Source organism: Pseudomonas inefficax, assembly GCF_900277125.1.
Lineage (GTDB): Bacteria > Pseudomonadota > Gammaproteobacteria > Pseudomonadales > Pseudomonadaceae > Aquipseudomonas > Aquipseudomonas inefficax.
The window spans coordinates 1-57,671 of sequence record NZ_OPYN01000200.1 but is presented as its reverse complement, the minus strand read 5'-3'; the positions used below and the strand labels follow the sequence as shown (position 1 = coordinate 57,671).

The following is a 57,671-nucleotide window of genomic DNA, read 5'->3' as shown; positions in this document are numbered from 1 at the left end:
GAACTGCACCAGCCAGCCGAGCACGGTCGGGTCGCTGGAGCCGGCCTTGGTCAGCCCAGGGAACCAGGCGGCGGCGTATTGGCGCGATGCGACCACTTCGATGGCGATCAGGCTGGAAAAGGCGATCAGGGTGATGAAACCCATCAGGTAGCCCAGCAGCGGGCCGTGAGAGTAAACCGGGTAGCGCACCACGCCCCCGGCACGCGGCAGGGCAGCGCCCAGTTCGCAATAGACGATGCCCAGCAACAGAACGGCGAAGCCGCCAAGGAACCAGGACAGGATGCCGGCCGGGCCGGCGATGGCCGAGACGTGGCTGGCGGCGAACAACCAGCCTGAGCCGAAGATGGCGCCTAGGCCGATGAAGGTGAGGTCCAGCAATGACAACTGTTTTTTGAATTTGCCTGACATGGGTTCGCCTTTTTGTTGGTTATTGGATAGGCAGGTCTGATGTCACGAGATGCGGCTTTTTGGGCCGCGCTCTTGTAGGACTTGGGGCGGCTTGCGTGGGGCATAGAGTGGACCGATCGGGGCGACGGTTCTTGATGGTTTTCTGCAGGGGGAATGACGAAATCGGCACAGTTGCAAAAAAACAGTGGTGGGAGGGAAGGGCGGTGGATAGGCTGTAAGCCATACCGCATAAGGGTTGTAGACATTTACTCGCTGTGCCGGCCTCTTCGCGGGTAAACCCGCTCCCACAGGTATCTCCGCAGCTTTCGAGGGCTGCGCAGTACCTGTGGGAGCGGGTTTACCCGCGAAGAGGCCGACACAGCAAACCGAGCTAGAGCAGATGACCGACACCCCCCTGGCAACCCTCTACCAGTCCCTCGACCAGCACCGCCCCACCAGCCTCGAGGCCTTGCTCGCCGGCGTATCCCTGCTGCTGCCGATCCTCGACGCCATCCCCAACGCCGCGATCTTCATCAAGGACCCGGCCGCCCGCTACGTGCTGGCCAACACCACCCTGGTCCAGCGCTGCGGCCTCAAGCGCCTGCAACCGCTGCTGGGCAAGACCAGTGCCGAAGTGTTCCCGGCACAACTGGGCCCCGGCTACACCGAGCAGGACCGTCGTGTTCTCAAGGAAGGCCTGGTGCTGGAAGACCAGCTGGAACTGCACCTGTACGGTAGCCGCGAGCCTGGCTGGTGCCTGACCCACAAGCGCCCGCTGTACAACCAGGCCGGCGAGATCATCGGCCTGGTGGGCATCTCGGTCGACCTGCAGTCAGCCGCCGACAGCCACCCCGCCTACCAGCGCCTGGCGGCGGTGGACGAGCATATCCGCCGGCATTTTCACCAGCCGATCAGCATGGGCGAGCTGACCCGTATCGCCGGCATTTCCGTGGCCCAGCTGGAGCGCTACTGCAAGCGGGTGTTCCACCTGACGCCACGGCAGATGATCCACAAGGCGCGCCTGGAGCACGCCCACCGTTTGCTGCACTCGGACCTGCCGATCACCGAAGTGGCGATGTGCTGCGGCTATACCGACCACAGCGCCTTCAGCCGCCAGTTCAAGCAACTGACCGGCTTCACTCCGAGGCAGTACCGCCAGGCTACGGCGTAGTAGACGCGATGAAGCGGTTATAAACGTTTTGCGCGCGCTGCATTCGTGACAGCTTCAGTACTACCAGCACCAGGCCAAGAAACAGTATCGCGGACACAACCGCCAGAAACCGACGCTGGCCCTTCAGGCCCTTTTCAACTTCAACTGCGTAGTCGGTGGCCATGAAGAAAGAGCAGATGGTGTCCAGATTTTCTTCCGGCATGTAGCGGGTAAAGGGCGCCAGTCTTTCCGAAGACCGGCACTGGTCCAGCGTCAGCTTGTCATCCGGAAACCACATTTCAAACTTGATGTCCTGTTGCGACAGATAAAATGCAGGTGAGTCCGGCTCGTTTTTCAGCCATACCATCATGTACGGCGATTGGCTTGCCATGGGCAGGGGAGCCAGCAGCACGCCCAGTATGGCCAGCAGTGCAATGAAACACCTGAAGCGTTTCGGAGAAAATTTGCCGGTAGCGAACCTGGGGGCGTTGAAGTCGCTCCAGTCGATGTAGGCGCGGTTGCGGCTCAGGTCGCCGGGTGCCAAGCCGTTGTCGACGATCCAGCGATGGGCAAGGTTGGCCTCGTGCAGGTTTTTCGCGGGGATGTTGAACTCATAGCGAAAGTACTCGATTTCCCTTAGCTCCTTGCGCAGGTTGTCGAACTGCGAGTGGTTGTCGAATTCGGTGGTGCCACCGAAGATGCGCCAGATGAGGTCTCGAAGAAAGTACAGCGAACCGGCTCGTCTGTAGATAAACCACAACAGGATCCCCAGTAGTATGGGCGCGCCGATGCCGGCCAAGGGCGCCAGGTTCTCTATGCTCCAGAAGGATGAGGCCAGGTTTGTGGAAGTGTTCATGTCAGCTCCTTTAACGAAGTAAGCTGGCCTTGTGCATGCGCTGCCGGCCGGCGGGTCCGATGAAGCGACGATGATAAAGGCGCTTAATCTGACCTGTCGTTAGCGAAGCTTCTGAGTTGCCTGTAGGAAAGTTCTGCTTGCCGGGCCAAGCTCAGGCATTGGCGAACAATAGCCGCGCCTCATCGAAGCACTGCTCGGCAATTGCCGAACGCGGTTCGCTGCGCCGCAGCAGCAGGCCGACCGGGCTGTGGATGGCAGCGTCGGCCACCGGCAGGATACGCAGGTGCTCGCTCAGGTCTTCCAGGCCACAGTCCAGCGGCATGACCGCGCAGCACATGCCGGCGTTGATGGCCTGGATCAGCTGGAAGCTCGAGTCGCTTTCCAGTACCGCGTTCGGCTCAAGGCCACGGCTGCGGAAACTCAGGTCCAGCGACTGGCGGTAGTGCATGCCTTTGCTCAGCAGGCCCAGCGGAATGTCGCCCAGCTCGTCCCAGCGCAGGGTGTCGCTGGCGAACTGGAAGTGCCGGGTATCGTGCAGCAGGCCCATGGTGGTGGTGCCCAGTTCGATCACTTCGAAGAAGCTGGTGTTGACCTGGTCCAGGTAGCAGATGCCCAGGTCGAGCTGGTTGCGGCTGAGCCCGTCGATGACCTGTTCCGAGCTGAGCGAGCTGATCTGGAAGTGCAGTTCGGGGTATTTTTCACGTAGCGGCAGCAGCAGGTGCATGGGGTTGAAACTGGCCAGCGGCACCGTGCCCAGGCGCAGGCTGCCGACTACCTGGCCCCGGCAGCTGGCGGCCTCGGCCTGCAGGCCGTCGTGGGCGGCGAGCAGGGTACGGGCCCAGGCCAGGATGCGCTCGCCGGCCTCGGTGAAGCCTTCGAAGCGCTGGCCGCGCTTGACCAGCACAAGGTCCAGCTCGTCCTCCAGGTTGCGCAGGCGCATGGACAGCGTCGGCTGGGTGATATGGCACAACGCCGCCGCCTGGCCGAAGTGGCGGGTCTGGTCGAGGGCGATGAGGAATTTGAGCTGCTTGATGTCCATGGAAGTGCCTGGTATCGGGTTATGCAGACCTTAACCCACGTCTGCGATAGATGTCATTGATCAGTCGGTACGCCATATCGATTGGACGCCCCCGGGCCATGCCTCTAGCGTGGCGGCAATGCCACTCGAGGAGCCCCACCGTGCGCGTCCAACCCGACGCGGTCTTCGTACCGCTCAACATCGCCGTGCTGACTGTCAGCGATACCCGTACCTATGACAACGACACCTCCGGTGAACTGCTGGCCAGCCGTTCGGTGGAGGTTGGCCACCGCCTGGTGGCGCGGGCGTTGCTCAAGGACGATCTATACAAGATCCGCGCCCAGGTCGCCGCCTGGATTGCCGACGAGCAGGTGCAGGTGGTACTGATCACCGGCGGTACCGGTTTTACCGGTCGTGACAGCACGCCGGAAGCGGTCGAGTGCCTGCTGGAAAAGCGCATCGATGGCTTTGGCGAACTGTTCCGTGCGTTGTCGATTCTCGATGTCGGCACCTCGACCGTGCAAAGCCGAGCGCTTGCCGGGTTGTCCAACCGGACGTTGGTGTGCTGCCTGCCGGGGTCCACCGGGGCCTGTCGTACAGCGTGGGAAGGCATCTTGGCGGAGCAACTGGATGCGCGGCACCGGCCGTGCAACTTCGTCAAGCACCTGAAACCGATCGAGGCGTGTGCCAGCCGGGGCTGAGTGCTCTCCTGTTCTGGCCCTTTCGCGGGTAAACCCGCTCCCACAGGGACCCCACAGGTTTCGAACCCTGTGGGAGCGGGTTTACCCGCGAAGGGGCCGGCACAGCAAACCCCAACCATTCAGCTCAGTACATGGTCCACCGGCAGCAACGCCGGCGGTAGCTGTTGTTCCCCCAACCCCGCCAGCACATCGCGCTCCACGGTCCGCACCATGGCATCGGTGGGCAGGTCGTTCTCGTCGCGCCCGAACGGGTCTTCCAGTTCGTTGCCAATCGCATCCAGCCCGAAGAACGTGTACCCCACGATGGTGGTGAACAGCGGCGCCAGCCAGCCCAGCGGCTCGGCCAGGGCAAACGGCAACAGCAGGCAGAAGATGTAGATGGTGCGGTGCAGCAACAGCGTGTAGGGGAACGGCAACGGCGTGCCCTTGATCCGCTCGCAGGTGGCTTGCACTTCGGTCAGGCCCACCAGCCGCTGTTCCAGCAGGCTGTAGCGCCAGTCGCTGATCTGCTGCTGTTCGGCCAGCCGCGAGCAGTGCCCGCCGATTTCGCGCAGGATGGCGTCGCACACGTTGTGCGGGCTGATCGCTTCGGGCCGGGCCAGCCAGGGCCGGGCGGCGGCCAGTTCGTCCTCGCTGCGCAGCCGTGCATTCAGCGCATGGGCAAAGCCGCACAGGCTGCGCAACAGTTCGGCCCGCAGAGGTTCATCGGTAATCACCAGGCTTTCGCGTACGAACGAGCGGGTTTCGATGATCAGCTTGCCCCAGGCCTTGCGCCCCTCCCACCAGCGGTCGTAGCAGGCGTTGTTGCGAAAGCTCATGAAAATCGACAGCGACAGGCCAAGCAATGTGAACGGCGTGGCGCTGACCGGGTAGAAGAACGCCGGGAAATGCCGCTCGACCAACACGATCAGCGCGGCCAGCAGGGTGATTGTCAGGCAGCGCAGGGCAATGCGCTTGACGATCGAACCCTTGAGGGTGAACAGCACACGCAGCACATCGGGGGTAGGGTGGACGATCATGGAAGTCCAGAGACGGCTGCCTAGCCGCCAGTCATGTTCATGAAGCGCAGGATCTGCACGTCGCCACCGACTTCGAAATGATGGCGATAGGGCTTTAGGTGCAACGAGTCACGAATGGCCTTTTCCAGGCGTTCGGGGTTGCCGGGGTGGGCGCGCAGCACCTGCTTCAGATCCACCGAGTGTTCATTGCCCAGGCACAGCAGCAGGCGGCCTTCGACGGTGAGGCGCACGCGGTTGCAGGTTGCGCAGAAGTTGTGGCTGTGTGGCGAAATGAAGCCGACCCGGGTGTTGGCGGCTTCGGCCAGGCGCCAGTAGCGGGCCGGGCCCTGGGACGACTCGGTCGATTCGACCAGGGTGAATTGCTCGGTCAGCAGCGCACGTACTTCATCGCTGGAACAGAACGACTCGCCGCGTTCATGTTCGCTGATCACGCCCAAGGGCATTTCTTCGATAAAGGTGATGTCCAGTTCGCGGTCGATGGCAAAGCGCACCAGATCGACCAGTTCATGATCGTTGCGGCCCTTGAGGACCACGCAGTTGAGCTTGGTGCGCTTGAAGCCGGCCTGGCGGGCGGCGTCGATGCCGGCGATCACCTGATGCAGGTCGCCGGTGCGGGTCAGTTGCTTGAAACGGTCGGCGTCCAGGCTGTCGAGGCTGATGTTCAGGCGCGTCACGCCAGCGTCGAACAACGGCTGGGCCAGGCGCCCGAGTTGCGAGCCGTTGCTGGTCAGGCACAATTCGCGCAGGCCGGGCAGGGCGGCGATGCGCCCGCACAGGTCGACGATGCCCTGGCGCACCAGCGGCTCGCCACCGGTCAGGCGGATCTTGCGGGTGCCGAGGGCGACGAAGCGCTCGGCCACCTGGAACAGTTCCTCGAGGCTGAGGATTTGCTGGCGCGGCAGGAACTGCATTTCTTCGGCCATGCAGTACACGCAGCGGAAGTCGCAGCGGTCGGTGACCGACATCCGCAGGTAGTCGATTTTCCGGTTGAAGCCGTCGATCAGGGCCCGGCTGTTCTGTTCCACGTTCGCGCTCGAAAGGGTAGGGACTCGATTCAAGCTATAACCTGGGCGCCGGGGCGTCAAATTGCTTTGTCCGACTGATTGATCGATGGCCTCTATCATGGCTGCAGGCCAGGTATTTCAAAGTGTTGACCGCGTCGCCCAATTCGCGGGTAAACCCGCTCCCACAGGTAAAGCGCAGGACCTCGAAACTTGTGGGATCCCTGTGGGAGCGGGTTCACCCGCGAAGGCCACGCCGCGGTTTCAGCCCATGATCGAAACCGCTTATCACGCCGTAAGATCTTTCGATTGGACGGCTCTACCCCACGCTCCATAGGCTGGAAAAAAGCATCGAAGCGTGAGGATTCATCGCATGAGCCAGGACCAACACATCAGGGACTACAAGGGCGCCGCCGCCGGCTGGGGGGCGCTCAAGAGCGTGACCAAGAGCTGGCTGGGCAGCGACAATGCCTTCAAGAACCTGCGGGCCATGCTCAAGACCAACCAGAACGGCGGCTTCGACTGCCCCGGCTGCGCCTGGGGCGAGTCGCCGGAAAACGACATGGTCAAGTTCTGCGAAAACGGCGCCAAGGCGGTCAACTGGGAGGCCACCGGCCGTTCGGTGGACCCGGCGTTCTTCGCCAGGTACAGCGTCAGTGCGCTGGCCGAGCAGACCGACTACTGGCTGGAATACCAGGGCCGCCTGACCCACCCGATGCGCTACGACGCGGCCACCGACCACTATGTAGAAACCAGCTGGGAAGAAGCCTTTGTGCTGATTGCCCAACACCTGCGCGCACTCGAATCGCCCGACCAGGCCGAGTTCTACACCTCGGGCCGGGCCAGCAACGAGGCGGCGTTCCTCTACCAGCTGTTCGTTCGCGCCTACGGCACCAACAACTTCCCCGACTGCTCGAACATGTGCCATGAAGCCAGCGGCGTGGGCATGTCGGAAACCCTCGGCGTGGGCAAGGGCACCGTGGTGTTCCACGACCTGGAGCTGGCCGACGCCATCTTCGTCATCGGCCAGAACCCCGGCACCAACCATCCGCGCATGCTCGAACCGTTGCGTGAGGCGGTGAAGCGGGGCGCTCAGGTGGTCTGCTTCAACCCGCTCAAAGAGCGCGGTCTGGAGCGCTTCCAGCACCCGCAGCACCCGTTTGAGATGCTCAGCAATGGCTCTGAACCAACCAACACGGCCTACTTCCGCCCGGCCCTGGGCGGCGACATGGCAGTGATGCGCGGCATTGCCAAGTACCTGCTGCAGTGGGAGCGCGAAGCCCAGGCCAACGGCGAACCGCCGGTGTTCGACCATGCCTTCATCGCCGAGCATACCAGTGGCATCGACGCGTACCTGGAAGCCGTGGATGCCACACCCTGGCCGCACATCGTCGAGCAATCGGGCCTGACCCAGGCCGAGATCGAACTGGCCGCGCGCATGTACCGCAAGGCTGAACGGGTAATCATGTGCTGGGCCATGGGCGTCACCCAGCACCGCCACTCGGTGCCGACCGTTCAGGAAATCGTCAACCTGCAGCTTTTGCGCGGTAACGTCGGTAAGCCCGGCGCCGGCCTGTCACCGGTGCGTGGCCACAGCAACGTGCAGGGCGACCGCACCATGGGCATCGACGAGAAGCCCGGGCCGGCACTGCTCGATGCGATCGAAAAACGCTTCCGGTTTCGCGTGCCGCGTGCCCATGGGCACAACGCGGTGCTGGCGATCAAGGCCATGGAAGAGGGGCGGGCCAAGGTGTTCATCGGCCTGGGTGGCAACTTTGCCCAGGCCACGCCGGATACGCCGCGCACCCATGCGGCCATGCGCAATTGCGCGCTGACCGTGCAGATTTCCACCAAGCTCAACCGCTCGCACCTGGTCACCGGCCGCGATGCATTGATCCTGCCGTGCCTGGGCCGTACCGAAATCGACATGCAGGCCAGCGGGCCGCAAGGCGTGACCGTGGAGGACACCTTCAGCATGGTGCATATTTCCCACGGCCAGCTGCGCCCGCGCTCGCCGCACCTGCGCTCGGAGCCGTGGATCATCGCCGGCATGGCCCAGGCGACCTTGGGCAAGCAGCCGATCGACTGGGAATACGCTGTTGCCGACTATGGCCGCATCCGCAGCATGATCGCCGATGTGATCCCCGGCTTTACCGATTTCAACGAGCGCCTGCAGCACCCGGGCGGCTTCCACCTGGGCAACAACGCCGCCGACCGTACCTGGCGCACGGCCACAGGCAAGGCGCGCTTCAGCCCGCATCAGTTGCCGGAGCAACTGGTGAATGCCAAGGTGCTGGCGCGCGGTGACAAGCCCGACCTGATCTTGCAGACCCTGCGCTCGCACGACCAGTACAACACCACCCTGTATGGCCTGGATGACCGTTATCGCGGGGTGTTCGGCCTGCGTGAAGTGGTGTTCGTCAACGAGGTGGACATTCGCCGTATGGGCTTCGAGCCGGGCGAGCATGTGGACCTGGTGTCGCTGTGGGAGGATGGCATGGAGCGACGGGTGTCGGGCTTCCGCCTGGTGGCGTATGACGTACCCGAGGGGCAGGCGGCAGCCTATTACCCGGAGACCAACCCGCTGGTGCCGCTGGAAAGCTATGGCGAGGGGACCTATACGCCGACCTCGAAGTTTGTGGCGATCAAGGTGGAGAAAGCCAAGGCGGGGAACCGGATTGCGGCGGTGCTTGCTTCGGAATGATGGGCTGCCTGTACCGGCCTCTTCGCGGGTAAACCCGCTCCCACAGGGACCTCACAGGCCTGAGGCCAAGGTGATCCTTGTGGGAGCGGGCAAGCCCGCGAAGAATCCAGTACCGATCAGGAACGATGCACCGGGTAAGCCGTGGTGTATTTCATCTGCTCCATGGCAAAACTGGATGTGATGTTCGACAGCCCGTCGGTACTGGTGATCAGCTTTTTGTAAAACCGGTCATACGCCGCAATATCCCCCACCACCACCCGCAGCATGTAATCCCAGTCCCCCGACATGCGGTAGAACTCCATCACTTCCTCGAACCCTGTCACGGTCGCGGCAAACTGCTCCAGCCAGGCGCTGTCGTGGCGCTGGGTCTTGAGCTGGACGAATACCGTCAGCCCCAACCCCAGCCGTTCCGGGTCGAGTAGCGCAACACGGCCGACAATGTAGCCGTCTTCCTCCAGGCGCTTGACCCGTTTCCAGCACGGTGTAGTAGACAGGTTAACGGCCTCGGCCAGGTCCTTGAGCGAGATCGAGGCATCGCGCTGAAGCAGGGTGAGAATGTGCTGGTCGAAGCTGTCCATATAGCGCGTGGGCCGTGGCGAAAAATATTTCACAGATTACCCCAAGGCCAGAAGATTTGGGTTGTGCGATAGTGGCAACTTTCACTCTGCCAATGGGCCTGACCATGTCCGACAAGCCGCGCAATTTCGCCACCCGTACCATTCACGCTGGTGAGCAGTTCAGCGTTGCCGATAATGCTATTTTCCCGGCGATCGTTACCGCCAGCTCGTTCACCAAGCGCAGCCTGGACGACAAGCCGGAATACTCCTACAGCCGCGTCGGCAACCCCACCCGGCATGCCTACGAAACCTGTGTCGCCGCCCTGGAAGAGGGCGTTGGCGCCGTCGCCTGCGCCTCGGGTGTGAACGCTACCGCCACCGTGCTGGAGCTGCTGCCCAAGGACGCCCACGTGGTGGTGATGAATGGCGTGTACGGCGGCACCTTCCGCATCATGGAAGACTACCGCAGCCGCACATCGGGCCTGACCACCACCTACGTCGACCTCAACGACCTCGAGGCGGTAGCCGCCGCCATCAAGCCGGAAACCCAGCTGATCTGGATCGAATCGCCGACCAACCCGTTGCTGCACCTGGTCGACATCAAGGCGGTGTGCGACCTGGCCAAGGCGCGGGGCATCCTTACCTGCATCGACAACACCTTCTGCTCGCCGTGGAACCAGCGCCCGATCACCTTGGGCGTGGATCTGGTAATGCATTCGGCCAGCAAGTACATCGGTGGTCACTCCGACCTCACCGGAGGCGTGGTGGTAGCTGCCAATGATTCGCTGTTGGCGCGCCTGCGCCGCATCAGCATGGCGATTGGCGCGGTGCAGGGGCCGTTCGACTGCTACCTGGCCCTGCGCGGCCTGAAGACCCTGGATGTGCGCATGGAGCGCCAGTGTGCCAATGCCTTGCAGGTAGCGCGCTTCCTCGAAAGCCACGCGCAGGTCGAGCAGGTGTACTACCCGGGGCTGGAAAGCCACCCACAGCATGAACTGTGCAAACGGCAGATGCGCAGTGGCGGGGCGGTGGTGGCGATGAAGGTCAAGGGCGACCGGGCCGCGCTCAACCGCCTGGTGGAAGCGCTGCAGATCTTTGTGCTGGCCGACTCGCTGGGCGGGGTGGAAAGCATGATCAACCACTCCTGGAGCATGTCGCATTGCTCGCTGAGCCCGGAGCAGAAAGGTGTGATGGGGATCAGCGAGAACCTGCTGCGGTTGTCGGTGGGGATCGAGGATTATCGCGACCTGATCGAAGACCTGAATGGGGCGTTGAGGGCTGCGGCTGCCGTGTAAGGGCAACCGGCCTCTTCGCGGGCTTGCCCGCTCCCACAGGTACTGCGCCGGTCTTGAGGGCAGGGTTGATCCTGTGGGAGCGGGCAAGCCCGCGAAGAGGCCATCGAGTTCAATGAATTCCTGTCAGGATTTGGGCGGATGAATGATCCGTTCGATCTTGTCCTTGATCAGCAACCGCTCCTTGCGCAGGCGGTTGACGGCTTCGTCGTTGGTGCCGTTGCCTTCGGCGGCTACCACCTCTTTGTCCTTTGCGTTGTATTCCTTGTGCAGTGAGTGCAGCGTCTGGTCCTTGTCGATGAGCGCCTGGAATGCATCAGCGGTAACGTGCAGGTCAGCGAGCAGATCATGCGGAACTGGCATTTCTTCACCTCTGTCAGGGTTGGCGGATGGTTCTGACCATTGAGGATAGCCGTCTTTGCGCAGGTAGGGGACTGGGGTAGGCTGTCGCATCTCCCCTTACCCGGAACCTGCGCCATGCCTCACGTGAATCTGGAATACAGCGACAACCTGGGCGAGCTCAATGTCGACGTCCTGCTGCTGCGTCTGAACCACGCCCTGGTCGGCAGCGGCCAGTTCGCCGACGAGGCCGATATCAAAAGCCGCGCCGAAGCCTTCAAGCACTATCGGGTGGGCACCGCGCCCGGCGAGCGTGCCTTTGCCCACGTGCGCCTTGCCATCCTCAGCGGGCGCTCGCCCGAGGTGAAGACGCAACTGTCCGCCAGCCTGCTGGATGTGCTGCGAGAGGCCATCCCCGAGCAACCCGGGCTGGACATCCAGCTGTGCGTGGAAGTGCTGGACATCGACCGCGAGCCCTACGCCAAGGCTCGGCTGCGCGGCTGAACAAGCGCTGGATGAACTTCTTTTAATGTAGAAAAGGCGTCGGCTCACGAATTTGTTGGCGTCTTTTTCACGAAATATTGATGGCACGCTTTCTAGAGTTCAGCCAAGTTTCCCAGGTGCCGCGCAGGCCCTCGGGCTGATAATCACTCTTGATTGCGAACACCGATGCTCAACTTCAAATCCCTGCGGACTGAATGGGTCACGCTGCTGGCCAGCCTTTACCTGCTGATCGGCTTCAATGTCTTCCTCTGGCAGCATCTTGAACAGGTCGTGCCGCCCGGTTTGCCTGGGCTTTGGCTGAGCCTGGCGTTTGCCGTGCTGATGCTGTTCGCGTTCAACCTGATCCTTACACTGGTTGCCTTCCGTTATGTATTGAAACCGGTACTTATCGTGTTGTTCATGAGCGGCGCGGGCGTGGCTTACTTCATGAATCAATACGGTGTACTTATTGATGCGGGCATGTTCCGCAATATGGCAGAAACCAATGTGGCGGAAGTGCGCGACTTACTCTCGCTGAAGTTCGCCTTGTATATCCTGGGGTTGGGTGTAGTGCCTTCGGTACTGTTGTGGAAGGCGCCTGTCGCCTATCGCGCCTGGCACCGTGAACTGCTTGGCAAGTTGGTGGTTGGCGGTGCCTGCGTGGTGGCCCTGGGTTCGGTGGCACTGGTCAACTACCAGGGCCTGTCATCGCTGTTTCGCAACCACCACGAACTGCGCCTGATGCTCACCCCCAGCAATATCGTGGGTGCCTCCATCGGTTATGTCAGCGAGCGTGTCGGCACCGCATCGCACCCCTTCCAACATTATGGCGAAGATGCCAAGCGTGATGCCGCCTGGCAAAAGCATGAACGCAAGTCGCTGACCGTGCTGGTGGTGGGGGAAAGTGCGCGGGCAGACCACTTCGGCGTGCTTGGCTACAACCGCGATACCACACCGAACCTTGCCAGGGAACAGGGCCTGCTGGCGTTCTCCGATGTGCACTCCTGCGGCACGGAAACCGCTGTCTCGGTGCCGTGCATGTTCTCTGGCATGACGCGCAAGGACTACGATGCCCGCGTGGCGAAGAACCGCGAAGGGTTGCTGGACATCCTCCAGCGTGCCGGCCTGGCGGTGCAGTGGCGCGACAACCAGTCGGGCTGCAAGGGCACCTGCGACCGCGTGCAATTCATCGATGTCAGCAACCTCAAGGACCCGCAGTTGTGCGCTGATGGCGAGTGCCATGACCAGATCCTGCTGCAGGGCCTGGCTGAGCTGATCGACAACCTCGACAAGGACACCGTGCTGGTACTGCACCAGATGGGCAGCCACGGGCCGGAATACTTCAAGCGCTACCCCGGCGCCGATCAGCGCTTTGCCCCGGTGTGCCAGAGCAACGCGCTGGACCAGTGCAGCGAGCAGGAAATCATCAACGGCTACGACAACACCCTGGCCTATACCGACAAGGTACTGGCCTCGCTGATCGACACCCTGCGCAGCAAGCAGGACAAGGTCGACACGGCGATGATCTACCTGTCCGACCATGGCGAGTCGCTGGGTGAGTACAACCTGTTCCTGCATGGCACGCCTTACGCCATCGCCCCCGAGCAGCAGAAGCACGTGCCGTTGCTGACCTGGTTCTCCGACAGCTACAAGGAGGACTTCGGCGTCGATACCGACTGCCTGGCCAAGCTCAGCGATGCGCCGCTGTCGCAGGACAACCTGTTCCACTCGATGCTCGGCTTGTTGCAGGTGCGCACCGAGGTCTACCAGCAGTCGCTGGACATGTTCGCCAGCTGCCGGCCTTGGCTGGCGGCCAAGCGCTGAGGCGAAGCGCCTTCCATACTTGGGCATGCGCGGTCTTTGTGGGAGCGGGCATGCCCGCGAAGCAGGCGACGCGGTGCATGGCACGGGCTTTGCCCGTGTTCGCGGGCATGCCCGCTCCCACAGGGATTACGCGCACGAGAGTTGCTGCGGCCTGAACATACACAACAGCACCGCTTATCGATATCAAGGATGGCCCGGGTTTCACCAGCAGTGCCCGCGCCGTATATACTGCGCGCCAATGTTAGTGGGAGAGCCTCGTGGCCATCGAAATACACTGGATCCGTGACGACCAGAGCCTGGCCGAACACTGCCGCGACTGGCACCAGCTGCCCTTTGTCGCCGTCGACACCGAATTCATGCGGGTCGACACCTTCTACCCGAAAGCCGGGCTGATCCAGATCGGCGATGGCCTGCGTGCCTTCCTGATCGACCCGTTGCTGATCGGTAACTGGCAACCCTTGGCCGACCTGCTGGATGACAGCGGCGTGGTCAAGGTGCTGCACGCCTGCAGCGAAGACCTCGAGGTGCTGCTGCGCCTGACTGGCAAGCTGCCACAGCCGCTGTTCGACACCCAGCTGGCCGCTGGCTACCTGAACCTGGGCTTCTCCATGGGCTATTCGCGCCTGGTGCAGGAAGTGCTGGGTATCGACCTGCCCAAGGGCGAAACCCGCTCTGACTGGCTGCAGCGGCCGCTCTCGGAAACCCAGGTCAGCTATGCCGCCGAGGATGCCGTACACCTGGCCGAGCTGTTCACCGTGTTGCGCCCGCGCCTGAATGACGACAAGTACGCCTGGGTGCTGGAGGACGGCGCCGAGCTGGTGGCTGCATTGCGCCGCGAAGTCGAACCCGAAAACCTGTACCGCGACGTCAAGCTGGCCTGGAAGCTGGCACCCCAGCAACTGGCAGTGCTGCGCGAGCTGTGCGCCTGGCGCGAGCGTGAAGCGCGCAACCGCGACGTGCCGCGCAACCGCATCCTCAAGGAGCACTCGCTGTGGCCCATGGCCAAGAGCCAGCCGAGCAACCTGTCGGCGCTGGCCAAGATCGACGAGATGCATCCGCGCACCATTCGTCAGGACGGTGAGTTCCTCATCCAGCTGATCAAGCGTGCCGCCAGCCTGCCAGCCGAACAATGGCCACAGGCCTTGCCCGAGCCTTTGCCGATCGAGGCCGCAGGCATCCTCAAGCAGCTGCGTGCCATCGGCCAGGCCGAAGGTGAGCGCCTGGGCATTGCCCCTGAACTGATGCTGCGCAAGAAAGCCCTGGAAGCGCTGCTCAAGAGCGGCTACCCCAATGGCCCCTATCAATTGCCCGATTCGCTGCGCGGCTGGCGCCGTGAGCGCATGGGCCAGGCCCTGCTGGACAGCCTGGCAGGCGCCGGAGAGACCCGATGAAACGCATTTGCTCTATCTACAAGAGCCCCCGCAAGAACGAGATGTACCTGTACGTGCTCAAGGCCGACGGCCTGGACCGTGTGCCCGAAGGCCTGCTGCCGTTCTTCGGCACCCCCAAGCACGCCTTCGACCTGGTGCTGACCCCCGAGCGCAAGCTGGCCCGCGAGGACATCGCCAAGGTGCTGGAAAACCTCGACAACCAGGGTTACCACCTGCAGATGCCGCCGCCGGAAGACGACTACATCGAGCACCTGCCCGAAGAGTTGCTGCGCCGTAACGACCCTGCCTGATCATGCGAGTACTGATTGCTGAGCATGATCATGCTCGATACGCCGAGATCTTGCGCGCAGCCGCGCCTGAGCTGGAAGTCCTGACCAGCGGCGACTCCGCCGAACTGGCCCGCCAGGCGGCACGGTGCCCAGTGTGGCTGGGCCAGCCGGACCTGCTGGCAAGCCTGCTGCGCCAGGGCCACAAGCCGGGCTGGATGCAGTCCACCTGGGCTGGTATCACCCCGCTGCTGGCCGAGGGCCTGCCACGTGACTATCGCCTGACCCGTGCCGTGGGCATCTTTGGCCAGGTGATGGCCGAGTACATGCTCACCTACATGCTCGGCCATGAGCGCGAGGTGCTATCGCGCCTGGTCAGCCAGGTCGAGCGGCGCTGGGATGACCGCCCGGGGCGTACCTTGGAAGGGCGCAAGGTGCTGATCGTCGGCACTGGCGACATTGGCCAGCGGGTGGCCGAGTTCCTGCAGGCGTTTGGCGTGGTGCTGTATGGCGTTGCCAGCAGCGCCCGCGAGCAGGCGCCCTTCGTCGAGGTAGCGGCGCTGGCCGACCTGCCGCGCATGGTTGGCCAGGTCGACTATGTGCTCAACCTGCTGCCGGATACCCCGGCTACCCACGACCTGTATGACGCGGCACTGTTCAAGTGCTTCCAGCCCACGGCGCTGTTCATCAATGCCGGGCGTGGGGCGGCGGTGGTCGACGCTGACCTGGTCGAGGCGCTGAAGGAAGGGCACCTGGCAGGGGCGGTGATCGATGTCTGCCGACAGGAGCCGTTGCCCAGGCAACACCCGTTCTGGACGGCGTGGGGCTTGCTGCTGACCGGACACAGCTCGGCGCCCACCTCGCCGGCGGCGATGGTGCGGTTGTTTGTCGAAAATGTGCGGGCGTATGTGGCGGGGCAGGGGTTGCGTGGGGAAGTGGACTTCGCCCGGGGCTATTGATTTTGTAGTGCCTGTACCGGCCTCTTCGCGGGTAAACCCGCTCCCACAGGATCTCCGCTACCCACAGGTCCTGTGGGAGGCTGGTGTTGGCTGTGCTGGCACAGGATCAACACAGGCCCCACGGGGCAGTGGAGATCCCTGTGGGAGCGGGTTTACCCGCGAAGAGGCCGGTACAGCCAATGCAAGGCTTACAGGCTGAAATCACCCTCGGCAGCCAGCTCGCTCAGCGGCTTGCGCGGGCTCGGCACTTCACGCGCCTGCAGGGCTTCGTTCAGGCTGGCCTTGTCACCCAGCTTGCCGATTGCCACCATGGCATGCAGCACGTAGCCTTCAGGAACCTTCAACTCCTGCCGCGCCAGTTCCTGGTCGAAACCGGCCATGCCATGGGTATGCCAGCCGCTGATGCTGGCCTGCAGGGCCAGGTGACCCCAGGCGGAACCGGTGTCGAAGGTGTGCCACAGCGCCGGTTTTTCTTCCGTGGCGCCCGGGGCGGCGTAGGTGGTCTTGGAAATCACCAGCACCAGCGCCGAAGCCTGTTGCGCCCAGCTGCGGTTGGCCCGCACCAGCAGGTTCAGGTAACGCTCCCAGTTCGGCGTGTCACGGCGGGCATAGAGGAAGCGCCAAGGTTGCGAGTTGTTCGCCGACGGCGCCCAGCGAGCCGCTTCGAGGAAGCTCAGCAAGGTTTCTTCGCTGATCGGCTCGGCAGTGAAGGCACGTGGCGACCAGCGGTTGATGAACTGCTCGTTGATGGCGTAATCGGCAATGCGGGGGTTGGCGCTCATGGCGGCTCCTGCAAAAGGACGGGAAACGCGCACGCTACTGCGTCGCGTCGCGACTGACAAGCGGTCTGGCTTTGCCGAAGGCCAGGCTCTAGACTGGCGCCGCCGCGCGCCGTGGCCCCAAGATGAATGCAGGAAACCCGTGTGATGATCGCTGAAAACGCGCCGTTCTGGCGGCGCAAGACCCTCGAGCAACTCAGCCCGCAAGAGTGGGAGTCGCTGTGTGACGGCTGCGGCCTGTGCTGCCTGCAAAAGCTCGAGGACGAGGACGACAACAGCGTCTACTACACGCGCATCGCCTGCAAGCTGCTGGATCTGGATACCTGCCAGTGCAGCGATTACCCCAACCGCTTCGCCCAGGTACCAGACTGCATCCAGCTCACCCCGGGCAAGGCCGACCAGTTCAAGTGGCTGCCGAGTACCTGCGGCTACCGCCTGGTCAGCGAGGGCAAGGACCTGCCGGCCTGGCACCACCTGGTCTGCGGTGATCGCCAGCAGGTCCATGAACAGCGCATTTCCCAGTCGGGGCGCATGCTCAGTGAACACGATGTGCACGAAGACGACTGGGAAGACCACCTGATCTTCCGGGCCAGCTGACCGGCGCGGCCCGCTGCCATGGGGAAACAAGGAGTTTCTGTATGCGTTGCCAGCTGTTGTTGCTGTTGGGCCTGATGGCCAGTTCGCCGGCCTGGGCGAAAAAGGTCGACCTCGACTACCAGGTGCGGCTGTTGCCAACCAGTGGCCAGGCGGAAGTCCGCCTCACCTTGGCCGAGGGCAGTGCCGTGCGCAGCCTGGACTTCGACCTGGGCAAGGCCGGGGCCTACAGCGGCTTCCAGGCAGATGGCCAATGGCAATTGCAGGGCCAGCGTGGCGTGTGGCGACCGGCGGCCGGCAAGACCAGCCTCAGCTACCGCGTGCAACTGGACCAGAAACGCGCCAGCGGCGCCTATTCGTCGCGCATCACTCCGCATTGGGCGCTGTTCCTCGGCGACCAGCTGGTGCCGCCTGCACGCCTCGACCAGCAGGATGGCACCGAGCTGGTGGCGCGGCTGGCGTTTGACCTGCCTGAAGGCTGGAAGAGCATCGAAACCTCCTGGCCACGCATCGGCAAGGACAAGTTCCGCATCGACAACGTTTCGCGCCTGTTCGACCGCCCCACCGGCTGGATGCTTGCCGGCGACCTGGGCAGCCGCCGCGCCCGCCTGGGCGAAACCGAGGTCACCGTGGCAGCACCGGTGGGGCAGGGTATGCGGCGCATGGACAACCTGACCATGCTGACCTTTGTCTGGCCGCAATTGCAGGCGGTGTTCCCGCGCAACCCGCCGAAGCTGCTGTTGGTCGGTGCTCGCGATGGCATGTGGCGCGGGGCGATGGCCGCGCAGGGCTCGTTGTACCTGCACAGTGGGCGACCGATGGTCAGCGAGAATGGCAGCAGCCCGTTGCTGCGCGAAGTGGTGCAACTGTTTGCGCAGATCCATGGGCGTGATGGCAATGACTGGCTGGTGGAAAGCTTGACTGACTATTACGCCAGCGAGTTGCTGCGCCGCTCGGGCGGGGTAAGTGACGACCGTTACCAGGCCTGGCAGGCGCGCCTGAGCAAGCAGGGCGCCAAGGTCACCCGGCTCAAGGGCGAGCATGCCACCCCGGCGCAGGTGGCGCGGGGAGTGATGTTGTTGCAGGCGCTGGACAAGGAAATCCGCATCCACACCCAGGCCAAACGCTCACTGGACGATGTCGCACGCGGGCTGATGCGCCTGCCCAATGTCAGCACCGAAGACTTCGTGCAGATCAGCGAGAACGTGTTGGGGCGGCGCTCCGAGGTGTTGCAGAGCAAGGCGTTGCGCTGAGCATCTCTTTCGCCCGTACCGGCCTCTTCGCGGGTGAACCCGCTCCCACAGGTTTTTTGTTGCCCTGTAGGAGCAGCCTTGTGCTGCGAAGAGGCACTTACAGCTACAGACCCTCTTTGATCATACTGGCCCTTTCGCAGCACAAGGCTGCTCCTACAGGTAATGTACTGCCCTCAAGACGGTGAGGTCTCTGTGGGAGCGGGTTTACCCGCGAAAGGGCCAGCACAGGCAGCGAAAAATCAACTGCCAGCCAACGGATCCTTCCCGGTCACCGTCACTCCCTGCGTTGCCGCGTCGGCGCTGGCCTTCAACGCCTCCAGCTCCGCCGCACTGCGCTCGATGTCCGCACGCAACCGCTGGTATTCCTGACGATGGCGCTGCCACCAGGCCTTGGTCGAGCAATGCCCGCTGACCCCGCGCGCCACCGCCAAACCTCCCACCACCATCTGCAGCAAGCCGACCAGGCCGCCATGGCGCAGCCCCTTGCTGAACATCAGTGCTCCCCCGGCCAGCGAGCTGACCCGTTCCAGCCCATGAACATTGTGCTGCGACGGTGCAGTCGCGGAATGGATATCGAGCATGGCAAGGCCTCCGTCTGAAGTGTATGCAGGTGACCTGTCGGCCGCCGTCATCGTTCAGTCGGTTACTTGAACCTGGGGCCTGAACGGGTATTCAGCCCCTTGGCCATGCGGTCATACAGCACCACGTTCACCGTCGCTGCCAGGTTCATGCAGCCCTCGGTCGGAATATAGATGGTCTCTTCGCACCACGCCCGCACATCGGCACTGAGGCTGCCGTCTTCGGGCCCGAAGATGTAGATGGCACGGTCGGGGTGGGTGTATTCCGGCAATGGCCGCGCACCTTCCACCAATTCCACGGCTACCGGCGTGCAGCCCAGCGGGATGATGCGCTGCAGGTCATCGATACCGATCAGCGGAATGTCGTAGTGCACGCGCTTGGTGTCGGTGACGAAGTCACGGGCACGCTCGTAACGTTTGCCGGTGTAAAACACCGAATTGACGCCGTAGCAACCCGCGGCGCGCATCACCGAGCCGACGTTTTCTGCCGACTTGGGGTTGAACAGGCCGATGCAGCTGTATCGTTTGTTTGCCACGTACCGGGGCCCTTCGCGAAAAAAAGCGCGATTATACGGGCTGCCCGGCAGCAGCGGGGGGCGAATCGATGGTCAGTCTTTCTTCAGCATGCCCGCCAGCCCGGCGAACGGGTTGTGGGTGGCCTTGGCGATGCTCGGGGTGCTGGTGGAACCTTCGCTGAAGTACTGCTGGTCGGTATAGCGCGAGTGCTCGTTGTCGTGGCAGTACAGGCACAGCAATTCCCAGTTGGAGCCGTCCTGCGGGTTGTTGTCGTGGTTGTGGTCGCGGTGGTGCACGGTCAGCTCGCTCAGGCGCTTGCCGGAGAACTCGCGGGCGCAGCGGCCGCAGACGTGCGGGTACATTTTCAGGGCCTTGTCGCGGTAGCCCATTTCCTTGTCGCGCTTGGCATCGGCCAGGATGCGGTCCAGGCGCGCGGTGGCGGCGGCGGAAGAGGTGGAGCTCATGGTGTTTCCTTTGTTCTGATCAGGCAAATGACGGTTATGCCACTGAGTCTAGCGCGCTTGCGGGCCAGGCGGACAGGCGAAAGCTTTGTTTTAGGCGTAGCCTGTAGGAAGGTTCCCGACAGGAGGTTGCTGATGTTTCGCGCGATCCTCGCTCTGCTGATGTTGGCCGGCCTGCCCATGGCCGAAGCTGCCAGCACGCCACCCCGGCTGAACACGCCGGTGCCCGGTGCACCGGGTACGCCTACGCCTACGCCATATCCGCAGATTACCCCGAGTACGCCGCCCAAGGCCTATGGCAGCCAGCCGGGGGCGCCACTGTTACCGCCGATGCCGGTACCCGGGCCGCCGAAGGACCAGCCATTACCGGGGTTGCGCCAGGACCCGCCGAAGCAGCCGGTGCAGGATGATTGACTGAGCGGGGCCATGTTGGCTGTGGGAATTTGGGGCTGCTTTGCAGCCCATCGCGACACAAGGCCGCTCCTACAGGGATCGCGCAGGATTCAGGACATGCGCTATCCCTGTAGGAGCGGCCGTGTGTCGCGAAAAGGGCGCAAAGCGCCCCCAGCTTTCTCAAACGATACCTAGCTCACCAAACACGAACGCATATTCCAAGGCCACATCCTTGAGCCCCTGATACCGCCCGCTCATCCCGCCATGCCCAGCCCCCATCTCGGTCTTGAGCAGCAACAGGTTGTCGTCGGTCTTGCGCGTGCGCAGCCGCGCCACCCATTTGGCCGCTTCCCAGTACTGCACGCGGCTGTCGTTGTAGCCCGCCACCACCAGCATTGCCGGGTAGGCCTGTGCCTTCACGTTCTCGTACGGTGCGTAGGCCTTGATCCGCTCATACACCTGCGGCTCTTCAGGGTTGCCCCATTCGTCGTACTCGGTCACGGTCAGCGGCAGCTCGGGGTCGAGCATGGTGTTGAGCACATCGACGAACGGCACTTCGGCAATCGCACAGCGGAACAGCTCGGGTCGCAGGTTGAGCACTGCACCCATCAGCAGGCCGCCGGCGCTGCCGCCACTGATGGCCAGGCGGTCGGCAGCCGTCACACCTTCGGCGATCAGGTGCTCGGCACAGGCGATGAAGTCGCTGAAGGTGTTGTGCTTGTGCTCCTGCTTGCCAGCGCGGTACCAGGCTTCGCCCAGTTCGCCGCCGCCACGCACGTGGGCGATGGCAAAGGCCACGCCGCGCTCCAGCAGGCTCAGGCGCGCATGCGAGAACCACGGGTCGAGGCTTTCGCCATAGGCCCCGTAGCCATACAGGTACAACGGCACGGTCCGGCCCAGGTCCTGGCGGCGGCGCACCAGGCTGATCGGCACCCGGGTGCCGTCCGCTGCCGTGGCCCACAGGCGCTCGCTGACATAGTCGTCGGCATCGAACGGCCCCAGCACCGGGGTTTGCTTGAGCACCGCCTGGGCACCGCTGGCCAAGTCCAGCTGGCGCACCTGGGCCGGGCGGTTGAGTGCTTCGTAGCGCAGGCGCAGGCGCGGGCTGGTGAACTCCAGGCTGTCCTGCACGTACAGGCTGTAGGCCGCATCGGGTAGTTCGACGCGGTAGGCCGCCAGGCCCTGCGGGCGTACTTCGATGATCGGCAGGCCGCCTTCGCGCAGGCTCAGGGTCAGCGCGCCGGCATTCAGGCTGAGGCCCTCGAGCATGATCGCGTCGCGGTGCGGCACCAGCACCTGCCATTGCTCACGGCTGGGCACCGGCGCGACCGGGGCGTGGTACAGGGCGAAGTTGATGCCGTCCTGGTTGGTGCGGATGAACCAGCGCCACTGGCCGTCGAGCTGGCCGTGGTCGGGGAAGTACTCGTGGCCTTCGACGCGTGGCGCCAGGCAGGTGAACGCTGCCAGCGGGGTCTGCGCATCCAGCACCCAGGCTTCGCTGGTGGTCTTGCTGTTGAGCAGCAGCACCAGTTGGCGTTCGGAGCTGGTGCGGTAGCAGTGCAGGAAGAAGCGCCCGTCGGGTTCTTCGAACACGGTCTGCGCACCTTCGTTGCCCAGCGTGTGACGACGCAGGCGCCACGGGCGGTGGGTGTCGTCCAGTTCGGCGAAGAACAGCGTCTGGCTGTCGTTGGCCCAGGTCAGGCTGCCGTCGCAGTCGTCGAAGGGCAGGGTGGTGACGCTGCCACTGGCCAGGTCCTTCACGTACAGGGTGAAGATTTCGTCGCCGCTGGTGTCCAGGCTGTAAGCCAGCAGGCGGTGGTCGGGGCTCACGCTGAACGCGCCAAGGGACAGGAAACCGCCATTGGCCAGGGCGTTGGGGTCGAGCAGCAGTTGTTCCTGGCCTTCATCGACCGTGTTGGAGTCGTCGGCCGGGCGCGGGCAGCGGTAGTGACGCGGGTACTCGTCGCCCGCAGTGGTACGGGTGTAGTACAGGTAGGGCCCCCAAGGCGCCGGCAGCGAGAGGTCGGTTTCCAGGATGCGACCCTTGATCTCTTCGAACAGTTGTTCGCGCAGCGGCGCCTGGTCGGCCAGGCAGGCTTCCTGGTAGGCGTTCTCGGCCTGCAGGTAGGCAAGCACCTCGGGGGTGTCGCGCTGTTGCAGCCAGGCGTACGGGTCGGCGGTGTTGTCGGCGTGGGCAATCGGGGGTTGGGGCTTGGTTTGCATTGAAGATCTCATGTTTGGGGTCGCCTGTACCGGCCTCTTCGCGGGTAAACCCGCTCCCACAGGATCACTGCAGACTTCGAGCCATGCGCATTACCTGTGGGAGCGGGTTTACCCGCGAAGCGGCCGGCACAGGCAAACACTGTCTGCGCCCGGAAAAGTGTTTATCATAGGCATCTCTTTGCCTGGCTTGCACGAACACCATGACCGAGAACGACTACACCCTCGCCTGGGGCCTTTACGCCGTTGCTGCCCTGGGCTGCCTGATGGTGGGCTTCAAGCTCACCGGCTGGATGTGGCGCTGGCTGCGCGAACCGCTGCGGGTGGTGCTGGCAGTGCTGCTGCTGACCCCGACCATCGTCGACCCGGTCAAGGACAGCTTCGCCCCGGCCATTGCCATCACCGCCCTGGATGTTGCCTTCAAGGTCGGCAACAACGCCTGGCGCGCGGTGTCCGACTTCGCCATGTACGGCATGGGCGCCTTTTCCCTGTATTTCCTTTTCGTACTGCTGCGCTTGCCGCTGGAAAAGCGCGCCCGCGAGCGCCGCGCGCAGGTCGAGGCCGCTGCCCAGCGCCAGGCTGCCGAAGATGACCAGCTTGGCGTCCAGGCCCCGCTGGCCGCAGAGCGTCGCGACCGATACCGTGATGCGCCACCCCCTGCCGCCCCGGCCGTCTCCCGAGGCGGCGGCCGGGTCGAGCCCCGTCTGTAAGCGGAGACAGGTCTATGTGCGAACTGCTGGGCATGAGTGCCAACGTCCCCACCGACATCGTCTTCAGCTTCACCGGCCTGATGCAGCGCGGCGGCCGTACCGGCCCGCACCGTGACGGCTGGGGCATCGGCTTCTACGAAGGCCGTGGCCTGCGCCTGTTCCAGGACCCGGCTGCCAGCAGCGAGTCGGAAGTGGCCAACCTGGTGCAGCGTTATCCCATCAAGAGCGAAGTGGTCATCGGCCACATACGCCAGGCCAACGTCGGCAAGGTGTGCCTGTCCAACACTCACCCGTTCGTGCGGGAGATGTGGGGTCGCAACTGGTGCTTCGCGCACAATGGCCAGCTGGGCGACTTCAAGGGCCTGGCCAGCTTCTACCGGCCGGTGGGCGACACCGACAGCGAGGCGGCCTTCTGCGACCTGCTCAACCGCATCCGCAGTGCCTTCCCCGAGCCCGTGCCGGTGGAACAGCTGCTGCCGGTGCTGGTCGAAGCCTGTGCCGGCTACCGCAGCCAGGGCGTGTTCAACTGCATGCTCAGCGACGGTGACTGGCTGTTCTGCTTCTGTTCGACCAAGCTGGTGCACATTACCCGCCGTGCACCCTTTGGTGCGGCACGGTTGAAGGATGTCGACCTGATCGTCGATTTTCACACCGAAACCACCCCCAACGACGTGGTCACGGTGATCGCCACCGAGGCCTTGACCGAGAACGAGACCTGGCAGCGCTACGAGCCGGGTCAGTGGGCCCTGTGGCGGCACGGCGAGTGCGTGGCGCAAGGCCAGAGCTAAGGACGCGGCATGTTCAGAAGTTACCTGCGGTTGCTGCTGTTCACCTTCGGCCTGCTGGCCGGTATCCAGGTTCCGGGGCTGGTGAAGGACTACAGCCAGCGGGTCGAGGCGCACCTGTTCGAATCACGCGAGGCGCTCGATGGCTTCCGGCAGACCGCCGAACGCTTTTTCAATGGCGACCTGCAGGCGCTGCTGCGGCATTATCGCAGTAGCGACGATCCGGTGTTCCTCAGTGACGCCAACAGCATCGAAAGCCTGATGATCCGCAACCAATTGTTGGAAAACGAATGGCAGGCGCTGCAAGGGGCATGGGCGCAGCGCACCTGGCATGTGCTGGTGCAGGCGGACCCGCAACTGCGGGAAGAGACCTTGAACGGCTATAGCTATCAGATTTTGCTGGTACCCGAGGCGATTGGCTGGGGCGTTGGCGCAGGGTTTGTGCTGGCCTTCGTGGTCGAGAGCCTGCTGCTGGGGATTGGCTGGGTGATTCTGGGTGGGCGGCGCAGGGCGGTGAAAGAGAGCTGGCGCTGATTTTTGCTTGCCTGTACTGGCCTCTTCGCGGGTAAACCCGCTCCCACAGGGTTTGCACAGGATTCAAGCTTATGCAGTACCTGTGGGAGCGGGTTTACCCGCGAAAGGGCCAGCACAGGCAGCACAGCTGGTTCACACCAGCACTATCCGCTGCCCACCCACATCCCGCGCATACCTCTCCAGCACCTGCCGGCACACCCCGACCACTTCATCCACCAACACCACCCCGGTCTGCCAAGCCACCACCAGTTCCAGGCTCGGCGGCGGTTGCAGCCCCTGCAGCAACACCAGCTCACCCCGGCTCAACTCGGCATCCACCAGCGCCGGCGGCAACGCACCAATTCCAAACCCGTCGCGCAACAACCGGGTAATCGCCGCCACCGAGTTCACGCAGTTCAGCCGCGGCGTTTCGGCCCCCGCGCCCTGCAGCAGGCTCAGCACTTCCTGGTGCGGCCGCGAGTTCTTCGAGAAAGTGATAATGCGTTCCCGTCCAAGCTCGGCCAATGATCCGTAATCGCGGTGCTGGTGCGAGCCGGCGGCCACCACCCAACCCATCGGATAGCGCGCCAGGTCCAGGCTGCGGATCGACTGTTCGCGCAGCAGGTCGGTCTGCAGAATCACGTCGAGAAAGCCCTTCTGCAATTGCTCGCGAAGGTTCAGCGCAGTGTCGGCCACCAGTTCGATCTCTACCTGCGGGTACCGCTCGGTCAGCTCCGCCACCAGCGCGCTCATCCAGGTGTGGATTACCGTGTCCATCACCCCGATACGGATACGCCCGACCTTGGCCCGGTCGCTGTCCAGCGACTGCTTCATGGCCTTGGCGGTTTCCAGCATGCGCTCGGCATATTCCAGTACCTTGCCGCCCTCCGGGGTCAGGCTGACCCCGCGTGAATCGCGCAGCAGCAGCTTCACGCCCAGGTCGGCCTCCAGCGCGGCAATGCGGCTGGACACCGAGGCCTGGGTGGTGAACAGCTTTTCCGCGGTCAGGCGGAAGCTCTTGAGCCGGGCAACCCAGACGAAGGTTTCGAGGAAGCGAAGGTTCATGATCAGTTTTTCTTGTTCCAGACCGGCGGTTTTTATCGTTGGACGCAGCAGGCGCGGCCTCTGAACAATGACGCACAGGCCGCGACACTTTGTCGCCCATAAAACAATACCAACAAGCCGAGGCAAGCATGAACCCCACCGGCGTACAGCAGCAGGTCAATTCCCCATCTTCGTCCGGGCCTTTTGCCTGGTACCGCGACATCGACTCACAGCAGCGCCGCACCTTCTGGAGCTGCAAGATCGGCTATGGCCTGGATGGTATGGACACGCAAATGCTCAGCTTCGTCATCCCCACGCTGATCATGCTGTGGGGCATCACCACCACCGAAGCCGGGTTGATCCACACCAGCACCTTGATCGCCTCGGCCGTGGGGGGCTGGGTGGCCGGCATTCTCTCCGACCGCATTGGCCGCGTGCGCACCCTGCAACTGACGGTGCTGTGGTTTGCCTTCTTCACCTTCCTCTGCGGTTTCGCCCAGAACTACGAACAGCTGCTGATCGCCCGTACCCTGATGGGCTTCGGCTTTGGCGGTGAATGGACCGCCGGCGCAGTGCTGATCGGCGAGGTGATCCGTGCCCAGGACCGTGGCAAGGCGGTGGGCATGGTGCAGTCCGGCTGGGCGCTTGGCTGGGGCCTCACCGCCATCCTCTACGCGTTGCTGTTCTCTTGGCTGCCGGCAGAGCAGGCCTGGCGCGCGCTGTTCCTGCTGGGCCTGGTGCCGGCGATTTTCGTGATCTTCGTCCGCCGCCTGGTCAAGGACCCCGAGGTGTACCGCGAGGCCAAGGCGGTGGAAAGCGCCGAGGCTCCTGCGCAGTTCTACGAAATCTTTGCCCCGGGCATGCTCTGGACCACCGTGCGAGCGTCGCTGCTGACCACCGGCGCCCTGGGCGGCTACTACGCCATTACCTCATGGCTGCCGACCTTCCTGAAGAACGAGCGCGGGCTGAGCGTGCTGGGTACCGGTGGTTACCTGGCCATGGTGATCGTAGGCTCCTACGTCGGCTATGTAATCAGTGCGTATCTGTCCGACCTGCTGGGGCGCAAGAAGAACTTCATCCTGTTCGCCGTGGGCTCGTTCGTCATCGTGCTGTTGTACACGCAAATGCCGGTCAGCGACGGCGTGATGCTGTGGCTGGGCTTCCCGCTGGGCTTCTTCGCCTCGGGCATCTTCAGTGGCATGGGCGCGTTCCTCACCGAACTGTTCCCTACGCGTATCCGCGGTTCGGGGCAGGGCTTCTGCTACAACATCGGCAAGGTCATCGCGGCGCTGTTCCCGCTGCTGATCGGCGTGCTCGGCCAGAAAGTGCCGCTGGGCCTGGGTATCGGCGTGTTTTCGGCCGTGTCCTACGGCGTGGTGATCGTGGCGGCGCTGAGCCTGCCGGAAACCCGCGGCAAACAACTGCAGGCGCGGTAAGGTAGGCATATGAACAACGACAACGGAGGCCGCGCGGTGGAACGCCTGCTACTCAATTGCGACATGGGCGAGAGTTTCGGCAGTTGGCGCATGGGCCTGGATGCCGAGGTCATGCCCTACATAGATTGCGCCAACATCGCCTGCGGCTACCACGCCGGGGACCCCAGCATCATGCGCCGCACCGTGGCCCTGGCGCTGCAGCACGGGGTGACCATCGGCGCGCACCCGGCCTACCCGGACCTGGTCGGCTTCGGCCGCCGCTCCATGGCCTGCAGCCCGGAGGAAATCCGCGACCTGCTGCATTACCAGATCGGTGCACTGGACGGCATCTGCAAAGTGTTGGGTGGCCGTGTGGCCTACGTGAAACCCCATGGTGCGCTGTACAACGACATGATGGCCGACCCGCTCAAGCTGCGTACCGTACTGGAGGCTGTGGCGGCCTATGGCGGCGACCTGCCGCTGATGCTGATGGCCACCGCCGACAACCGCGCCGCCCAGGCCCTGGGCGATGAAATTGGCGTGCCGCTGTGGTTCGAAGCATTCGCCGACCGCGCCTATACCGCCAGCGGGCATCTGCTATCGCGGCGCCTGCCCGGCGCGGTGCACCACGACCCGGCGCTGGTGGTGGAGCAGGCCGTGCGCCTGGCCCGTGGCGACACGCTGGTGGCGGACGACGGTAGTGCGTTGAGGCTGGCGGCCAGCACCCTGTGCGTACACGGCGACAATGACAGTTCGGTAGCCGCGGTGCGGCAGATTCGCCAGGCTCTCGATGCCCTGGAGTCGCGATGAAGCTGCGCATTGAAGTCGTGGCCATCGACAGCCTGATGGTGCGCCTGTTCGACTCCATCGACGAGGGCAACATGCCGTGGATGCTTGCCGCCAGCCAGCGCTTGCACGCGGCGTTCGGCGAGCACTTGCTGGACCTGGTGCCGTCCTACACCACGCTGATGGTGCAGTTCGACCTGCCGCCAAGTGAGGCGAGGGCGCTGATTATCCGTGCGCTGGAAGACCTGCGGCCAGACACGCACAGCGCTGGCCGCTGCCATGAAATCCCGGTGTGGTACGACGCCAGCGTCGGCCCGGAGCTGCCGGTGTTGGCGGCCCGTATCGGCTCGAGTGAAGCAGAGGTTATCCGCTTGCACAGCGAGCGCGAGTACCCGGTATTCGCCCTGGGTTTCGCCCCCGGTTTCGGCTTCATGGGCCTGGTGCACGAACGCCTGGCCAGCCCGCGCCTTGGCACCCCGCGCAAGCGCGTGGCGGCCGGCAGCGTCGGCATTGCCGAGCGCCAGACGGCGGCCTATCCGGCGGTATCGCCGGGGGGCTGGAACCTGATCGGGCGTACCCCGGTGCGCCTGTTCGACCGTGAACGCGAGGGCTACAGCCTGTTGCAGCCCGGTGACCGGGTGCGCTTCGTGCCGGTTTCGCGCAGCGAGTTCGTGGCGTTGGGCGGTGATGTGGAGGCACAAACATGAAGCAGTTGAAGATCGAGGCCAGTACGCCGCTGTGCCAGCTGCAGGATGGCGGGCGCTTTGGCGTACGCCACCTGGGCGTGACCCAGGGTGGGGCGCTGGACTGGGTGGCGATGCATTGGGCCAACTGGCTGCTGGGCAACCCGTTGGCGGCGCCTGTGGTCGAGGTAGCGCTTGGTGGTTTCTGTGTGGTTGCTGAGCAGGATTGTGTGCTGGCCCTGGCCGGTGCCGACCTGGATGCGCGGGTCGATGATCAGCCGCTGGCACCCTGGCGCAGCTTTGCATTGGCAAAGGGGCAGCGGTTGAGCCTGAAACAGCCGAGGCAGGGCGTGCGGGCGTATCTGGCAGCACCTGGCGGGTTTCTGGGTGAGGATGTGCTGGGCAGTTGTGCCACGGTTGTGCGGGAAGAACTGGGCGGTATCGATGGCCAGGGCTCTGCGCTCGACAAAGGCCAGGCGCTGGCATTTTCAGGCACGCCGGCGACCCTGCGTGAGGTACCGGAAGCGCTGCGGCCACAGTACGCACAAAAGCCTGTGCTTGACCTGGTGATGGGGGCACAGATCGGTGATTTCAGTGGTACCAGCCTGTTCGAGGCGTTCAACCGCGAGTGGACGCTGGACAGTCGGGCCGACCGTATGGGCATCCGCCTGTTGGGGCCGCAGCTGGCCTACCAGGGCGCGCCGATGATTTCCGAGGGGATTCCGCTGGGGGCGGTGCAGGTGCCGCCGGATGGGCAGCCGATCGTGTTGCTCAATGACCGGCAGACCATTGGCGGCTATCCACGGCTTGGGGCATTGACGCCGCTGGCGCTGGCGCAACTGGCGCAGTGCATGCCGGGGGCGGTGGTGCGGTTCAGGGCGGTGGTGCAGGATGAGGCGTGGCGGGAGCAACAGGTATTCCTGGACCATTGGCGTTAAGGCTGCCGGCCTCTTCGCGGGTGAACCCGCTCCCACAGGTACTCCACAGGCCTCAAGGCTTGCGCAATACCTGTGGGAGCGGGTTCACCCGCGAAAGGGCCGCTACCGGCAAAATCACTTGGACAGGTAACGCATCCCTTCCTCCAACCCCTGCAAGGTCAGCGGATACATCTTGTCCTCGATCAGGTCCCGCACCAGATGGGTCGATGCGGTGTAGTCCCAGGCCTGCTTCGGATACGGGTTGATCCAGATGATCTTCCTGAATTTTTCCATGAAACGCTGCATCCACACATACCCGGCTTCTTCGTTCCAGTGCTCCACGCTGCCACCCGGCTGGGTAATTTCGTAGGGCGCCATGGCCGCGTCGCCGACGAACACAACCTTGTAGTCATCGCCGTACTTGTGCAGCAGGTCGAAGGTGGAATAGCGCTCCGAGGTGCGGCGCAGGTTGTTCTTCCAGACTGACTCGTACACGAAGTTGTGGAAGTAGTAATACTCCAGGTGCTTGAACTCGGTCTTGCACGCCGAGAACAGTTCTTCGCAGACCTTGACGTGGGCGTCCATCGAACCACCGATGTCGAACAGCAACAGCAGCTTCACCGTGTTGCGCCGCTCGGGGCGCATCTGGATGTTCAGCAGGCCGGCATCCCGCGCGGTGTGGTCGATGGTGCCGTCGATATCCAGCTCTTCGGCGGCGCCTTCACGGGCGAACTTGCGCAGCCGGCGCAAAGCCAGCTTGATGTTGCGCGTGCCCAGTTCCACCTGGTCGTCCAGGTTCTTGTATTCGCGCTGGTCCCACACCTTCACCGCCTTGCCCTGGCGCTTGCCGGCCTCGCCCACGCGGATGCCCTCGGGGTTGAAGCCGCCCGAACCGAATGGGCTGGTGCCGCCGGTACCGATCCACTTGTTGCCGCCGGCGTGACGCTCCTTCTGCTCTTCGAGGCGCTTCTTGAACTCTTCAATCAGCTTGTCCAGGCCACCCAGAGACTGGATCTGCGCGCGCTCCTCATCGGTCAGCGACCGCTCGAATTCCTTGCGCAGCCAGTCTTCGGGGATCAACGCCTCGATATGCCGGTCGAGGTTCTCCAGGCCCTTGAAGTACGCGGCGAAGGCGCGGTCGAACTTGTCGAAGTGGCGCTCGTCCTTCACCAGGATGGCGCGGGCGAGATAGTAGAACTCGTCCATGTCGGCGAACACCACGCGCTTTTGCAGGGCCTGGTGCAGGTCGAGCAGTTCGCGTACCGAGACCGGCACCTTGGCCGCGCGCATTTCATTGAACAGGTTGAGCAGCATGGCCCGGCTCCTGTCAGCGGTTGCCGCGCCGGCTCATGAAGGCCAGGCGCTCGAGCAGTTGTACGTCCTGCTCGTTCTTCACCAGTGCGCCGGCCAGTGGTGGAATGGCCTTGGTCGGGTCGCGTTCGCGCAGCACCGCTTCACCGATGTTGTCGGCCATCAGCAGCTTGAGCCAATCGACCAGTTCGGAGGTGGACGGCTTTTTCTTCAGGCCCGGTACCTTGCGCACGTCGAAGAACACGTCCAGCGCCTCGCTGACCAGCGACTGGCTGATGTTCGGGTAGTGCACGTCGACGATCTGCTGCAGGGTGGTGCGGTCGGGGAAGGCGATGTAGTGGAAGAAGCAGCGGCGCAGGAAGGCGTCCGGCAGCTCCTTTTCGTTGTTGGAGGTGATGATGATGATCGGGCGCTGCCTGGCCTTGATGGTCTCGTCGATTTCGTAGACGTAGAATTCCATCTTGTCGAGTTCTTGCAGCAGGTCGTTGGGGAACTCGATGTCGGCCTTGTCGATTTCGTCGATCAGCAGGATGACCCGTTCCTCGGCTTCGAAGGCCTCCCACAGCTTGCCCTTTTTCAGGTAGTTGCGCACATCGTGGACCTTGTCCACGCCCAGCTGCGAGTCACGCAGGCGGCTGACCGCGTCGTACTCGTAGAGGCCCTGGTGGGCCTTGGTGGTGGACTTGATGTGCCAGGTGATCAGGCGCGCACCGAACGAGGCTGCCAGCTGCTCGGCGAGCATGGTCTTGCCGGTGCCGGGTTCGCCCTTGACCAGCAAGGGGCGTTCGAGGGTGATGGCCGCGTTTACCGCCAGTTTCAGGTCGTCTGTGGCGACGTAGTCGCGGGTGCCTTCGAACTTCATGGGTCTGTCCTCTGCTGTAAGCCTGTAGCGGCCCTTTCGCGGGTAAACCCGCTCCCACAAGTACCCCACCTTCCCTGAGGTCTGTCGAATACCTGTGGGAGCGGGTTTACCCGCGAAGGGGCCAGTACAGGCAGCATCTATTTTCGGTTTGTCACCGACTATAACGCGGGCTTCGCCGACTGGAAACGCAGACCGGGTATTCAGTCCCTGAATGCCCCGTCACTCGATCCTAGTCGGAATCCGGCGCGTCACGCTCGTACCGGGCATTGAACGCCTGAATGAACCCGTTGCGCAGTATCTGCAGAAACGCCTCGAAGGCGCTGACATCCTGCTTGTGCACGCTACCGCTGAGCTCTACACGGGTCGCGAACTGGTTCTTTGGCTGGTTCTTCAATACCGTCTCGGTCGCGCCCACCAGCGCTTCCCAGACTGAGCGGAAGAAGCCTTTGTCCTTCTCCTGCACATCCTGCTGCCAGTCGAACACATCCACATCCCGCAACAACGGCTTGATGTATCCGTTCAATCGGCCGTTGGTCGCCTCGGCCTCTATCACCATATCGCCGTGCCCGGCATTGAAGTCGAACTTGCCGTAGGCGCTGGCGAAGTCATTGAGCTTGCGCAGCTCGATACCCGTGGCGCGCAGGCGGAACTCGAAATCATCGAAATCGCTGAATGGGTCGAAAGTGGCGCGGCTTTCCACCTTGGCATCGCCTACGATCAGCGCCGTGCCATCAAAGCTGGCATCGCGTCGGCCCTTTTCGTCACGAATGTTGGTGAGGTTGCGAATACTGGCATCAAGCTGGGTGGCCTTGAGGTTGACCGGTGGCTTGGAGTTGAAGTTGCGGAAAGTCAGCACGCCTTTGTCGATGCGAACCTCGTTCAGGGTGATCGGCAGCAGTTTTTCCAGTTGCTGGCGCCAGTCGGTACCCTGACCAGTCTGCGAGTTCTGTTTGTTGCCGCCATCGACGAAGTTGAGTTCCGGCCGGTCGAACACCACTTCGGCAACCACTGCGCGGTCGTACCACAGGGCGTGCCAGCTTACCGACAGGTCGATCAGCGGAGCGTCGAGAAACGGCACCGGCACCTTGCCGGTGGTCTTGACGATCTTCAGCCCGTTGATCTGGTACGCGCCGCGCCACCAGGCCAGGTCCACGTCAGTCACCTGGCCACGGTAGTCGCCCATGTCGGCCAGTTTGTCGTTGAGGTAGTTGCGCACCAGATAGGGCAGGGCCAGGTGCAGCGCCAGCAACAGCACGATCAGGCTGGCCAGGCCGATCAACGGCCAGCGATAACGGGCTCTCATCGGAGTGTCTCCAAGGCAGGATATGCGGTTGACCGCAACGCGTCCGGGGGAGTTCGAACAGGCTTTACGGGCCACCGGCCCAGGCTTACCCTTGAGGTCTTTCCCTGCTTACTTTCATGCCAAGGACCCCTGCCATGAGCCGTATCTTTGCAGACAACGCCCACTCCATCGGTAACACGCCGCTGGTGCAGATCAACCGCATTGCCCCGCGTGGCGTGACCATCCTGGCCAAGATCGAAGGGCGTAACCCGGGCTATTCGGTCAAATGCCGCATCGGCGCGAACATGGTCTGGGACGCCGAAAGCAGCGGCAAGCTCAAGCCGGGCATGACCATCGTCGAGCCCACCTCGGGCAACACCGGCATCGGCCTGGCCTTCGTCGCCGCAGCCCGTGGCTACAAGCTGATGCTGACAATGCCTGCCTCCATGAGCCTGGAGCGCCGCAAGGTGCTGAAGGCGCTGGGTGCCGAGCTGGTGCTGACCGACCCGGCCAAGGGCATGAAGGGCGCCATCGAGAAGGCCAACGAAATCGTCGCCTCCGACCCGGCCCAGTATTTCCTGCCGGGCCAGTTCGAAAACCCGGCCAACCCTGCGATCCACGAAAAAACCACCGGCCCGGAAATCTGGAACGACACCGACGGCGCGGTCGACGTGCTGGTTGCAGGCGTCGGCACCGGCGGCACCATCACCGGCGTTTCGCGCTACATCAAGCATACGCAGGGCAAGGCGATCCTGTCGGTGGCGGTGGAACCCGTGGCATCGCCGCTGATCAGCCAGACCTTGGCCGGCGAAGAGCTCAAGCCCAGCCCGCACAAGATCCAGGGCATCGGCGCTGGCTTCGTGCCGAAGAACCTCGACCTGTCGATCGTCGACCAGGTGGAAACGGTGACTGACGAAGAGTCCAAGGCCATGGCCATCCGTCTGATGCAGGAAGAGGGCATCCTCTGCGGCATTTCCTGTGGTGCGGCGATGGCGGCGGCGGTGCGGCTGGCCGAAAAGCCGGAAATGCAGGGCAAGACCATCGTCGTGATTTTGCCGGACTCCGGCGAGCGCTACCTGTCGAGCATGCTGTTCAGCGACATGTTCAGCGAGCAGGAAAACCAGCAGTAATGGCCTTGCCGCTGATCCGGCGCAACGTTTGGCGGCTTGGTTTATTGCAAAATCTTCATGATTGAGTTGCCGCCCAGGCTGTTTTTACCCCGGCGGCATCAGTTTATGATGGCAGGATGATTTATCGGAGCGCAGGGCGCACAACCCTGTTGCTTCCTCAAGGAGTGAAAGCATGACCTTTTCCTTTGCAGCCAAGGCGGGTGTCTTGCTGGTGTTTTTTGGCAGCGTGCTGTTCGTGCACCTGCGCGGCAAGGCTCGCTTGCCGGTGTTGCGCCAGTTCGTCAACCATTCGGCGCTGTTCGCCCCTTATAACAGCCTGATGTACCTGTTCTCCGGCGTACCGTCCAAGCCCTACCTGGACCGCCAGCGCTTCCCTGAACTGGACGTGCTGAAGGACAACTGGCAGGAAATCCGCGAAGAGGCCATGCGCCTGTTCGACGAGGGCTACATCCGCGCCGCCGAGAAGGATAACGACGCCGGCTTCGGTTCGTTCTTCAAGAAAGGCTGGAAGCGCTTTTACCTGAAGTGGTACGACAAACCGTTGCCGTCGGCCGAAGCCCTGTGCCCGCGTACCGTCGAGCTGGTCAGCAGCATCCCCAACGTCAAGGGTGCGATGTTCGCCCTGCTGCCTGGCGGCAGCCACCTGAACCCGCACCGCGACCCGTTCGCCGGTTCCCTGCGCTACCACCTGGGCCTGTCCACGCCCAACTCCGATGCTTGCCGCATTTACGTCGATGGCGAGGAATATGCCTGGCGTGACGGCGAGGATGTGATGTTCGATGAAACCTACGTGCACTGGGTCAAGAACGAGACCGACGTTACGCGGGTGATCCTGTTCTGCGATATCGAGCGCCCGCTGAGCAGCCCGCTGATGACCCGCATCAACCGCCAGGTCAGCGCGTTCCTGGGGCGTGCCACCGCGCCGCAGAATACCGATGACGAGCGTGTCGGCGGGATCAACCAGGCGTATGCCTGGAGCAAGCGCTTCAGCAACCGGATCAGTGGCCAGGTGAAGCAGTTCAAGCGCGCCAACCCCAAGGCTTACCGCGTGCTGCGGCCGGTGCTGGCGGTGGTGGTGGCATATCTGCTGTATCGCTGGTTGTTCTGATTCGGCCTGTTGGGGCTGCTTTGCAGCCCATCGCGACACAAGGCCGCTCCTACAGGTGATCGCGTACCCCTGTAGGAGCGGCCTTGTGTCGCGATAGGGCGCAAAGCGCCCCCGGCGTTCTCCCAGGAATGTTGTCTCAAGCCGGCTCCAACGCCTCGACCACCTTCCCACGGCTCAAGTGCACCACCTTGTCCGCCGTATCGAAGTACCGGTCATCATGCGAAATCACGATGATGGTCTTGCCCATGCGCTTCAGGTCCGGCAGCAGTTCGGTGTAGAACACCCGGCGGAAGGTCGGATCCTGGTCCGCCGCCCATTCGTCGAACACCAGCACCGGTCGGCCGTCCAGCCAGGCATTGACCAGTGCCAGGCGCTTGCGCTGGCCGGTCGACAGGTCGGTGGTGGTGAAGGCGCCATCGCGCACGCTCACCTTGTGGGCGATCTCCAGCCGTTCCAGGTAGCGCGTGGCATCGCTGGGCAGGCTGTGCTCGTGCTCAGGCAGGTCGTCGAACAGGTAATAGTCGGCGAACACCGTGGTGAACAGCTGGCGATAGTCATCCAGCCCCTCCGGGCCGACCGCCTTGCCGTTCAGGCGCACTTCGCCGCGTTGCGGGGTGTACAGGCCCAGCAGCAGCTTGATCAGCGAAGTCTTGCCGCAGCCGTTCTCGCCGACGATGAACAGGATCTCGCCCGGTTCGATGCTCAGGTTCACCGGCCCCACGCGGAACGGCTCGTTGCCGTCAACCGGCGGGTAGGCGTACTCGACGTCGTGAAGTTCCAGATGCGCGCTGGCCGGGGCGGCGCGTTTGACTGGCGGCTCCAGCAGCAGGTGCGGCTCGGGCGAGGAAAAGCGCTCGGACAGGTCGGCAATGCGGCGGAACGCCACTTGGGCGCGGCCGAGGATAGGCAGGTTGCCAATCAAGGTTTCCAGCGGGCCTTTCATGTACAGCAGCACCAGCACGAAGCCGCTCATCACCGCCGGGTCGTTGCTCGGCCATAGCGATTGCAGGGCCAGGGTCAGGCCGATGACCACGAAGAACAGCATCGACCCCAGGCTCTTGGCCGCGACGAAGATGTTGATGGCGCGGATATGGGTGTTGGCGATGAAGTCGGCGGTGCCCTGGATGTTGCGGGTCAGCATGGCGTGCCGGCGACGGCGGTCGATGCGCAGCTCCTTGGCGCCCTCGGCGATGGCCGAGTAGTGCTTCTGCAGGTTGTCCTCGGCATCGCGTGCGGCGTTGAAGCCGGCCACGCCTTTCTGCCTGGCCACGTACTGAATGCCACTGCCGATGCCGATGGCTGCCAGGGTGATGAGGAAGATCGGCCACGACAGCCAGGCCAGGTAGGCCATGCAGCCGGTCACGGTGGTGAGCGAGATGGCCAGCGGGGCGAAGGCGAAGGCAAAGTCGCTGATGGTGTCGACGTCGCGGGTCAGCACCGGGATCAGCCGGTGGGTGCGGTAGCGCTCGATCTGCTCGATCGGCGCCGACAGCACCTTGGCGCCGAGGTCCTTGCGCAATCGGGCGATGACTTTCTGCCCTACGTAGTTGGTGCCGCTGTCAGCCGCCACGCTGCTGACCAGGGCCAGCACGCACAGGCCGGCGAAGGCCAGGATCACGCCCTGGCTCATGCCATCAGCGGCATGCAGGCCTTGGTTGACTGTCGCCAGCAGGGCGGTCACGGCCAGGCCGCCAAGCATGCCCAGCAGCACCGAGACGATTACCGCCGGGCGGTAGGGTTTCAGCAGGCCCAGCAATTCGCGGATGGCCCCGGGGGAGGAGGTTTTCATGAAGCGTGATCTCGCTGGTGAGGTGGGGGCGGGTCAGCTGCCCAGGGTCAGGGAGCCTTTCATCAAGGTGCTGTGGAACGGGAACGAGCAATAGAAGCTGTACGCGGTACCTGCCTTCAGCGATCGGGTGTCGAGGCTGATACTGTCTGTTTCACCGCCGCCGATCAGGCGGGTGTGGGCGATTACCCGGGTGTCGCCGGGCTTCACGTAGTCCAGCGCTTCGCCGGCTTTCTGGCCGTCGTCGAGCACGCCTTGCATGTCGGCCTGGGTACTCAGCACCCAGTTGTGGCCCATCACGTTCTTCGGCATATCGCCAGGGTGGGTGAGCGTGACGGTGAACACGGCGCAGGCCTTGGGCACGGTGATGGCGGCCTTGTCGAAGGTCATCTGGTCGGTGCCATGGATTTCCACGGCGCATGGCTCTGCCGACCACGCGGCAGGGGCCACGGCGAGCAGGGCGAGGAGCAGAAGCTGGCGAGTCATGTACGGTTCCTGGGCGATAGAAGGGTGCACATCGTTCAGACGAACCGGGGCGCGCAGGCTTTACCTGTGTGTGCGGCCCGGGTGAATTTCCCCATCGCCCGCTCGTTCATTCAGGCAGGCGCCCATATGGCGCATATCCCGATTTCGCCGCCTATGCGGCCCAGGCCTGAGGTGACCGGACATGAGTGAACTGCTGAGCTTTGCGATCGAACCCCTGGACGCCGCGCGCGGCAACCTGCCGCTGCTGGTGCGCGCACCTGAGCCGGGTATCGACCTGCTGGAAGCCTTTGCCGAGTTGCAGCCGCTGGTGGACCGGCACCTGCCGCAGGCCGGCGGCATCTTGTTTCGCGGGTTTGAGGTAGGTGGCGCCGAAGCGTTCCGCCAGTTCGCTGCGTCCTTCGGCCACCCGCTGCTCAACTACGAGTTTGGCTCCACCCCGCGCAGCAACGTGACCAAGGGCGTTTATACCTCCACCGAGTACCCGGCGCACCAGAGCATCCCCCTGCACAACGAGCAGGCCTATACCCTGGAGTGGCCGATGAAGATCTGGTTCTACAGCGTGATCCCCGCCGAAACCGGTGGTGAGACGCCGATTGCCGACAGCCGCGAGGTATACCGGCGCATGCCGGCGCGCATTCGTGAGCGGCTGGTGGAGAAGGGGCTGATGTACGTGCGCAATTATGGCAACGGCCTTGATGTGGAGTGGTCGCAGGTGTTCAACACTGAAGACCCGCGCCAGGTCGAGGCCTATTGCCGGGCACATGCCATCGAGTGCATCTGGAAGGATGACGGCGAATTGCGCACCCGCCAGCGCTGCCAGGTGGTGGCGCGCCACCCGGTGACCGGGGATGACGTGTGGTTCAACCAGGCGCACCTGTTCCATGTGTCGAACCTGCAGCCAGAAGTGCGCGAGTCGTTGATGGACATCGTCGAGGAAGAAGACCTGCCGCGTAACGTGTACTACGGCGACGGTACGACCATCGAGGATTCGCTGCTCGATGAAGTGCGCGGGGTGCTGGATGAATGCACCATCAGCTTTCCGTGGCTGGCGAATGATGTGCTGATGCTGGACAACATGCTTGCGGCGCATGCCCGGTCGCCGTTTACCGGCAAGCGCAAGGTGGTGGTGGCGATGGCGCAGGGGTATAGCGAGGTGTTGGGCTGACAGGTGTATGCCTTTGGTTTTGCAGCGCCTGTGAGATCGAGCGCCGCCCGCGCGGCGCTTCGCAGCACAAGGCTGCTCCTACATCTGTTTCGGGCCAGTTATTCCTGCGATACAAGCACGCGGCCCCTTGGCGTTCACCTCGATATCGTGTCAGAAAACAAGGCGGTCGCGTGCACTGGCACAGGCGTTACTGGCCCGAAACAGATGTAGGAGCAGCCTTGTGCTGCGAAGCGCCGCGCGGGCGGCGCTCGATCTCACAGGCGCTGAACCTGTCATGGCGAACACCTGTCAGCCCTGACGCATTCTCAAGACTTGCCTCCTGCAACTTACAACAATCCCAGACTCTTCCTACGCCTCGGGACCGGCAACTCCACCCCCTGCGAAATACCCTACAACCGTCACTGACCGGTTTGATGGATGGCGATCAGCAGATGCTCTGGGCTTCGCATTACTTCGCAGCCATGGCCAAGGCGTTGTTGGATGATGCCTAGTTGGGGTTGATGCGCTGATCCTTGTATTGGCTGGGCTGACCCTTTCGCGGCTAAAGCCGCTTCCACAGGGATTGTGCATGTCACAGGCCATGCACGGCCCCTGTGGGAGCGGGTTTACCCGCGAACACCGGCGCAGCCGGTGCCAGCCACCGCGGCGCCTGCTTCGCGGGCACGCCCGCTCCCACGGGATAGCGTCCCGTCCTGGCTGGCGCCATTCCTGTAGCGGCTATGGCCTTGCTCATAGACCTTGAAACCTGCGCGGTCGGTGTGGGAGCTGGCTTGCCGGCGATCACCGGCGCAGCCGGTGCCATACACACTAAATCACCCCCCCACACCTTCGTCTGACAGTTACCGCTCGACTGCCAGGACACCGCTCGACATGAATGCCGACCAAACGCTCAAGCTCGCCCGCCGCTTCATCGAACTCAGCCCCGACAAGCGCCGCATGTTCCTCAAGGCGCTGCAGGGCGAGGGCATGGATTTTTCCGTGCTACCGATCGCGCCCGGGGTTGAGGTGGCCGAGCGTGACCAGTTGTCGTACGCGCAGCGGCGCATGTGGTTTCTCTGGCAACTCGACCCGCAAGGTGCGGCGTACAACCTGCCCATGGCCGTGCGCCTGAATGGCCCGCTGGACCTGGCCGCCCTGCAGCACGCCTTCGATGCCCTGGTGGCCCGCCACGAAACCCTGCGCACCCGCTTCGCCGCCGACGGCGATGACGTGCGCCAGCAGGTCGATGCCAGTGCCGCCCCGTTGCAGCTGCACCAGGATGCCCTGGCCGGCCTGGATGAAGGCGCCCGTCAGGCCGCCATCGAAACCATCGCCGAAGCCGAAGCCCTGGCCCCCTTCGACCTGGCCAGCGGCCCGCTGCTGCGTGTGCGCCTGCTGCAACTGGCCGCCCAGGAGCACATACTGCTGCTTACCCTGCACCACATCGTCGCCGACGGCTGGTCGATGAACGTGCTGATCGACGAATTCCTGCGCCTGTACGACGCCGCTGTGGCCGGCAGCGAAGCCCGCCTGGAACCGCTGCCGATCCAGTACCGCGACTACGCCCTGTGGCAGCGCAGCTGGCTCCAGGCCGGTGAGCAGGAGCGCCAGCTGGCCTACTGGCAGGCGCGCCTGGGCGACGACCATTCGCCGCTGGAATTGCCACTGGACCGCAGCCGCCAGGGCCGCCCCAGCTATCGCGGCGCGCGTCACGAGTTCACCATCGCCGCAGATGTCGCCGAACGCCTGCGCGGCCTGGCACGCAAGCACAACGTCACTCTGTTCATGGTTCTGCTGGCAGCCTTCAAACTGCTGCTGCAGCGCTACAGCGGCCAGTCGGCGATCCGTGTCGGCGTACCCATCGCCAACCGCAACCGCGGCGAAAGCCAAGGGCTGATCGGCTGCTTCATCAATACCCAGGTACTGCACACCGAAATCGACCCACTGCTGGATATTACCGGCCTGCTCCAGCGCGTGCGCGAAACCGCCGTGGGCGCGCAAAGCCACCAGGACCTGCCGTTCGAGCAACTGGTCGAAGCCCTGGACCTTCCGCGCAGCAGCGAGAGCCCGCTGTTCCGCGTACTGTTCAACCACCAGGCGCAGGTGGCGGATGTGCAGGCCATCGAGACCCGCTCCGGCCTGAGCCTGGCGCCGGTCACCCTGGCAAAGCACAGCGCCCGCTTCGACCTGGCGCTGGATACCCATGAGCGAGCGGGGGAGCTGCACGCGGCGTTCACCTATGCGACCGATGTGTTCGATGGGGCTACGGTCGAAGCCCTTGGCGAGCAGTGGCTGGCACTGGTACAGGCATTGGCCGACGAAGCGGGTGGGGCAGTCGGCGAGCTGCCATTGCCAGGCCTGGCTGCTGCCGTTGGCGCGCCTGCGCAGGCTGACGCAACGCTGCTGGTCCACCAGCGCTTTGCCGCCGCCGCCAGCCGTCACCCCGAGCGCACGGCGGTAATGGCTGCGGGCGAGCAGGCCAGCTTCGCCGAACTCGATGCCCGTGCTGAAGACATCGCCAGCCGATTGGTCGACGCCGGGGTGGGGCCGGACACACTGGTCGGCGTGCTGGCCGACCGCAGTGTCGGCATGCTCGCCAGTATCCTCGGCGTGCTCAAGGCCGGTGGCGCCTACCTGCCACTGGAGCCCGAGCAGCCGGCCGAACGCTTGGCCTACATGCTTGCCGACAGCGGTACGCGCCTGGTACTGGCGCCCGGTAACTGGCCGGCCGAACTGCCCGAGGGCGTGCAGCGCTGGGACTGGGTACAAACCGGCAACGGCAGCGCCGCCCGCATCGCCCCGGTGCCGGCCAGCCTGGCCTACGTGATCTACACCTCCGGCACCACCGGCCAGCCCAAGGGCGTGGCGATCAGCCACGGCGCCCTGGCCAACTACGTCGAAGGCATCGCTGCGCGTTTGCCGGTCGAGCGGATCCGCAGCATGGCCCAGGTCTCGACCCCGGCTGCCGACCTTGGCCACACCATGCTGTTCGGCGCCTTGTGCGGCGGCCACACCTTGCATTTGCTGCTGCGCGAGCAGGTGCTGGATGCCGAAGGCTTCGCCGCCTACCTGGCCGAACACCGGGTAGACGCGCTGAAGATCGTACCGTCGCACCTGGAGGCCATGTTGGTGGCAGGCCGCTCGGCGCTGCCGGCACACTGCCTGGTGCTCGGCGGCGAGGCCATCAGCCCGAACCTGCTGGGCAAGGTCCGCAACCTGGCCCCGGCGCTCAAGGTGTTCAACCACTATGGCCCGACCGAAACCACCGTCGGTGTGCTGGTCGCCGAACTGGACGAGCAGGCCAGCCTCGGCCAGCCGCTGGCCAACACCCGCGTCGCGGTGCTCGACCGCTGCCTGCAACCCTTGCCGGCCAAAGCCAAGGGCGAGCTGTACATCGGTGGCGCCGGCCTGGCCCGTGGCTACCTGAATCGCCCGGCACTCACCGCCGAGCGCTTCGTTCCCGACCCGAACGGCCACGGCCAGCGCCTGTACCGCAGCGGTGACTGGGTTCGCCAAGGCAGCGACCTGCAGTTCGCCGGGCGCATGGATGGCCAGGTGAAGATCCGTGGCTATCGCGTTGAACTTGCCGAAATCGAGAACCAGCTGCGTGCCCTGGGCGGTGTCGCCAATGCCCTGGTTCGCGTACATGGCCAGGCGCCGCAACTGCAACTGGCTGCCTGGCTGGTGCCCAGCCAGATGCCGGCCGATAGCCTGACCTGGCAGGAATCGATCCGCGCCAGCCTCAAGAGCCTGCTGCCCGAACACATGGTGCCGACCCACCTGATGGTGCTGGAACAGCTGCCGGTCACGGTCAACGGCAAGGTCGATGTCAAGGCGTTGCCGGAACCCGTCGCCACCCAGGTGGCCTATCAAGCGCCGCAGACTCCGCTGCAAACGCAGTTGGCACAGATCTGGGCGCAGGTCCTGCAAGTACCGCAGGTAGGCCTGGGCGACAACTTCTTTGCCCTTGGCGGCCATTCGCTACTGGCCACCCAGGCGGTATCGCGGATACGCAAGCAATTGGGCGTGGATATCCCGCTGCGCAGCCTGTTCGACACCGTCGACCTGCAGGCCTTTGCCCAGGCAGTGGCCGAAGGCGAGCAGGGCGAAGGCCTGGACATCGAGATCCTCGACCGCCAGCAACCACTGCCGGTGTCCCGCTCGCAGAACCGCCAGTGGCTGTTCTGGAAGCTCAACCCCGAAAGCCTGGCCTACAACACACCAATGGCCGTGCGCATGCAGGGCCACCTCGACCGCGCCGCCGTGCAGGCAGCGCTGGATGCCTTGGTGGCCCGCCACGAATCGTTGCGCACGGTGTTCGTCGAGGCCGATGGCTTGCCCTGGCAGCGTATCTTGCCGGCCGCCACGGTCCCGATCGGTTTCGAAGACATCAGCGGCCAGGACCACGCCGCACAAATGCGCAAGCTGCAAGCCGAGGCCTTCGTCCCGTTCGATCTGGAGCGCGGTCCGCTGCTGCGCGCCCGGCTGTTCAAGGTGCATGCGCAGGAGCACCTGCTGTCGCTGACCTTGCACCATATCGTCTCCGATGGCTGGTCGATGAGCCTGCTGGTACGCGAGTTCGCCGCTGCCTACAACGCCGCCGCCACAGGCCAGGCGCAAACCGTCGAGCCGCTGCCGGTGCAGTACGCCGACTTCGCCGACTGGCAGCGCAAGTGGCTGGCCGAGGGGCAGATGCAGGCGCAGATCGACTACTGGAAGGCCCGCCTGGAAGACGACTTCGAAGTGCTGGAACTGCCTGCCGACCGCATTCGCCCGCAGGTCAAAAGCTACCAGGGCAGCCGCTTCGACGTGCGCCTGCCCCAAGCCCTAACCGAGCGCCTGCGCGCCCTGGCGGTGGCATCCAACGCCACGCTGTTCCATGTGTTCCTGGCGGCCTATGCCATTGTGCTTGCGCGCTACAGCCGCAAGGACACGCTCAACATCGGCGTGCCGGTCACCAACCGCAACCGCCTGGAACTGGAAGGGCTGATCGGCTTCTTCATCAACGTGGTGGTGGCCCGTATCAGTGTCGATGGCAGCCAGCCTTTCCCGCAGTTGCTGGCGGCGATCAAGGAAACCACCTTGCAGGCCCAGGCCAACAAGGATGTGCCGTTCCTCGAGGTAGCCGAGGCGCTGTACCCAGACCGCAGCCAAGGTGTGAACCCGTTCTTCCAGGTGCTCTACAACCACCTGCGCGACCTTGGCGAGCAGGTGTCCAGTGATGCGTTGCACGGCCTGAAGGTCAAGGAAGTGGACCTGCTGGAGCCGGGCGCGCAGTACGACATCTCGCTCAATACCCTGGAGCGCGCCGATGGCGTGACTGCCTCGTTCAACTATTCCACCGACCTGTTCGATGCTGCACGTATCGAGCGCATGGCCGGGCATTGGCAAGCATTGCTGGAAGCCATCTGCGCCGAGCCACGGCGCTGCATTGCCGAGCTGGACTTCCTTGGCAGCGCCGAACGCCAGCAGCTGACCCACGGCTGGAACCCGGCGCCCCAGGCTGGCAGCGGCTTGTGCGCGCACCAGCTGCTGGCGCGCCAGGCCCACGAGCGGCCGGATGCGCTGGCGCTGATCTTCGACGACCAGCAGATGACCTACGCCGAACTGGACCGCAGCAGCAACCAGCTGGCCCACCGCTTGCGGGCGCTGGGCGTGGGCCCGGACTCGCTGGTCGGCGTGGCTGTCGAGCGCGGCCTGGGCATGGCCCTGGCGCTGGTCGCCATCCTCAAGGCGGGTGGTGCCTATGTGCCGCTGGACCCCGACTACCCGCAAGAACGCCTGGCCTATATGGTCGAGGACAGCAATATCGGCCTGCTGCTGGCCGATGCGCCCTCGCGGGAGCGCCTGCAACTGGGCAAGCAATTGCCCTGCGTGGTACTGGAACCGGGCACCGAGTGGCTGCAGGCGTGGCCCGCCGAGCCGCTGGCCAACCTGGCTGCACCGCACAACCTCGCCTATGTCATCTACACCTCCGGCTCCACCGGCATGCCCAAGGGCGTGGCCATCGACCACCATTCCTTGTCGCTGTTCTGCCAGGTGGCAGGCGACTATTCGCGCCTCACCCCGGGCGACCGCGTGCTGCAGTTCGCCACCATCAGCTTTGACGGCTTCATCGAGCAGTTCTTCCCGCCGCTGGCCCAGGGCGCCTGTGTGGTGCTGCGCGACCTGCGGCTGTGGGACACCGCCACGCTGCTGGACGAGATCAATCGTCACGGCGTGACCATTGCCGACCTGCCGGCAGCCTACTGGCGCCTGCTGGCGCTGGAGCGCCGAGCCCCCGAGGCCTATGGCCGGCTGAAGCAGATTCACGTGGGGGGAGAGGCGGTGCCGGAAGATGCCCTGCGCGCCTGGCTGGTCAATGGCCCGCCAGCCGTGCGCCTGCTGAACACCTACGGCCCGACCGAAGCCACTGTGGTAGCCACCACCTACGACTGCTCGCAGATGACCGTGGAGCAGGTCAGCCAGGGCGGGGTGCCGATCGGCCGTGCCTTGCCGGGGCGTACCTTGCATGCCCTGGACGATGGCCTGGCGCCGACGCCGGTGGGCGTGCCCGGCGAGCTGTTCATCGGCGGTGCAGGGTGCCTGGCGCGCGGTTATCACCAGCGGCCGTCACTCACCGCCGAGCGTTTCATCCCCGACCCGTTCGACCCGGTCGGCGGTGGCCGGCTGTACCGCACTGGCGACCTTGGCTGCTACGACGAAAACGGCCAGTTGGCCTATCGCGGCCGAGTCGACCACCAGGTGAAGGTGCGCGGTTTCCGTATCGAGCTGGGCGAGATCGAGCAGTACCTGCGCGCGCACCCTGATGTCCGCGAAGCCGCCGTGCTGGCCATCGACTTGCCCAGTGGCAAGCAGCTGTGCGCCTACGCGGTGCCGGCCGAAGGCTACCGCGGCGATCTGCGCCAGGCCCTTAAGCAGTACCTCAAGGCCAGCCTGCCTGACTACATGATTCCGGCCTACCTGGTGGCCCTGCCGAGCATGCCGCTGACCCCCAGCGGCAAACTCGATCGCAAGGCCCTGCCGCTGCCCGACCCGAACCAGCCACAACACGACTACCAGGCGCCGCAGACCGAGCGGCAGCAGCAGTTGGCGAACATCTGGGCGCAGTTGCTGAGCGTTGCCCGGGTCGGCCTGAACGACAACTTCTTCGAGCTGGGCGGCCACTCCTTGCTGGCTGCCCAGGCCGTGTCGCGGATCAACGTCGAACTGGGGCTGGACATACCCCTGCGGCTGATCTTCAGCCACCCCGAACTACGCGCGTTCGCCCAGGCGCTGGACGAGCAGGGCCTGTCGCTCTCCGACGACGGCCTGAGCGATATCGAACAAATGATGAATGCATTCACAGAGGCCTGACATGGAACTCACCGCCGCACAACGCATCGCCCAACGTTTCGTTGGCCTCCCCGTGGAGCAACGCCAGCAGATCCTGGAAAAGATGCAGGCCACCGGGCAGAGCTTCCGCCTGCTGCCCATCGTGCCTGCGCGCCAGGGCCTGGCGCGTATTCCGCTGTCGTACGCCCAGCAACGCCTGCTGTTTCTCTGGCAGCTGGAGCCCGACAGCCCGGCCTACAACGTGCCGATGGCAGTACGCCTGAAGGGCGCCCTGGACCAGGCGCTGCTGCAACAGGCGCTGGATGCGCTGGTGCAACGCCACGAGTCGCTGCGCACGCGCTTCGCCTCGGAGGAGGGTGAGTTCTACCAGGAAATCCTCGAACACTGCCCGCTGGCGCTGGGGATGCTCGACGCTGCCGCCGATGAGGCAGCGCTGAGCGTGGCCGTGGATGCCGCCCTCAAGCAGCCTTTCGACCTGCTGACCGGCCCGCTGCTGCGGGTGACCCTGCTGCGCGTGGCCGCCGATCACCACGTGCTCGCGCTGAGCATGCACCACATCATCTCCGATGGCTGGTCAAGCGATGTGCTGGTGCGGGAATTCATCCAGCTGTACAGCGCCCTGGCCGAAGGCCGGCAGGCCGAGTTGCCGGCGCTGCCGATCCAGTACGCCGACTACGCCATCTGGCAGCGCGCCTGGCTCGAAGCTGGTGAAGCGCAGCGCCAGTTGGCCTATTGGCAGGCCCAGCTGGGCGACGAGCAGCCGGTGCTGAGCCTGCCGCTGGACTTCGAGCGCCCGGCCACGCCCAGCCAGCGTGGCGCGGTGGTGCGCGTGGACATCGGTACCGAACAGGCCGAGGCCCTGCGCAGCCAGGCGCGCAAGGGTGGCCACACGTTGTTCGTGCTGGTACTGGCGGCCATGGCGGTGGTGCTGTCGCGCTACAGCGGCCAGGCCGACATCCGCATCGGCGCCCCGAACGCAGGGCGCAACCGCAAGGAGCTGGAAGGCCTGATCGGCTTTTTCATCAACACCCAGGTGCTGCGCGTACAGGTAGACGAGCGCGCCACCTTTGCCGCGCTACTGGAGCAGGTAAAGGATGTGATCGGCGGCGCCCAATCGCATCAGGAACTGCCGTTCGAGCACCTGGTCGATGCCTTGCTGCCCGAGCGCAACCTGGCCCATAACCCGCTGTTCCAGTTCAAGATCAACCAGCACGTGGCCGCCAGCGATGCGGGGCGCAAGCGCCTGGGCGCGCTGGAGGTGGAAGGCTTTGCCCGTGACGGCGGCGATGCCCGCTTCGACCTGGCGTTCGACTTCTCCGACAAGGCCGACGGCATCGAAGGCTACTTCACCTACGCCACCGACCTGTTCGAGCAGGCCACCATCGAACGCATGGCCGCTTCGCTGCGCCAGCTGCTGGATGCGCTGGTCCGTGACCCGCAGCAGGCGATCGTCGACAGCCCGCAAGTGGCGACGCTGCTACCGGCGACCACGCAGGCCTACCCGCATGGTGACTTCCTCGCCCTGTGGCGCCAGGCAATGGCGCAAGGCCAGGCACACGGTGGTGTGCGTGCCGGTGACCGGTTCATGACCCAGGCCGGGCTGGAGGCGGCGTCCAACCGCTTGGCCAACTACCTGCGCCAGCGCGGCGTCGGCGCCGGCAACATCGTTGCCCTGTGCCTGCCGCGCTCCATCGAGTGGGTCAGCGCCTTGCTCGCAGTGCTCAAGACCGGCGCCGCCTACCTGCCGCTGGATACCCAGCAACCGCAGGAGCGCCTGCAACAACTGATTGCCGACAGTGGCGCCGCTGTCCTACTGCATGCGCCGGACGACCACCGCTTCGCACGCCTGGACAGCGTGCAGCTTATTGCCTGCGATCACACCGCCTGGGCAACCTGCAGCGACAGCCCGGTCGAGGTGGCCATCGCCGCCGAACAACCGGCCTATCTGATCTACACCTCGGGCTCGACCGGTCAGTCGAAAGGCGTGGTGGTCAGCCACGGGGCGTTGGCCAGCTACACCCAGGCGGTGCTGGAGCGCCTGCAACTGCCGGCCGCAGCGAGCATGGCGATGGTCTCCACCACCGCAGCCGACCTGGGCCACACCGTGCTGTTCGGTGCCCTGGCCTCGGGCCGCCTGCTGCACCTGCTGCCACAGGAACTGGCGTTCGACCCCGATGGCTTCGCCAGCTACATGGCGCAGCATCAGGTCGGCGTGCTCAAGCTGGTGCCGAGCCACCTGCAAGGCTTGCTGCAAGCAGCCCGCGCCGCCGATGTGCTGCCCGCCGAGGCACTGATCCTGGGCGGTGAGGCATGCAGCTGGAGCCTGTTGGAAAAAATTCGCGAACTGCGCCCGGCCTGCCGGGTCATCAACCATTACGGCCCGACCGAAACCACAGTCGGCGTGCTCACATTCGAGCCGGGGCAGCCACAGCCAGGCTGCCGCACGGTGCCAGTCGGGCGCCCGCTGGGCAACGCCTGCGCCCAGGTGCTGGATGGCTTCCTCAACCCGTTGGCCACGCGGGTGCCCGGTGAGCTTTACCTGGGCGGGCAAGGCGTCGCCCAGGGCTACCTGGGCCAGCCGGCTTTGACCGCCGAACGTTTCGTGCCGACCGAGGGTGGTGCCCGCTTGTACCGCACCGGCGACCGCGCGCGGCTGACGGCCGATGGCCTGGTCGAGTTCATCGGCCGTGCCGACGACCAGGTGAAGATCCGTGGCTATCGTGTGGAGCCAGGTGAAGTCGGCCGGGTGCTGGCCGGCCTGCCCGGTGTCAGCGAGGCCGTGGTACAGGCCTTGCCACTGGAGGGCGATGCCGAGCGCTTGCAGCTGGTGGCCTACGGGGTGGCCGACCCGGGCGTGACCGTGCAGCAACTGCAGGCGCAATTGCAGGCACGCCTGCCGGACTACATGGTGCCAGCGCAAATACTGCTGCTGGAGCGCCTGCCACTGACCGCCAACGGCAAGCTCGACAAGCGCGCCTTGCCGGCACCAGGCGCGGTCAGCCGTGGCCATGTGGCGCCGCAAGGTGATATCGAGGAAAAGCTGGCTGCGGTGTGGGCCGATGTGCTCAAGCTGGAGCAGGTTGGCAGCACCGACAATTTCTTCGAACTGGGCGGCGACTCGATCCTCAGCCTGCAGATCATCGCCCGGGCCAAACGCCAGGGCATCAGGATCACCCCCAAGCAGTTGTTCGAACAACAGACCATCGCCCAGCTGGCCCAGGTAGCCAAGCGCATCGAGGCCAGGCAAGCGGTTGCGGCCGCAGCCGCCGATACCGCCACCAGCGGCGAGGTGGCGTTGCTGCCGGCCCAGGCGCGCTTCTTCGAGATGGAGATCGCCCAGCCGGCGCATTGGAACCAATCGGTACTGCTCAAGCCGGCCAGCCCGGTGCAGGTGCAACATCTGGAGGCAGCCCTGCGCGCCGTGGTCGAGCAGCACGATGCCCTGCGCCTGCGCTTCAGCCGTGGCGAAAGCCAGTGGCAGGCACGCTTCCAGCCCCTGGACAATGCACCACTGCTGCGCCAGCGCAGCCTGGCCGCGCTGAATGAACTGGATGCCGCCAGCAACCAGGTGCAGGCCAGCCTGAACCTGGAGCACGGGCCGTTGCTGCGCGCCGAACTGTTCGACTTCGCCGATGGCCAGCAGCGCCTGCTGCTGGTGGTCCATCACCTGGTGGTCGACGGCGTATCGTGGCGGGTGTTGCTGGAAGACCTGCAAGCGGCCTACCGGCAACTGCTGGGCGGCCAGGTCGTGAGCCTGCCCGCCAAGACCACCTCGGTGAAGAACTGGGCCGAGCGCCTGGCCAGCCATGCCGGCAGCCCGACGCTGCAAGCACAGCGCGACTACTGGTTGCAGGCGCTGGCCGGCGACTCCGGCGAACTGCCGCGGGACAACCCGCAGGGCAGCCTGGCCAACACCCATGCGCGTACCGCCGCCACACGGCTGGATGCCGAGCGCACCGCCAAGCTGCTGAAACAGGCCCCGGCGGCCTACCGCACGCAGATCAACGACCTGCTGCTGACCGCGCTAGCGCGCACCCTGTGCCAGTGGAGCGCACAGGGCAACGTGCAGGTACTGCTCGAGGGCCATGGCCGCGAAGACCTGTTCGACGACCTCGACCTCAGCCGTACCGTGGGCTGGTTCACCAGCCTGTTCCCGGTGCGCCTCGCACCCGGCCAGGACCTGGGTCAGTCGATCAAGGCGATCAAGGAGCAACTGCGCGGCGTGCCGGACAAAGGCCTCGGCTACGGCCTGCTGCGTTACTTCGGTGATGCCGAAGTGCGTGACCGGCTCGAGCGCGCCACCCAGGCTCGTGTCACCTTCAACTACCTGGGTCAGTTCGATGCCAGCTTCGATGCCGAGGCCGGTGCCCTGTTCACTCCGAGCGGGGAAAGCGCAGGCCGTACCCAATGTGCCGGCGCACGGCTGGGCAACTGGCTGAGCATCACCGGCCAGGTGTACGGCGGCGAGCTGTTCCTGGAGTGGACCTACAGCGCCGACGTTCATCATCCGGCCACCATCGAAAAGCTGGCCCAGGCCTACGAGGAGGCCTTGGCAGAGCTGGTCGAGCACTGCTGCGATGCCCGGCACCAAGGCGTGACGCCGTCGGACTTCTCGCTGGCCGCGCTGACCCAGGCGCAACTGGACAGCCTGCCGCTGGAGCCCGGCCAGATCGCCGATGTATACCCGCTGTCACCCATGCAGCAAGGGATGTTGTTCCACACTCTTTACGACCAGCAGGCCGGTAACTACATCAACCAGCTGCGCGTGGATGTGGAGGGGCTGGATGTGCAGCGTTTCCACCAAGCCTGGCAGGCCACACTTGATGCCCACGACATCCTGCGCAGCGGTTTTATCCTGCAAGGCGAGCTGGAGCAGGCCGTACAGGTGGTTCGCAAGTCCGTCGAACTGCCATGCAGCGAGCATGACTGGCGTGGCCAGCCGGCGCTGGAGCAGGCATTGCAGGCCTTGGCCGAGGGTGAGCGCCAGCGCGGTTTCGACCTTGCTGCTGCGCCGCTGCTGCGCCTGGTTCTGGTACGCACTGGCGATGCTCGCCACCACCTGATCTACACCAACCACCACATCCTCATGGACGGCTGGAGCACCTCGCGCCTGTTGGGCGAAGTGCTGCAGCGTTACGCCGGCCTGGTGCCGCAGGCCCAGGCCACGCACTATCGCGACTACATCGCCTGGTTGCAGGGCCAGGACGCAGCCGTTGCCGAAGCCTTCTGGAAAGCCCAGCTTGCGGCCTTGGACGAGCCGACCCGTCTGGTTCAGGCCATCGCCGGCAGCGCAGGCGCGGGCGGTAGCGGCCATGGCGACCACCGCGTGGCCTTCGACCCTGAGCAGACCGCCCGTATCGAAGCCTTCGCCCGGGCCAACCGGGTCACGGTCAACACCCTGGTGCAATCGGCCTGGCTGCTGCTGTTGCAGCGCTGCACCGGTCAGGCCAGCGTGTGCTTCGGCGCCACTGTCGCTGGCCGCCCGGCAGACCTGCCGGGGGTAGAGGAACAGATCGGCCTGTTCATCAATACCCTGCCAGTGATCGGCACCCCGCGTGCCGAGCAAACCGTGGCCGAGTGGATCGGCCAGGTGCAGGCCGGCAACCTGGCCGTGCGCGAATTCGAGCACACCCCGCTGTACGATGTGCAGCGCTGGGCGGGGCAGGGCGGTGACGCCTTGTTCGACAGCATCCTGGTGTTCGAGAACTACCCGGTGGCCGAGGCGCTGCAACAGGGCGCGCCCGCTGGCCTGCGCTTCGGCGACGTGGCCGTGCAGGAACAGACCAACTACCCGCTGACCCTGGTGGTGGAGCTGGGCACGACGCTGTCGATGCAGTACAGCCACGACCGTGCGTTGTGGAGCGACGATACCATTGGCCGGCTGGCTGGCTACTTTGCCAACCTGCTGCAGGCGCTGGTGGAGAATGCTGACGCGATGATTGGCGAGCTGCCAATGTTGGGGCTGGCAGAACAGCAACAGATGGTCGAAGGCTGGAACGAAACCCACGCGGCGTACCCGGACGAGCGCAGCGTCCACCAGCTGATCGAAGCCCAGGTGTTCGCCACCCCGGATGCACCGGCACTGGCCTTTGGCGAGCAGACCCTGAGCTATGCCGAGCTCAACCACCGTAGCAACCAGCTGGCGCACAAGCTGCGCGAGCAGGGCGTGGGCCCGGATGTGCTGGTGGGCATCGCCATGGAGCGCAGCCTGGAGATGGTCGTCGGTTTGCTGGGTATTTTGAAGGCCGGTGGCGCCTATGTGCCACTGGACCCGGAGTACCCCCAGGACCGCCTCAGCTACATGTTCGAGGACAGCGGCATCGCCTTGCTGCTGACCCAGTCGCACCTGCACGAAGCCCTGCCGATCCCGGCCGGCCTGCGCAGCCTGGACCTGGATATGGTGGACCTGAGCGGCTACAGCGATGCCAACCCGAACATCGACGTGGCCCCGCTGAACCTCGCCTACGTGATCTACACCTCCGGCTCCACCGGTCGCCCGAAGGGCGCTGGCAACAGCCATCAGGCGCTGGTCAACCGGCTGTTCTGGATGCAGAAGGCCTACGGCCTGGACGCCAGCGACAGCGTGCTGCAGAAAACCCCGTTCAGCTTCGACGTGTCGGTGTGGGAGTTCTTCTGGCCGCTGCTGACCGGGGCGCGCCTGGTCATGGCCCAGCCGGGTGCGCACCGCGACCCGCGGCTGCTGGTGGAAACCATCAACCAGCATGGCATCAGCACGCTGCACTTCGTACCGTCGATGCTGCAGGCGTTCATGACCCACGAAGCGGTCGAAAGCTGCGTCAGTCTCAAGCGCGTGGTGTGCAGCGGCGAAGCGTTGCCGGCCGAACTGGCCCGCCAGACCCTGCAACGCCTGCCTGCGGCGGGCCTGTACAACCTGTATGGCCCGACCGAAGCGGCGATCGACGTGACCCACTGGACCTGCCAGCCGGACGAAAGCATCAGCGTGCCGATCGGCCAGCCGATCGACAACCTCAAGACCCACATCCTCGAAGGCAGCCTGCAACCGGCGGTGCGCGGCAGTGCCGGCGAGCTGTACCTCGGTGGCGTGGGCCTGGCGCGTGGTTACCACCAGCGCCCGGCGCTGACCGCCGAACGCTTCGTGCCGGACCCGTTCAGCGACAACGGCGGGCGCCTGTACCGCACCGGTGACCTGGCGCGCTACCGCGCCGATGGCGTGATCGACTACGCCGGACGCATCGACCACCAGGTGAAGATTCGCGGCCTGCGCATCGAACTGGGCGAGATCGAGGCACGCTTGCTGGAACTGCCGAGTGTGCAGGAGGCCGTGGTGCTGGCCCAGGACGGACCAAGCGGCAAGCAGCTGGTGGGCTATGTGGTGCCTGCCGACAGCACGCAAGACGAAGGCGCCTTGCGCGACAGCCTGCGCGAGGCGCTCAAGGCTGGTTTGCCGGACTACATGGTGCCGGCGCACCTGCTGCTGCTCGGCAAGCTGCCAGTAACGCCGAACGGCAAGCTGGACCGCAAGGCCCTGCCGCAGCCGGATGCCAGCCAGTCGCAGGGCGAGTACATCGCCCCGCAGAGCGAGCTGGAACAGCAGATTGCGGCGATCTGGGCGGACGTGCTGAAGCTGGAGAGGGTCGGCCTGGGTGACAACTTCTTCGAGCTTGGCGGGCACTCGTTGCTGGCCACCTCGGTGATCGTGCGCATCCGCGAGCAGGCGGGGGTAGTGGCCGAATTGAAAGAACTCTTCGAGTTCCCGGTGCTGGCTGACTTCAGTCGTCAGCTGGAGGCCAGGACGCCCTTGGTCGATTCCACCCAGGACCAGCTGGCCAGATCCCTGGCGCTGCTCGATAGCCTGAGCATGGAAGAGCTCGATGAACTGATTTCCTGAGGCCGTGATGTGATCCGTGCATGTGGGTAAACCCTTTCCCACAGGTACGGTGCATTCCTTCAGCTGGTGGGGGCCCTGTGGGAGCGGGCATGCCCGCGAAGCAAGCGACGCGGTGGATGGCACCGGCTACGCCGGTGTTCGCGGGTGAACCCGCTCCCACAGGGTATGGCACGTTCCGTCGGCTGGTGGGGTCGCTGTGGGAGCGGGCATGCCCGCGAAGCAGGCGACGCGATGGATGGCACCGGCTGCGCCGGTGTTCGCGGGCGCGCCCGCTCCCACAGGTATGGCGCATTCCGTCAGCTGGCGGGGGCTCTGTGGGAGCGGGCATGCCCGCGAAGCAGGCGACGCGGTGGATGGCACCGGCTGCGCCGGTGTTCGCGGGTGAACCCGCTCCCACAGGGTATGGCACGTTCCGTCGGCTGGTGGGGTTCCTGTGGGAGCGGGCATGCCCGCGAAGCAGGCGACGCGGTGGATGGCACCGGCTGCGCCGGTGTTCGCGGGTGAACCCGCTCCCACAGGTACGGTGCATTCCTTCAGCTGGTGGGGACCCTGTGGGAGCGGGTTCACCCGCGAAGCAGGCGACGCGGTGGATGGCACCGGCTACGCCGGTGTTCGCGGATGAACCCTTTCCCACAGGTACAGCGCATTCCGTCGGCTGGTGGGGTCGCTGTGGGAGCGGGCATGCCCGCGAAGCAGGCGACGCGGTGGATGGCACCGGCTGCGCCGGTGTTCGCGGGCGCGCCCGCTTCCACAGGTATGGCGCACTCCTTCAGCTGACGAGGTTCCTGTGGGAGCGGGTTCACCCGCGAAGCAGGCGATGCGGTGGAGCGCAGGTCTCAGGCTCACGCTGTACCCGCACCGGGCGCTGCCTCACCCGAATTCCATCTAAATCCATGCCACCACTCAACCGTCTAACTACGGAGGAAATTGATGAGCTGATTTCTTAGGAGATTCCCTGTGCAAGAGCTGCTCGATACAGTCGTATCGTTGTCCACCCAAAAACGTAAGGCGTTGGCAGCCTTGCTCAAGAAACAAGGCGTGAACCTGTATGGTGTCACGCCGATCTTCCCGAGGGATCCTGTAGAACCGGTGCTGCTTTCCTACGCCCAGCAGCGCTTGTGGATACTGTCGCAACTGGGCGAGGTGGGCAGTGCGTACAACCTCTCGTCCGTCTTGCGTTTCAACGGCCACCTGGATACCCAAGCCCTGCAGCGCAGCTTCGAGGCCCTGATCGAGCGCCACGAAACGCTGCGGACCACCTTCCGACTGGAAGGGGAGCAGGCGGTTCAGGTGATCCACCCACATGTCCATTTCGAACTGCCCGTTGAAGTGCTGGCGCAGGCCGATGACAGCCACCTGCGTCAGTGCGTGGAGGCCGAAGCCCACCAGCCTTTCGACCTGCAACAGGGCCCGCTGCTGCGTGTGCGCCTGTTGCGCCTGGCAGCAGACGAACATGTGCTGGTGCTGACCCTGCACCACATCGTCTCCGACGGCTGGTCAATGCCGGTGATGGTCAACGAGCTGGTGCAGCTCTACCACGGCCACAGCCAGGGGCAACCCGTGGAGTTGCCGGCGCTGCCGGTGCAGTACGCCGATTACGCCACCTGGCAGCGCAACTGGATGGAGGCCGGCGAGCAGGAAAAGCAACTGGCCTACTGGACCGCGCAACTGGGGGAAGAGCAGCCCGTGCTGGAGCTGCCCGCCGACCGCCCGCGGCCCGCCGTGAGCAGCCATCAGGGCGCACGGGTAAAGGTCGCTCTGGACCAGCAACTGGCCGAGGCACTCAAGCAGCTGGCCCAGCAGCAGGGCGTGACGCCGTTCATGCTGTTGCTGGCCAGCTTCCAGGCGCTGCTGCACCGCTACAGCGGCCAGCCAGACATCCGCGTCGGCGTACCGGTTGCCAACCGCAACCGGGTTGAGGTCGAGCGCCTGATCGGCTTTTTCGTCAACACCCAGGTGTTACGGGCCGAGTTCGACCTGCAGATGACTTTCATTGACCTGCTGCAGCAGGTGAAGCAACGCGCATTGGGTGCCCAGGCCCATCAGGACCTGCCGTTCGAGCAGTTGGTCGAGGCCTTGCAGGTCGAGCGCAACCTGGCCCACAGCCCGCTGTTCCAGGTGATGTACAACCACCAGACCCAGGCCAAGGGCGAGCGCCATAGCCTGCAAGGGCTGCAGATGGAAGAACTGGCCTGGGACAACCACACCGCCAAGTTCGACCTGACACTGGATACCTTTGAGCACGAGCAGGGCATTGGCGCGACACTGACCTACGCCACCGACCTGTTCGACGCTGCGACCATCGAGGGCATGGCCCGGCATTGGTTGAACCTGCTGCAGGGGATCGTATGCGAACCCGGGCAGCGGGTTGCCGACCTGCCGCTGCTGGACGAGCCTGAGCGGCGCATCATCGTGCGCGACTGGAACGCCACCGAAGCGGACTTCCCGGCAGAGCACAGCATCCACCAGCTGATCGAAGCCCAGGTGTTCGCCACCCCGGATGCACCGGCGCTGGCCTTTGGCGAGCAGACCCTGAGCTATGCCGAGCTCAATCGCCGTAGCAACCAGCTGGCGCACAAGCTGCGCGAGCAGGGCGTGGGCCCGGACATGCTGGTGGGCATCGCCATGGAGCGCAGCCTGGAGATGGTCGTCGGCTTGCTGGGTATTTTGAAGGCCGGTGGCGCCTATGTGCCGCTGGACCCGGAATACCCACAGGAGCGTTTGAGCTACATGTTCGAGGACAGCGGCATCGCCTTGCTGCTGACCCAATCGCACCTGCGCGAAACCCTGCCGATCACGGCCGGCCTGCGCAGCCTGGACCTGGATATGGTGGACCTGAGCGGCTACAGCGACGCCAACCCGAACATCGACGTGGCCCCGCTGAACCTTGCCTACGTGATCTACACCTCTGGTTCCACTGGTCGCCCGAAAGGCGCTGGCAACAGCCATCAGGCGCTGGTCAACCGCCTGTGCTGGATGCAGAAGGCCTACGGCCTGGACACCAGCGACAGCGTGCTGCAGAAAACCCCGTTCAGCTTCGACGTGTCGGTGTGGGAGTTCTTCTGGCCGCTGATGACCGGGGCGCGGCTGGTCATGGCCCAGCCCGGGGCGCACCGCGACCCGCAGCTGCTGGTGGAAACCATCAACCAGCATGGCATCAGCACGCTGCACTTCGTACCGTCGATGCTGCAAGCGTTCATGGCCCACGAAGCGGTCGAAAGCTGCGTCAGCCTCAAGCGCGTGGTGTGCAGCGGCGAAGCGTTGCCGGCCGAACTGGCCCGCCAGACCCTGCAGCGCCTGCCGGCGGCGGGCCTGTACAACCTGTACGGCCCGACCGAAGCGGCGATCGACGTCACCCACTGGACCTGCCAGCCGGACGAAAGCATCAGCGTGCCGATCGGCCAGCCGATCGACAACCTCAAGACCCATATCCTCGAAGGCAGCCTGCAACCGGCGGTGCGCGGCAGTGCCGGCGAGCTGTACCTCGGTGGTGTCGGCCTGGCGCGTGGTTACCACCAACGCCCGGCGCTGACCGCCGAACGCTTCGTGCCGGACCCGTTCAGCGACAACGGCGGGCGCCTGTACCGCACCGGTGACCTGGCGCGCTACCGCTCCGATGGCGTGATCGACTACTCCGGGCGCATCGACCGCCAGGTGAAGATTCGCGGCCTGCGCATCTAACTGGGCGAGATCGAGGCACGCTTGCTGGAATTGCCGACTGTGCAGGAGGCCGTGGTGCTGGCCCAGGACGGACCAAGCGGCA

Annotated in this window: 42 protein-coding genes and 2 pseudogenes (1 of these 44 running past the window's edge); 26 read left to right on the top strand and 18 right to left on the bottom strand. The window is 64.6% G+C overall.

The features are described from left to right. A protein-coding gene (locus JV551A3_RS24235) for an APC family permease (RefSeq protein WP_133974729.1) crosses the window boundary here: on the bottom strand, positions 1-408 show its beginning. The gene continues 1,209 nt to the left of window position 1, outside the view; the window shows 408 of its 1,617 coding nt (coding positions 1-408); it begins with the start codon at positions 406-408; its stop codon lies off the left edge, out of view. A 379-nt stretch (positions 409-787) separates the two neighbouring features. On the opposite strand from JV551A3_RS24235, the gene JV551A3_RS24225 reads away from it, so the two are divergent. Next, positions 788-1,558, top strand: a complete 771-nt coding sequence (locus tag JV551A3_RS24225) for an AraC family transcriptional regulator (RefSeq protein WP_133974727.1) — start codon at positions 788-790, stop codon at positions 1,556-1,558. Here the strand turns inward: JV551A3_RS24225 and JV551A3_RS24220 are convergent. Beyond that, positions 1,548-2,393 carry a DUF6216 family protein gene (locus tag JV551A3_RS24220; protein ID WP_133974725.1) on the bottom strand — a complete coding sequence of 282 codons (846 nt, stop codon included), beginning with the start codon at positions 2,391-2,393 and terminating at the stop codon, positions 1,548-1,550. The two genes, JV551A3_RS24225 and JV551A3_RS24220, sit on opposite strands and share 11 nt — an antisense overlap. A 151-nt stretch (positions 2,394-2,544) precedes the next feature. Next, entirely contained in the window at positions 2,545-3,432 is an 888-nt protein-coding gene (locus JV551A3_RS24215) for a LysR family transcriptional regulator (protein WP_133974723.1), read from the bottom strand. Between the two features lie 140 nt (positions 3,433-3,572). On the opposite strand from JV551A3_RS24215, the gene moaB reads away from it, so the two are divergent. Then, positions 3,573-4,112: a molybdenum cofactor biosynthesis protein B gene (gene moaB / locus JV551A3_RS24210; RefSeq protein ID WP_133974721.1), complete on the top strand. Its 540-nt coding sequence runs from the start codon at positions 3,573-3,575 to the stop codon at positions 4,110-4,112. A gap of 119 nt (positions 4,113-4,231) precedes the next feature. On the opposite strand, the gene JV551A3_RS24205 is transcribed toward moaB, so the two are convergent. Next, on the bottom strand, positions 4,232-5,131 hold the full coding sequence (locus JV551A3_RS24205; protein WP_133974719.1) for a bestrophin family protein: 900 nt from the start codon (positions 5,129-5,131) through the stop codon (positions 4,232-4,234). A gap of 20 nt (positions 5,132-5,151) precedes the next feature. After that, the gene (gene moaA / locus JV551A3_RS24200; protein ID WP_133974717.1) at positions 5,152-6,156 is read right to left on the bottom strand and encodes a GTP 3',8-cyclase MoaA; all 1,005 of its coding nucleotides are present in this window, start codon (positions 6,154-6,156) and stop codon (positions 5,152-5,154) included. A gap of 349 nt (positions 6,157-6,505) precedes the next feature. On the opposite strand from moaA, the gene JV551A3_RS24195 reads away from it, so the two are divergent. After that, entirely contained in the window at positions 6,506-8,836 is a 2,331-nt protein-coding gene (locus JV551A3_RS24195) for an FdhF/YdeP family oxidoreductase (RefSeq protein WP_133974715.1), read from the top strand. Between the two features lie 116 nt (positions 8,837-8,952). Here the strand turns inward: JV551A3_RS24195 and JV551A3_RS24185 are convergent, their stop codons facing one another. Then, positions 8,953-9,414: an Lrp/AsnC family transcriptional regulator gene (locus JV551A3_RS24185; RefSeq protein ID WP_039613985.1), complete on the bottom strand. Its 462-nt coding sequence runs from the start codon at positions 9,412-9,414 to the stop codon at positions 8,953-8,955. Positions 9,415-9,506: 92 nt separating this feature from the next. On the opposite strand from JV551A3_RS24185, the gene JV551A3_RS24180 reads away from it, so the two are divergent. Continuing rightward, positions 9,507-10,688: a trans-sulfuration enzyme family protein gene (locus tag JV551A3_RS24180; protein WP_133979198.1), complete on the top strand. Its 1,182-nt coding sequence runs from the start codon at positions 9,507-9,509 to the stop codon at positions 10,686-10,688. Between the two features lie 123 nt (positions 10,689-10,811). Here JV551A3_RS24180 and JV551A3_RS24175 read toward each other — a convergent pair whose 3' ends face one another. Next, a complete protein-coding gene (locus JV551A3_RS24175) occupies positions 10,812-11,048 on the bottom strand; it encodes a YdcH family protein (RefSeq protein WP_063912984.1) in 237 nt (78 codons plus the stop codon). A gap of 114 nt (positions 11,049-11,162) precedes the next feature. Between JV551A3_RS24175 and JV551A3_RS24170 the strand changes: the two genes are divergently transcribed. The 5 genes from JV551A3_RS24170 to JV551A3_RS24150 all read left to right on the top strand — a co-directional run bounded on the left by JV551A3_RS24170 (position 11,163) and on the right by JV551A3_RS24150 (position 15,947). Further along, positions 11,163-11,528 carry a 5-carboxymethyl-2-hydroxymuconate Delta-isomerase gene (locus JV551A3_RS24170; protein WP_112254203.1) on the top strand — a complete coding sequence of 122 codons (366 nt, stop codon included), beginning with the start codon at positions 11,163-11,165 and terminating at the stop codon, positions 11,526-11,528. Positions 11,529-11,693: 165 nt separating this feature from the next. Next, positions 11,694-13,331 carry a phosphoethanolamine transferase gene (locus JV551A3_RS24165; RefSeq protein WP_133974711.1) on the top strand — a complete coding sequence of 546 codons (1,638 nt, stop codon included), beginning with the start codon at positions 11,694-11,696 and terminating at the stop codon, positions 13,329-13,331. 257 nt (positions 13,332-13,588) lie between these two features. Further along, the gene (gene rnd, locus JV551A3_RS24160) at positions 13,589-14,722 is read left to right on the top strand and encodes a ribonuclease D (protein ID WP_133974709.1); all 1,134 of its coding nucleotides are present in this window, start codon (positions 13,589-13,591) and stop codon (positions 14,720-14,722) included. Then, positions 14,719-15,012 (top strand): YcgL domain-containing protein, encoded by a 294-nt coding sequence (locus JV551A3_RS24155; RefSeq protein ID WP_133974706.1) that lies wholly within the window; start codon positions 14,719-14,721, stop codon positions 15,010-15,012. The genes rnd and JV551A3_RS24155 overlap by 4 nt, the downstream gene beginning before the upstream one ends. A 2-nt stretch (positions 15,013-15,014) precedes the next feature. Then, a complete protein-coding gene (locus tag JV551A3_RS24150) occupies positions 15,015-15,947 on the top strand; it encodes a D-2-hydroxyacid dehydrogenase (RefSeq protein ID WP_133974704.1) in 933 nt (310 codons plus the stop codon). A 188-nt stretch (positions 15,948-16,135) separates the two neighbouring features. Here JV551A3_RS24150 and JV551A3_RS24145 read toward each other — a convergent pair whose 3' ends face one another. After that, the gene (locus tag JV551A3_RS24145) at positions 16,136-16,729 is read right to left on the bottom strand and encodes a nitroreductase family protein (RefSeq protein ID WP_133974702.1); all 594 of its coding nucleotides are present in this window, start codon (positions 16,727-16,729) and stop codon (positions 16,136-16,138) included. A 144-nt stretch (positions 16,730-16,873) separates the two neighbouring features. Here JV551A3_RS24145 and JV551A3_RS24140 point away from each other — a divergent pair, with 144 nt between their 5' ends. Together JV551A3_RS24140 and JV551A3_RS24135 are read left to right on the top strand one after the other, a co-directional pair. Then, entirely contained in the window at positions 16,874-17,323 is a 450-nt protein-coding gene (locus JV551A3_RS24140; protein ID WP_063912977.1) for a YcgN family cysteine cluster protein, read from the top strand. A 41-nt stretch (positions 17,324-17,364) separates the two neighbouring features. Beyond that, positions 17,365-18,573 (top strand): hypothetical protein, encoded by a 1,209-nt coding sequence (locus JV551A3_RS24135; protein WP_133974700.1) that lies wholly within the window; start codon positions 17,365-17,367, stop codon positions 18,571-18,573. Between the two features lie 239 nt (positions 18,574-18,812). Here JV551A3_RS24135 and JV551A3_RS24130 read toward each other — a convergent pair whose 3' ends face one another. The 3 genes from JV551A3_RS24130 to JV551A3_RS24120 all read right to left on the bottom strand — a co-directional run bounded on the left by JV551A3_RS24130 (position 18,813) and on the right by JV551A3_RS24120 (position 20,131). Further along, the gene (locus JV551A3_RS24130) at positions 18,813-19,154 is read right to left on the bottom strand and encodes a DUF2892 domain-containing protein (RefSeq protein ID WP_133974698.1); all 342 of its coding nucleotides are present in this window, start codon (positions 19,152-19,154) and stop codon (positions 18,813-18,815) included. A gap of 62 nt (positions 19,155-19,216) precedes the next feature. Further along, the gene (locus JV551A3_RS24125; RefSeq protein ID WP_015271348.1) at positions 19,217-19,687 is read right to left on the bottom strand and encodes an RNA methyltransferase; all 471 of its coding nucleotides are present in this window, start codon (positions 19,685-19,687) and stop codon (positions 19,217-19,219) included. Between the two features lie 72 nt (positions 19,688-19,759). After that, positions 19,760-20,131 carry a YajD family HNH nuclease gene (locus JV551A3_RS24120; protein WP_003259546.1) on the bottom strand — a complete coding sequence of 124 codons (372 nt, stop codon included), beginning with the start codon at positions 20,129-20,131 and terminating at the stop codon, positions 19,760-19,762. A gap of 132 nt (positions 20,132-20,263) precedes the next feature. Between JV551A3_RS24120 and JV551A3_RS24115 the strand changes: the two genes are divergently transcribed. Beyond that, entirely contained in the window at positions 20,264-20,542 is a 279-nt protein-coding gene (locus JV551A3_RS24115; RefSeq protein WP_133974695.1) for a hypothetical protein, read from the top strand. A gap of 159 nt (positions 20,543-20,701) precedes the next feature. On the opposite strand, the gene JV551A3_RS24110 is transcribed toward JV551A3_RS24115, so the two are convergent. Further along, positions 20,702-22,744 carry a S9 family peptidase gene (locus JV551A3_RS24110; protein WP_133979194.1) on the bottom strand — a complete coding sequence of 681 codons (2,043 nt, stop codon included), beginning with the start codon at positions 22,742-22,744 and terminating at the stop codon, positions 20,702-20,704. Between the two features lie 200 nt (positions 22,745-22,944). Between JV551A3_RS24110 and JV551A3_RS24105 the strand changes: the two genes are divergently transcribed. From JV551A3_RS24105 to JV551A3_RS24095, 3 genes are read left to right on the top strand one after another with little or no spacing between them, the layout of a single operon-like run. Then, positions 22,945-23,451, top strand: a complete 507-nt coding sequence (locus tag JV551A3_RS24105) for an MFS transporter (RefSeq protein WP_133974691.1) — start codon at positions 22,945-22,947, stop codon at positions 23,449-23,451. Between the two features lie 14 nt (positions 23,452-23,465). Further along, positions 23,466-24,239, top strand: coding sequence for a class II glutamine amidotransferase (locus tag JV551A3_RS24100; RefSeq protein WP_133974689.1), 774 nt, complete (start codon positions 23,466-23,468; stop codon positions 24,237-24,239). 9 nt (positions 24,240-24,248) lie between these two features. After that, entirely contained in the window at positions 24,249-24,770 is a 522-nt protein-coding gene (locus tag JV551A3_RS24095; RefSeq protein ID WP_112254188.1) for a DUF2937 family protein, read from the top strand. A gap of 132 nt (positions 24,771-24,902) precedes the next feature. On the opposite strand, the gene JV551A3_RS24090 is transcribed toward JV551A3_RS24095, so the two are convergent. Beyond that, positions 24,903-25,814, bottom strand: a complete 912-nt coding sequence (locus JV551A3_RS24090) for a LysR family transcriptional regulator (protein ID WP_133974687.1) — start codon at positions 25,812-25,814, stop codon at positions 24,903-24,905. A gap of 128 nt (positions 25,815-25,942) precedes the next feature. On the opposite strand from JV551A3_RS24090, the gene JV551A3_RS24085 reads away from it, so the two are divergent. Genes JV551A3_RS24085 through JV551A3_RS24070 form a run of 4 tightly spaced genes read left to right on the top strand, consistent with a single transcriptional unit; the run spans position 25,943 to position 29,615 of the window. Further along, a complete protein-coding gene (locus JV551A3_RS24085) occupies positions 25,943-27,229 on the top strand; it encodes an MFS transporter (RefSeq protein ID WP_133974684.1) in 1,287 nt (428 codons plus the stop codon). Positions 27,230-27,238: 9 nt separating this feature from the next. Then, entirely contained in the window at positions 27,239-28,018 is a 780-nt protein-coding gene (locus JV551A3_RS24080; RefSeq protein WP_133974682.1) for a 5-oxoprolinase subunit PxpA, read from the top strand. Further along, positions 28,015-28,701, top strand: coding sequence for a 5-oxoprolinase subunit PxpB (gene pxpB, locus JV551A3_RS24075; protein ID WP_133974680.1), 687 nt, complete (start codon positions 28,015-28,017; stop codon positions 28,699-28,701). The genes JV551A3_RS24080 and pxpB overlap by 4 nt, the downstream gene beginning before the upstream one ends. Further along, complete coding sequence (locus tag JV551A3_RS24070; protein ID WP_133974678.1) at positions 28,698-29,615, top strand: 5-oxoprolinase subunit C family protein; 918 nt, start codon at positions 28,698-28,700, stop codon at positions 29,613-29,615. The genes pxpB and JV551A3_RS24070 overlap by 4 nt, the downstream gene beginning before the upstream one ends. Positions 29,616-29,729: 114 nt before the next feature. On the opposite strand, the gene JV551A3_RS24065 is transcribed toward JV551A3_RS24070, so the two are convergent. From JV551A3_RS24065 to JV551A3_RS24055, 3 genes are all read right to left on the bottom strand, one after another. Beyond that, the gene (locus JV551A3_RS24065) at positions 29,730-30,908 is read right to left on the bottom strand and encodes a vWA domain-containing protein (RefSeq protein WP_013973749.1); all 1,179 of its coding nucleotides are present in this window, start codon (positions 30,906-30,908) and stop codon (positions 29,730-29,732) included. 13 nt (positions 30,909-30,921) lie between these two features. Beyond that, positions 30,922-31,767: an AAA family ATPase gene (locus JV551A3_RS24060; RefSeq protein ID WP_013973748.1), complete on the bottom strand. Its 846-nt coding sequence runs from the start codon at positions 31,765-31,767 to the stop codon at positions 30,922-30,924. A 229-nt stretch (positions 31,768-31,996) separates the two neighbouring features. Next, positions 31,997-33,070: a DUF748 domain-containing protein gene (locus JV551A3_RS24055; RefSeq protein ID WP_133974676.1), complete on the bottom strand. Its 1,074-nt coding sequence runs from the start codon at positions 33,068-33,070 to the stop codon at positions 31,997-31,999. Positions 33,071-33,204: 134 nt separating this feature from the next. On the opposite strand from JV551A3_RS24055, the gene cysK reads away from it, so the two are divergent. Then, positions 33,205-34,179 (top strand): cysteine synthase A, encoded by a 975-nt coding sequence (gene cysK, locus JV551A3_RS24050; RefSeq protein ID WP_013973746.1) that lies wholly within the window; start codon positions 33,205-33,207, stop codon positions 34,177-34,179. A 172-nt stretch (positions 34,180-34,351) separates the two neighbouring features. Further along, entirely contained in the window at positions 34,352-35,287 is a 936-nt protein-coding gene (locus JV551A3_RS24045; protein ID WP_046616454.1) for an aspartyl/asparaginyl beta-hydroxylase domain-containing protein, read from the top strand. Between the two features lie 136 nt (positions 35,288-35,423). On the opposite strand, the gene JV551A3_RS24040 is transcribed toward JV551A3_RS24045, so the two are convergent. Further along, entirely contained in the window at positions 35,424-37,076 is a 1,653-nt protein-coding gene (locus JV551A3_RS24040; RefSeq protein ID WP_112254177.1) for a cyclic peptide export ABC transporter, read from the bottom strand. A gap of 33 nt (positions 37,077-37,109) precedes the next feature. Then, entirely contained in the window at positions 37,110-37,559 is a 450-nt protein-coding gene (azu, locus tag JV551A3_RS24035) for an azurin (RefSeq protein ID WP_133974670.1), read from the bottom strand. 181 nt (positions 37,560-37,740) lie between these two features. Between azu and JV551A3_RS24030 the strand changes: the two genes are divergently transcribed. The 5 genes and pseudogenes from JV551A3_RS24030 to JV551A3_RS24005 all read left to right on the top strand — a co-directional run. Beyond that, the gene (locus tag JV551A3_RS24030; RefSeq protein ID WP_133979191.1) at positions 37,741-38,724 is read left to right on the top strand and encodes a TauD/TfdA family dioxygenase; all 984 of its coding nucleotides are present in this window, start codon (positions 37,741-37,743) and stop codon (positions 38,722-38,724) included. A gap of 398 nt (positions 38,725-39,122) precedes the next feature. Continuing rightward, positions 39,123-39,215: pseudogene (locus tag JV551A3_RS31135) on the top strand (DUF3077 domain-containing protein); the annotation flags it as partial. Positions 39,216-39,594: 379 nt separating this feature from the next. Continuing rightward, positions 39,595-46,059: a non-ribosomal peptide synthetase gene (locus tag JV551A3_RS24020; RefSeq protein WP_133974664.1), complete on the top strand. Its 6,465-nt coding sequence runs from the start codon at positions 39,595-39,597 to the stop codon at positions 46,057-46,059. Between the two features lies 1 nt (position 46,060). Then, entirely contained in the window at positions 46,061-53,908 is a 7,848-nt protein-coding gene (locus tag JV551A3_RS24015) for a non-ribosomal peptide synthetase (protein WP_133979189.1), read from the top strand. 957 nt (positions 53,909-54,865) lie between these two features. Beyond that, positions 54,866-57,671: pseudogene (locus JV551A3_RS24005) on the top strand (amino acid adenylation domain-containing protein); the annotation flags it as partial.

What these genes read in the sequence shown, in the direction of transcription:
- JV551A3_RS24215 (WP_133974723.1), bottom strand. Translation starts at nt 3,432, where the DNA reads ATGGACATCAAGCAGCTCAAATTCCTCATCGCCCTCGACCAGACCCGC.
- JV551A3_RS24105 (WP_133974691.1), top strand. Translation starts at nt 22,945, where the DNA reads ATGACCGAGAACGACTACACCCTCGCCTGGGGCCTTTACGCCGTTGCT.
- JV551A3_RS24070 (WP_133974678.1), top strand. Translation starts at nt 28,698, where the DNA reads ATGAAGCAGTTGAAGATCGAGGCCAGTACGCCGCTGTGCCAGCTGCAG.
- JV551A3_RS24140 (WP_063912977.1), top strand. Translation starts at nt 16,874, where the DNA reads ATGATCGCTGAAAACGCGCCGTTCTGGCGGCGCAAGACCCTCGAGCAA.
- azu (WP_133974670.1), bottom strand. Translation starts at nt 37,559, where the DNA reads ATGACTCGCCAGCTTCTGCTCCTCGCCCTGCTCGCCGTGGCCCCTGCC.
- JV551A3_RS24060 (WP_013973748.1), bottom strand. Translation starts at nt 31,767, where the DNA reads ATGAAGTTCGAAGGCACCCGCGACTACGTCGCCACAGACGACCTGAAA.
- JV551A3_RS24020 (WP_133974664.1), top strand. Translation starts at nt 39,595, where the DNA reads ATGAATGCCGACCAAACGCTCAAGCTCGCCCGCCGCTTCATCGAACTC.
- JV551A3_RS24130 (WP_133974698.1), bottom strand. Translation starts at nt 19,154, where the DNA reads ATGCTCGATATCCATTCCGCGACTGCACCGTCGCAGCACAATGTTCAT.
- JV551A3_RS24095 (WP_112254188.1), top strand. Translation starts at nt 24,249, where the DNA reads ATGTTCAGAAGTTACCTGCGGTTGCTGCTGTTCACCTTCGGCCTGCTG.
- JV551A3_RS24150 (WP_133974704.1), top strand. Translation starts at nt 15,015, where the DNA reads ATGCGAGTACTGATTGCTGAGCATGATCATGCTCGATACGCCGAGATC.
- JV551A3_RS24205 (WP_133974719.1), bottom strand. Translation starts at nt 5,131, where the DNA reads ATGATCGTCCACCCTACCCCCGATGTGCTGCGTGTGCTGTTCACCCTC.
- JV551A3_RS24165 (WP_133974711.1), top strand. Translation starts at nt 11,694, where the DNA reads ATGCTCAACTTCAAATCCCTGCGGACTGAATGGGTCACGCTGCTGGCC.
- JV551A3_RS24110 (WP_133979194.1), bottom strand. Translation starts at nt 22,744, where the DNA reads ATGCAAACCAAGCCCCAACCCCCGATTGCCCACGCCGACAACACCGCC.
- JV551A3_RS24135 (WP_133974700.1), top strand. Translation starts at nt 17,365, where the DNA reads ATGCGTTGCCAGCTGTTGTTGCTGTTGGGCCTGATGGCCAGTTCGCCG.
- JV551A3_RS24100 (WP_133974689.1), top strand. Translation starts at nt 23,466, where the DNA reads ATGTGCGAACTGCTGGGCATGAGTGCCAACGTCCCCACCGACATCGTC.
- JV551A3_RS24225 (WP_133974727.1), top strand. Translation starts at nt 788, where the DNA reads ATGACCGACACCCCCCTGGCAACCCTCTACCAGTCCCTCGACCAGCAC.
- JV551A3_RS24040 (WP_112254177.1), bottom strand. Translation starts at nt 37,076, where the DNA reads ATGAAAACCTCCTCCCCCGGGGCCATCCGCGAATTGCTGGGCCTGCTG.
- JV551A3_RS24085 (WP_133974684.1), top strand. Translation starts at nt 25,943, where the DNA reads ATGAACCCCACCGGCGTACAGCAGCAGGTCAATTCCCCATCTTCGTCC.
- JV551A3_RS24145 (WP_133974702.1), bottom strand. Translation starts at nt 16,729, where the DNA reads ATGAGCGCCAACCCCCGCATTGCCGATTACGCCATCAACGAGCAGTTC.
- cysK (WP_013973746.1), top strand. Translation starts at nt 33,205, where the DNA reads ATGAGCCGTATCTTTGCAGACAACGCCCACTCCATCGGTAACACGCCG.
- JV551A3_RS24185 (WP_039613985.1), bottom strand. Translation starts at nt 9,414, where the DNA reads ATGGACAGCTTCGACCAGCACATTCTCACCCTGCTTCAGCGCGATGCC.
- JV551A3_RS24175 (WP_063912984.1), bottom strand. Translation starts at nt 11,048, where the DNA reads ATGCCAGTTCCGCATGATCTGCTCGCTGACCTGCACGTTACCGCTGAT.
- JV551A3_RS24115 (WP_133974695.1), top strand. Translation starts at nt 20,264, where the DNA reads ATGTTTCGCGCGATCCTCGCTCTGCTGATGTTGGCCGGCCTGCCCATG.
- JV551A3_RS24015 (WP_133979189.1), top strand. Translation starts at nt 46,061, where the DNA reads ATGGAACTCACCGCCGCACAACGCATCGCCCAACGTTTCGTTGGCCTC.
- JV551A3_RS24120 (WP_003259546.1), bottom strand. Translation starts at nt 20,131, where the DNA reads ATGAGCTCCACCTCTTCCGCCGCCGCCACCGCGCGCCTGGACCGCATC.
- JV551A3_RS24045 (WP_046616454.1), top strand. Translation starts at nt 34,352, where the DNA reads ATGACCTTTTCCTTTGCAGCCAAGGCGGGTGTCTTGCTGGTGTTTTTT.
- pxpB (WP_133974680.1), top strand. Translation starts at nt 28,015, where the DNA reads ATGAAGCTGCGCATTGAAGTCGTGGCCATCGACAGCCTGATGGTGCGC.
- JV551A3_RS24155 (WP_133974706.1), top strand. Translation starts at nt 14,719, where the DNA reads ATGAAACGCATTTGCTCTATCTACAAGAGCCCCCGCAAGAACGAGATG.
- JV551A3_RS24090 (WP_133974687.1), bottom strand. Translation starts at nt 25,814, where the DNA reads ATGAACCTTCGCTTCCTCGAAACCTTCGTCTGGGTTGCCCGGCTCAAG.
- JV551A3_RS24195 (WP_133974715.1), top strand. Translation starts at nt 6,506, where the DNA reads ATGAGCCAGGACCAACACATCAGGGACTACAAGGGCGCCGCCGCCGGC.
- JV551A3_RS24170 (WP_112254203.1), top strand. Translation starts at nt 11,163, where the DNA reads ATGCCTCACGTGAATCTGGAATACAGCGACAACCTGGGCGAGCTCAAT.
- JV551A3_RS24030 (WP_133979191.1), top strand. Translation starts at nt 37,741, where the DNA reads ATGAGTGAACTGCTGAGCTTTGCGATCGAACCCCTGGACGCCGCGCGC.
- JV551A3_RS24065 (WP_013973749.1), bottom strand. Translation starts at nt 30,908, where the DNA reads ATGCTGCTCAACCTGTTCAATGAAATGCGCGCGGCCAAGGTGCCGGTC.
- JV551A3_RS24055 (WP_133974676.1), bottom strand. Translation starts at nt 33,070, where the DNA reads ATGAGAGCCCGTTATCGCTGGCCGTTGATCGGCCTGGCCAGCCTGATC.
- JV551A3_RS24220 (WP_133974725.1), bottom strand. Translation starts at nt 2,393, where the DNA reads ATGAACACTTCCACAAACCTGGCCTCATCCTTCTGGAGCATAGAGAAC.
- JV551A3_RS24180 (WP_133979198.1), top strand. Translation starts at nt 9,507, where the DNA reads ATGGGCCTGACCATGTCCGACAAGCCGCGCAATTTCGCCACCCGTACC.
- JV551A3_RS24080 (WP_133974682.1), top strand. Translation starts at nt 27,239, where the DNA reads ATGAACAACGACAACGGAGGCCGCGCGGTGGAACGCCTGCTACTCAAT.